General features: G+C 66.4%; 61 protein-coding genes and 1 riboswitch (2 of these 62 running past the window's edge). Of the genes, 36 read left to right on the forward strand and 25 right to left on the reverse strand.

Features of this window, described 5'->3' with window-relative positions:
• Window positions 1–380 carry the 5' portion of a copper chaperone PCu(A)C domain-containing protein gene (locus ABQF30_RS18035; protein ID WP_448466203.1) on the reverse strand. Its footprint begins 196 nt before the window's first position, so the window shows 380 of its 576 coding nt (coding positions 1–380); its start codon is at window positions 378–380; its stop codon lies beyond the left edge, outside the window.
• A 273-nt stretch (window positions 381–653) separates the two neighbouring features.
• Here ABQF30_RS18035 and carD point away from each other — a divergent pair, with 273 nt between their 5' ends.
• From carD to rlmB, 5 genes are read left to right on the forward strand one after another with little or no spacing between them, the layout of a single operon-like run.
• The gene (gene carD, locus ABQF30_RS18040) at window positions 654–1,142 is read left to right on the forward strand and encodes an RNA polymerase-binding transcription factor CarD (protein ID WP_011892341.1); all 489 of its coding nucleotides are present in this window, start codon (window positions 654–656) and stop codon (window positions 1,140–1,142) included.
• Window positions 1,143–1,148: 6 nt separating this feature from the next.
• Window positions 1,149–1,814 carry a 2-C-methyl-D-erythritol 4-phosphate cytidylyltransferase gene (ispD, locus tag ABQF30_RS18045; protein ID WP_448466205.1) on the forward strand — a complete coding sequence of 222 codons (666 nt, stop codon included), beginning with the start codon at window positions 1,149–1,151 and terminating at the stop codon, window positions 1,812–1,814.
• A 2-nt stretch (window positions 1,815–1,816) separates the two neighbouring features.
• Window positions 1,817–2,296, forward strand: a complete 480-nt coding sequence (gene ispF / locus ABQF30_RS18050; protein ID WP_448466599.1) for a 2-C-methyl-D-erythritol 2,4-cyclodiphosphate synthase — start codon at window positions 1,817–1,819, stop codon at window positions 2,294–2,296.
• 19 nt (window positions 2,297–2,315) lie between these two features.
• Window positions 2,316–3,716 carry a cysteine--tRNA ligase gene (gene cysS, locus ABQF30_RS18055; RefSeq protein WP_448466207.1) on the forward strand — a complete coding sequence of 467 codons (1,401 nt, stop codon included), beginning with the start codon at window positions 2,316–2,318 and terminating at the stop codon, window positions 3,714–3,716.
• Window positions 3,717–4,658 (forward strand): 23S rRNA (guanosine(2251)-2'-O)-methyltransferase RlmB, encoded by a 942-nt coding sequence (gene rlmB, locus ABQF30_RS18060; protein ID WP_448466209.1) that lies wholly within the window; start codon window positions 3,717–3,719, stop codon window positions 4,656–4,658.
• A gap of 2 nt (window positions 4,659–4,660) precedes the next feature.
• On the opposite strand, the gene ABQF30_RS18065 is transcribed toward rlmB, so the two are convergent.
• Window positions 4,661–5,254, reverse strand: a complete 594-nt coding sequence (locus tag ABQF30_RS18065; RefSeq protein WP_448466211.1) for a TetR/AcrR family transcriptional regulator — start codon at window positions 5,252–5,254, stop codon at window positions 4,661–4,663.
• Between the two features lie 114 nt (window positions 5,255–5,368).
• Between ABQF30_RS18065 and ABQF30_RS18070 the strand changes: the two genes are divergently transcribed.
• Genes ABQF30_RS18070 through ABQF30_RS18085 form a run of 4 tightly spaced genes read left to right on the forward strand, consistent with a single transcriptional unit; the run spans window position 5,369 to window position 9,277 of the window.
• Window positions 5,369–6,199, forward strand: a complete 831-nt coding sequence (locus tag ABQF30_RS18070) for a mycofactocin-coupled SDR family oxidoreductase (protein ID WP_448466213.1) — start codon at window positions 5,369–5,371, stop codon at window positions 6,197–6,199.
• Window positions 6,196–7,002 carry a mycofactocin-coupled SDR family oxidoreductase gene (locus ABQF30_RS18075; RefSeq protein ID WP_448466215.1) on the forward strand — a complete coding sequence of 269 codons (807 nt, stop codon included), beginning with the start codon at window positions 6,196–6,198 and terminating at the stop codon, window positions 7,000–7,002. The genes ABQF30_RS18070 and ABQF30_RS18075 overlap by 4 nt, the downstream gene beginning before the upstream one ends.
• Window positions 6,999–7,814 carry a carboxymuconolactone decarboxylase family protein gene (locus ABQF30_RS18080; protein WP_448466217.1) on the forward strand — a complete coding sequence of 272 codons (816 nt, stop codon included), beginning with the start codon at window positions 6,999–7,001 and terminating at the stop codon, window positions 7,812–7,814. Before ABQF30_RS18075 ends, ABQF30_RS18080 begins: the two co-directional genes overlap by 4 nt.
• The gene (locus ABQF30_RS18085) at window positions 7,811–9,277 is read left to right on the forward strand and encodes an aldehyde dehydrogenase family protein (RefSeq protein WP_448466219.1); all 1,467 of its coding nucleotides are present in this window, start codon (window positions 7,811–7,813) and stop codon (window positions 9,275–9,277) included. The genes ABQF30_RS18080 and ABQF30_RS18085 overlap by 4 nt, the downstream gene beginning before the upstream one ends.
• An 11-nt stretch (window positions 9,278–9,288) precedes the next feature.
• On the opposite strand, the gene ABQF30_RS18090 is transcribed toward ABQF30_RS18085, so the two are convergent.
• The 3 genes from ABQF30_RS18090 to mrf are packed head-to-tail and all read right to left on the reverse strand — an operon-like array spanning window position 9,289 to window position 11,674.
• Window positions 9,289–10,215, reverse strand: a complete 927-nt coding sequence (locus ABQF30_RS18090) for an MBL fold metallo-hydrolase (protein WP_448466221.1) — start codon at window positions 10,213–10,215, stop codon at window positions 9,289–9,291.
• 29 nt (window positions 10,216–10,244) lie between these two features.
• Window positions 10,245–10,493, reverse strand: coding sequence for a type B 50S ribosomal protein L31 (locus ABQF30_RS18095; RefSeq protein ID WP_448466223.1), 249 nt, complete (start codon window positions 10,491–10,493; stop codon window positions 10,245–10,247).
• Window positions 10,490–11,674, reverse strand: a complete 1,185-nt coding sequence (mrf, locus tag ABQF30_RS18100) for a ribosome hibernation factor-recruiting GTPase MRF (protein ID WP_448466225.1) — start codon at window positions 11,672–11,674, stop codon at window positions 10,490–10,492. The genes ABQF30_RS18095 and mrf overlap by 4 nt, the downstream gene beginning before the upstream one ends.
• A gap of 73 nt (window positions 11,675–11,747) precedes the next feature.
• On the opposite strand from mrf, the gene rpmB reads away from it, so the two are divergent.
• From rpmB to ABQF30_RS18135, 7 genes are all read left to right on the forward strand, one after another.
• Window positions 11,748–11,984, forward strand: a complete 237-nt coding sequence (rpmB, locus tag ABQF30_RS18105; protein WP_448466227.1) for a 50S ribosomal protein L28 — start codon at window positions 11,748–11,750, stop codon at window positions 11,982–11,984.
• The gene (gene rpmG / locus ABQF30_RS18110; protein ID WP_019343887.1) at window positions 11,984–12,148 is read left to right on the forward strand and encodes a 50S ribosomal protein L33; all 165 of its coding nucleotides are present in this window, start codon (window positions 11,984–11,986) and stop codon (window positions 12,146–12,148) included. The genes rpmB and rpmG overlap by 1 nt, the downstream gene beginning before the upstream one ends.
• Window positions 12,148–12,453, forward strand: a complete 306-nt coding sequence (rpsN, locus tag ABQF30_RS18115) for a 30S ribosomal protein S14 (RefSeq protein WP_448466229.1) — start codon at window positions 12,148–12,150, stop codon at window positions 12,451–12,453. Before rpmG ends, rpsN begins: the two co-directional genes overlap by 1 nt.
• On the forward strand, window positions 12,453–12,716 hold the full coding sequence (rpsR, locus tag ABQF30_RS18120; RefSeq protein WP_448466231.1) for a 30S ribosomal protein S18: 264 nt from the start codon (window positions 12,453–12,455) through the stop codon (window positions 12,714–12,716). Before rpsN ends, rpsR begins: the two co-directional genes overlap by 1 nt.
• A gap of 10 nt (window positions 12,717–12,726) precedes the next feature.
• Window positions 12,727–12,823: riboswitch (cobalamin riboswitch) on the forward strand.
• 169 nt (window positions 12,824–12,992) lie between these two features.
• Window positions 12,993–13,832 carry an ABC transporter substrate-binding protein gene (locus tag ABQF30_RS18125; RefSeq protein ID WP_448466233.1) on the forward strand — a complete coding sequence of 280 codons (840 nt, stop codon included), beginning with the start codon at window positions 12,993–12,995 and terminating at the stop codon, window positions 13,830–13,832.
• A gap of 23 nt (window positions 13,833–13,855) precedes the next feature.
• Entirely contained in the window at window positions 13,856–14,872 is a 1,017-nt protein-coding gene (locus ABQF30_RS18130; RefSeq protein WP_448466601.1) for a FecCD family ABC transporter permease, read from the forward strand.
• Window positions 14,842–15,648 carry an ABC transporter ATP-binding protein gene (locus tag ABQF30_RS18135; RefSeq protein WP_448466235.1) on the forward strand — a complete coding sequence of 269 codons (807 nt, stop codon included), beginning with the start codon at window positions 14,842–14,844 and terminating at the stop codon, window positions 15,646–15,648. Before ABQF30_RS18130 ends, ABQF30_RS18135 begins: the two co-directional genes overlap by 31 nt.
• Here ABQF30_RS18135 and ABQF30_RS18140 read toward each other — a convergent pair.
• From ABQF30_RS18140 to aztA, 3 genes are read right to left on the reverse strand one after another with little or no spacing between them, the layout of a single operon-like run.
• Window positions 15,626–16,387, reverse strand: a complete 762-nt coding sequence (locus ABQF30_RS18140) for a LamB/YcsF family protein (protein ID WP_448466237.1) — start codon at window positions 16,385–16,387, stop codon at window positions 15,626–15,628. The genes ABQF30_RS18135 and ABQF30_RS18140 overlap by 23 nt on opposite strands.
• Window positions 16,387–17,034 carry a 5,6-dimethylbenzimidazole synthase gene (bluB, locus tag ABQF30_RS18145; RefSeq protein WP_448466239.1) on the reverse strand — a complete coding sequence of 216 codons (648 nt, stop codon included), beginning with the start codon at window positions 17,032–17,034 and terminating at the stop codon, window positions 16,387–16,389. The genes ABQF30_RS18140 and bluB overlap by 1 nt, the downstream gene beginning before the upstream one ends.
• Window positions 16,967–17,680 carry a zinc ABC transporter ATP-binding protein AztA gene (aztA, locus tag ABQF30_RS18150; RefSeq protein WP_448466241.1) on the reverse strand — a complete coding sequence of 238 codons (714 nt, stop codon included), beginning with the start codon at window positions 17,678–17,680 and terminating at the stop codon, window positions 16,967–16,969. Before aztA ends, bluB begins: the two co-directional genes overlap by 68 nt.
• A 48-nt stretch (window positions 17,681–17,728) precedes the next feature.
• Between aztA and aztB the strand changes: the two genes are divergently transcribed.
• The 8 genes from aztB to ABQF30_RS18190 all read left to right on the forward strand — a co-directional run bounded on the left by aztB (window position 17,729) and on the right by ABQF30_RS18190 (window position 25,774).
• Window positions 17,729–18,556, forward strand: coding sequence for a zinc ABC transporter permease AztB (aztB, locus tag ABQF30_RS18155; protein ID WP_448466243.1), 828 nt, complete (start codon window positions 17,729–17,731; stop codon window positions 18,554–18,556).
• A complete protein-coding gene (locus ABQF30_RS18160; RefSeq protein ID WP_448466245.1) occupies window positions 18,553–19,725 on the forward strand; it encodes an ABC transporter in 1,173 nt (390 codons plus the stop codon). Before aztB ends, ABQF30_RS18160 begins: the two co-directional genes overlap by 4 nt.
• Window positions 19,722–20,624: a zinc ABC transporter substrate-binding protein AztC gene (gene aztC, locus ABQF30_RS18165; RefSeq protein ID WP_448466247.1), complete on the forward strand. Its 903-nt coding sequence runs from the start codon at window positions 19,722–19,724 to the stop codon at window positions 20,622–20,624. Before ABQF30_RS18160 ends, aztC begins: the two co-directional genes overlap by 4 nt.
• Before the next feature lie 9 nt (window positions 20,625–20,633).
• Window positions 20,634–21,794 carry a zinc metallochaperone AztD gene (gene aztD, locus ABQF30_RS18170; RefSeq protein WP_448466249.1) on the forward strand — a complete coding sequence of 387 codons (1,161 nt, stop codon included), beginning with the start codon at window positions 20,634–20,636 and terminating at the stop codon, window positions 21,792–21,794.
• 204 nt (window positions 21,795–21,998) lie between these two features.
• Window positions 21,999–23,009 carry a metal ABC transporter solute-binding protein, Zn/Mn family gene (locus ABQF30_RS18175; protein WP_448466251.1) on the forward strand — a complete coding sequence of 337 codons (1,011 nt, stop codon included), beginning with the start codon at window positions 21,999–22,001 and terminating at the stop codon, window positions 23,007–23,009.
• Window positions 22,996–23,781 carry a metal ABC transporter ATP-binding protein gene (locus tag ABQF30_RS18180; RefSeq protein WP_448466253.1) on the forward strand — a complete coding sequence of 262 codons (786 nt, stop codon included), beginning with the start codon at window positions 22,996–22,998 and terminating at the stop codon, window positions 23,779–23,781. The genes ABQF30_RS18175 and ABQF30_RS18180 overlap by 14 nt, the downstream gene beginning before the upstream one ends.
• Complete coding sequence (locus ABQF30_RS18185) at window positions 23,778–24,638, forward strand: metal ABC transporter permease (protein ID WP_448466255.1); 861 nt, start codon at window positions 23,778–23,780, stop codon at window positions 24,636–24,638. The genes ABQF30_RS18180 and ABQF30_RS18185 overlap by 4 nt, the downstream gene beginning before the upstream one ends.
• A gap of 11 nt (window positions 24,639–24,649) precedes the next feature.
• Window positions 24,650–25,774, forward strand: a complete 1,125-nt coding sequence (locus tag ABQF30_RS18190; protein WP_448466258.1) for an Rv3575c family transcriptional regulator — start codon at window positions 24,650–24,652, stop codon at window positions 25,772–25,774.
• Here the strand turns inward: ABQF30_RS18190 and otsB are convergent.
• Window positions 25,771–26,517, reverse strand: a complete 747-nt coding sequence (gene otsB, locus ABQF30_RS18195; RefSeq protein WP_448466260.1) for a trehalose-phosphatase — start codon at window positions 26,515–26,517, stop codon at window positions 25,771–25,773. The genes ABQF30_RS18190 and otsB overlap by 4 nt on opposite strands.
• Before the next feature lie 3 nt (window positions 26,518–26,520).
• Window positions 26,521–27,198 carry a cholesterol catabolism transcriptional regulator KstR gene (kstR, locus tag ABQF30_RS18200; protein WP_448466262.1) on the reverse strand — a complete coding sequence of 226 codons (678 nt, stop codon included), beginning with the start codon at window positions 27,196–27,198 and terminating at the stop codon, window positions 26,521–26,523.
• A gap of 197 nt (window positions 27,199–27,395) precedes the next feature.
• Between kstR and ABQF30_RS18205 the strand changes: the two genes are divergently transcribed.
• The gene (locus ABQF30_RS18205) at window positions 27,396–29,543 is read left to right on the forward strand and encodes an acyl-CoA dehydrogenase family protein (RefSeq protein WP_448466264.1); all 2,148 of its coding nucleotides are present in this window, start codon (window positions 27,396–27,398) and stop codon (window positions 29,541–29,543) included.
• Between the two features lie 24 nt (window positions 29,544–29,567).
• Here the strand turns inward: ABQF30_RS18205 and ABQF30_RS18210 are convergent, their stop codons facing one another.
• Both ABQF30_RS18210 and ABQF30_RS18215 read right to left on the reverse strand, forming a co-directional pair.
• Window positions 29,568–30,146, reverse strand: coding sequence for a hypothetical protein (locus ABQF30_RS18210; RefSeq protein ID WP_448466266.1), 579 nt, complete (start codon window positions 30,144–30,146; stop codon window positions 29,568–29,570).
• A gap of 21 nt (window positions 30,147–30,167) precedes the next feature.
• The gene (locus ABQF30_RS18215; RefSeq protein ID WP_448466268.1) at window positions 30,168–31,229 is read right to left on the reverse strand and encodes a 2Fe-2S iron-sulfur cluster-binding protein; all 1,062 of its coding nucleotides are present in this window, start codon (window positions 31,227–31,229) and stop codon (window positions 30,168–30,170) included.
• A 186-nt stretch (window positions 31,230–31,415) separates the two neighbouring features.
• On the opposite strand from ABQF30_RS18215, the gene hsaA reads away from it, so the two are divergent.
• The 4 genes from hsaA to hsaB are packed head-to-tail and all read left to right on the forward strand — an operon-like array spanning window position 31,416 to window position 34,938.
• On the forward strand, window positions 31,416–32,606 hold the full coding sequence (gene hsaA / locus ABQF30_RS18220; protein WP_448466270.1) for a 3-hydroxy-9,10-secoandrosta-1,3,5(10)-triene-9,17-dione monooxygenase oxygenase subunit: 1,191 nt from the start codon (window positions 31,416–31,418) through the stop codon (window positions 32,604–32,606).
• On the forward strand, window positions 32,606–33,472 hold the full coding sequence (gene hsaD / locus ABQF30_RS18225) for a 4,5:9,10-diseco-3-hydroxy-5,9,17-trioxoandrosta-1(10),2-diene-4-oate hydrolase (protein WP_448466272.1): 867 nt from the start codon (window positions 32,606–32,608) through the stop codon (window positions 33,470–33,472). The genes hsaA and hsaD overlap by 1 nt, the downstream gene beginning before the upstream one ends.
• Window positions 33,473–33,475: 3 nt before the next feature.
• Window positions 33,476–34,375: an iron-dependent extradiol dioxygenase HsaC gene (hsaC, locus tag ABQF30_RS18230; protein WP_448466274.1), complete on the forward strand. Its 900-nt coding sequence runs from the start codon at window positions 33,476–33,478 to the stop codon at window positions 34,373–34,375.
• Window positions 34,372–34,938, forward strand: coding sequence for a 3-hydroxy-9,10-secoandrosta-1,3,5(10)-triene-9,17-dione monooxygenase reductase subunit (gene hsaB / locus ABQF30_RS18235; RefSeq protein WP_448466276.1), 567 nt, complete (start codon window positions 34,372–34,374; stop codon window positions 34,936–34,938). The genes hsaC and hsaB overlap by 4 nt, the downstream gene beginning before the upstream one ends.
• Here the strand turns inward: hsaB and ABQF30_RS18240 are convergent.
• The 7 genes from ABQF30_RS18240 to ABQF30_RS18270 form a co-directional block, all read right to left on the reverse strand.
• Window positions 34,935–35,780 carry a hypothetical protein gene (locus tag ABQF30_RS18240; protein ID WP_448466278.1) on the reverse strand — a complete coding sequence of 282 codons (846 nt, stop codon included), beginning with the start codon at window positions 35,778–35,780 and terminating at the stop codon, window positions 34,935–34,937. The two genes, hsaB and ABQF30_RS18240, sit on opposite strands and share 4 nt — an antisense overlap.
• A gap of 4 nt (window positions 35,781–35,784) precedes the next feature.
• Complete coding sequence (locus ABQF30_RS18245) at window positions 35,785–36,210, reverse strand: cupin domain-containing protein (RefSeq protein ID WP_448466280.1); 426 nt, start codon at window positions 36,208–36,210, stop codon at window positions 35,785–35,787.
• A gap of 24 nt (window positions 36,211–36,234) precedes the next feature.
• Window positions 36,235–36,957 (reverse strand): SDR family NAD(P)-dependent oxidoreductase, encoded by a 723-nt coding sequence (locus tag ABQF30_RS18250; RefSeq protein WP_448466603.1) that lies wholly within the window; start codon window positions 36,955–36,957, stop codon window positions 36,235–36,237.
• A 14-nt stretch (window positions 36,958–36,971) separates the two neighbouring features.
• Entirely contained in the window at window positions 36,972–37,547 is a 576-nt protein-coding gene (locus tag ABQF30_RS18255; protein WP_448466282.1) for a sigma-70 family RNA polymerase sigma factor, read from the reverse strand.
• Window positions 37,547–38,308, reverse strand: a complete 762-nt coding sequence (locus ABQF30_RS18260) for an SDR family oxidoreductase (protein ID WP_448466284.1) — start codon at window positions 38,306–38,308, stop codon at window positions 37,547–37,549. Before ABQF30_RS18260 ends, ABQF30_RS18255 begins: the two co-directional genes overlap by 1 nt.
• A 109-nt stretch (window positions 38,309–38,417) precedes the next feature.
• On the reverse strand, window positions 38,418–41,210 hold the full coding sequence (locus tag ABQF30_RS18265) for a helix-turn-helix transcriptional regulator (RefSeq protein ID WP_448466286.1): 2,793 nt from the start codon (window positions 41,208–41,210) through the stop codon (window positions 38,418–38,420).
• Window positions 41,211–41,260: 50 nt separating this feature from the next.
• Window positions 41,261–41,926 carry a nitroreductase gene (locus tag ABQF30_RS18270; protein WP_448466288.1) on the reverse strand — a complete coding sequence of 222 codons (666 nt, stop codon included), beginning with the start codon at window positions 41,924–41,926 and terminating at the stop codon, window positions 41,261–41,263.
• A 318-nt stretch (window positions 41,927–42,244) separates the two neighbouring features.
• Between ABQF30_RS18270 and ABQF30_RS18275 the strand changes: the two genes are divergently transcribed.
• Entirely contained in the window at window positions 42,245–43,666 is a 1,422-nt protein-coding gene (locus ABQF30_RS18275; RefSeq protein WP_448466290.1) for a hypothetical protein, read from the forward strand.
• Between the two features lie 156 nt (window positions 43,667–43,822).
• The gene (locus ABQF30_RS18280; protein WP_448466292.1) at window positions 43,823–44,662 is read left to right on the forward strand and encodes a mycofactocin-coupled SDR family oxidoreductase; all 840 of its coding nucleotides are present in this window, start codon (window positions 43,823–43,825) and stop codon (window positions 44,660–44,662) included.
• A 6-nt stretch (window positions 44,663–44,668) separates the two neighbouring features.
• Here ABQF30_RS18280 and ABQF30_RS18285 read toward each other — a convergent pair whose 3' ends face one another.
• Window positions 44,669–45,253 (reverse strand): TetR/AcrR family transcriptional regulator, encoded by a 585-nt coding sequence (locus ABQF30_RS18285; protein WP_448466294.1) that lies wholly within the window; start codon window positions 45,251–45,253, stop codon window positions 44,669–44,671.
• Window positions 45,254–45,396: 143 nt separating this feature from the next.
• Here ABQF30_RS18285 and ABQF30_RS18290 point away from each other — a divergent pair, with 143 nt between their 5' ends.
• Entirely contained in the window at window positions 45,397–45,633 is a 237-nt protein-coding gene (locus ABQF30_RS18290) for a ferredoxin (RefSeq protein WP_448466605.1), read from the forward strand.
• Window positions 45,630–46,913 carry a cytochrome P450 gene (locus ABQF30_RS18295; RefSeq protein ID WP_448466296.1) on the forward strand — a complete coding sequence of 428 codons (1,284 nt, stop codon included), beginning with the start codon at window positions 45,630–45,632 and terminating at the stop codon, window positions 46,911–46,913. Before ABQF30_RS18290 ends, ABQF30_RS18295 begins: the two co-directional genes overlap by 4 nt.
• Here ABQF30_RS18295 and ABQF30_RS18300 read toward each other — a convergent pair.
• The 4 genes from ABQF30_RS18300 to ABQF30_RS18315 are packed head-to-tail and all read right to left on the reverse strand — an operon-like array spanning window position 46,894 to window position 49,294.
• A complete protein-coding gene (locus ABQF30_RS18300; protein ID WP_448466298.1) occupies window positions 46,894–47,676 on the reverse strand; it encodes an alpha/beta fold hydrolase in 783 nt (260 codons plus the stop codon). The two genes, ABQF30_RS18295 and ABQF30_RS18300, sit on opposite strands and share 20 nt — an antisense overlap.
• A gap of 18 nt (window positions 47,677–47,694) precedes the next feature.
• Window positions 47,695–48,123, reverse strand: a complete 429-nt coding sequence (locus tag ABQF30_RS18305) for a type II toxin-antitoxin system VapC family toxin (protein WP_448466300.1) — start codon at window positions 48,121–48,123, stop codon at window positions 47,695–47,697.
• Window positions 48,110–48,358 carry a type II toxin-antitoxin system VapB family antitoxin gene (locus ABQF30_RS18310; RefSeq protein WP_448466302.1) on the reverse strand — a complete coding sequence of 83 codons (249 nt, stop codon included), beginning with the start codon at window positions 48,356–48,358 and terminating at the stop codon, window positions 48,110–48,112. The genes ABQF30_RS18305 and ABQF30_RS18310 overlap by 14 nt, the downstream gene beginning before the upstream one ends.
• Before the next feature lie 18 nt (window positions 48,359–48,376).
• The gene (locus ABQF30_RS18315) at window positions 48,377–49,294 is read right to left on the reverse strand and encodes a LysR family transcriptional regulator (protein WP_448466304.1); all 918 of its coding nucleotides are present in this window, start codon (window positions 49,292–49,294) and stop codon (window positions 48,377–48,379) included.
• 133 nt (window positions 49,295–49,427) lie between these two features.
• Here ABQF30_RS18315 and ABQF30_RS18320 point away from each other — a divergent pair, with 133 nt between their 5' ends.
• From ABQF30_RS18320 to ABQF30_RS18330, 3 genes are read left to right on the forward strand one after another with little or no spacing between them, the layout of a single operon-like run.
• On the forward strand, window positions 49,428–50,795 hold the full coding sequence (locus ABQF30_RS18320; protein WP_448466306.1) for an MFS transporter: 1,368 nt from the start codon (window positions 49,428–49,430) through the stop codon (window positions 50,793–50,795).
• Window positions 50,792–51,538, forward strand: coding sequence for a 3-hydroxybutyrate dehydrogenase (locus tag ABQF30_RS18325; RefSeq protein ID WP_448466308.1), 747 nt, complete (start codon window positions 50,792–50,794; stop codon window positions 51,536–51,538). The genes ABQF30_RS18320 and ABQF30_RS18325 overlap by 4 nt, the downstream gene beginning before the upstream one ends.
• Entirely contained in the window at window positions 51,535–53,472 is a 1,938-nt protein-coding gene (locus ABQF30_RS18330; protein ID WP_448466310.1) for an acetoacetate--CoA ligase, read from the forward strand. The genes ABQF30_RS18325 and ABQF30_RS18330 overlap by 4 nt, the downstream gene beginning before the upstream one ends.
• Here the strand turns inward: ABQF30_RS18330 and ABQF30_RS18335 are convergent.
• On the reverse strand, window positions 53,453–54,157 hold the 3' portion of the coding sequence (locus ABQF30_RS18335; RefSeq protein WP_448466312.1) for a 13E12 repeat family protein. The gene runs 576 nt beyond the window's last position; the window shows 705 of its 1,281 coding nt (coding positions 577–1,281); the start codon falls outside the window, past its right edge; its stop codon occupies window positions 53,453–53,455. The genes ABQF30_RS18330 and ABQF30_RS18335 overlap by 20 nt on opposite strands.

A 54,157-nucleotide genomic window follows, 5' to 3' on the forward strand; every position in this document is an offset into this window, starting at 1 on the left:
TCGACCGATGCCAACTGGCCATCGGGTTCGCCCACCAGCAGGACTCCGTCGGCGGGCACGGTGCCGTCACCGGTCAGGCTCACCTCCCCGATGTCGGACGTGATCGACACCAGCTTGTTGTCGCCTTCGGACGAGTCGTTGACCGCCACGAAAAGTAGCTCGACCGGCGAGCCCGGTTGGACGTAGTCACCCTCTTGCGGCGCGCGCAGGTGGACGTTGCGCAGCGAGACCTGGCCGGCCTGTGCGTTGACGCCGTTGACCGCAGGCTCCTGGGTGGCTGTCTGGGAGACTTGCCCGGCACCGCATCCGGTGAGTGCAACGGCGGCAGCCAGGCCGCACGCGGCCAGACCGGCCGAGGCGCGGAATGTGAAACGGTTCACTCAAGCCTCCTGAACTGGGTTCCCGTTCTTCGACTATGCACAGTAGTAGGTCGCGGTGGTGGGCGGAATGCGAGGGCTTGGCAAGGGCCGGAAACCGCTCTCAACGAGTTTGCGCGGCGGTCGCTTTCGAGCTCACCAAAGGTGGTGTGGTTGCACGGTTTCGTCACCATGTCAACCCCTACTCTTCACCTGCAGTGCCCCTGACCTGCGCAGTTGGTGCGCGTGTGATCCAGGCCCGTGTTAGCATGGAGTAGCGAAAGGGGCTCGAATCAGATGATTTTCAAGGTCGGAGACACCGTCGTCTATCCACACCACGGTGCTGCGTTGATCGAGGCGATCGAAACCCGGACTATCAAAGGCGAGCAGAAAGAATATCTCGTCCTGAAGGTCGCCCAAGGGGATCTGACCGTACGAGTACCCGCAGACAACGCCGAGTATGTCGGTGTTCGTGACGTCGTCGGCCAGGAAGGTCTCGACAAGGTATTCCAGGTGCTGCGCGCGCCGCACACCGAAGAGCCGACCAACTGGTCGCGTCGCTACAAGGCCAACTTGGAGAAGCTGGCCTCCGGTGACGTGAACAAGGTTGCCGAGGTCGTTCGCGACCTGTGGCGTCGGGATCAGGAACGTGGCCTGTCCGCAGGCGAGAAGCGGATGCTGGCCAAGGCCCGGCAGATCCTGGTCGGTGAGCTGGCACTGGCAGAGAACACCGATGACGCCAAGGCGTCGACCATCCTCGACGAGGTTCTGGCCGCCGCGTCCTGACGAACTGTGGCAACGGTTGCCGTCGTCCCGGCGGCCGGCTCTGGAGAGCGGCTCGGCGCGGGTAGGCCGAAAGCATTCGTCAATCTAGCCGGACAACCCCTGCTGGAGCATGCTCTGTCGGGGCTACGTGCCTCAGGCGTGATCGACAGGATCGTAATCGCGGTGCCACCTGCGCTCACCGATGAGTCGAAACTTGTCATCGGCGGCGACGCCGAGATCGTGGCCGGTGGTGCCGATCGCACCGAGTCGGTCGCCCTGGCGCTCGAAGTCGCCGGAGACGCCGAGTTCATTCTCGTTCACGACGCCGCGAGGGCGTTGACGCCGCCCGCCCTCATTGTTCGGGTGGTAGAGGCGCTTGCGGCGGGGCATGCCGCTGTCGTTCCCGGCCTTCCGGTTGCCGACACCATCAAGGCGGTCGACGCCAACGGCGTGGTGCTCGGGACACCGGAGCGGGCCGGATTGCGTGCCGTTCAGACCCCCCAGGGCTTCCACGCCGACGTGCTGCGCCGCGCCTACGAGCGGGACGGTGCGGGGTGGGTGACCGATGACGCCTCGCTTGTCGAGCAGCTCGGGACCCAGGTACAGATCGTCGACGGCGATCCGCTGGCCTTCAAGATCACCACTGGAATGGACCTTCTGCTGGCAGAGGCAATCCTGGCGGGTCGCGGGTGAGTATCGCGAGCATTCCAAGGGTCGGGCTGGGCACCGACGTACATCCGATCGAAGCGGGCCGGCCGTGTTGGCTGCTGTGCCTGGAATTCGAGGACGCCGACGGCTGCGCCGGCCACTCCGACGGTGACGTCGCGGCCCACGCCTTGTGCGATGCGCTGCTCAGTGCGGCCGGGTTGGGCGATCTCGGTTCGGTGTTCGGCACCGGCAGGCCCCAGTGGCGCGGTGTCAGCGGCGCCGACATGCTGCGCCACGTCCGAGAATTGGTGCAGGCCGCAGGTTATCACGTCGGCAACGCGGCGGTCCAGGTAATCGGAAACCGGCCGAAGATAGGGCCGCGCCGAGAAGAGGCCCAGCGGCTGCTCTCAGAACTGGTGGGTGCACCGATATCGGTGTCGGCGACGACCACCGACGGGCTCGGACTGACCGGTCGGGGCGAAGGAATAGCCGCCATAGCCACCGCATTGCTAATTCCTGCCGAATAGCCCGGTAAGCTGGCACGTCGTGACCGATCGCCTGCGGCTGTACGACACCATGGCGGGTGCCGTGCGTGATTTCGTGCCGTTGCGGCCGGGGCACGCCTCCATCTACCTCTGCGGCGCGACTGTTCAGGGTCTGCCGCACATCGGGCACGTCCGTAGCGGGGTCGCGTTCGATGTGTTGCGCCGCTGGCTGACCGCCAACGGCTACGACGTCGCATTCATCCGCAACGTCACCGATATCGACGACAAGATCCTCAACAAGGCCGCCGACGCGGGCCGGCCGTGGTGGGAATGGGCCGCCACCTACGAGCGGGCCTTCACCGCCGCCTACGAGGCACTGGGGGTATTGCCGCCGTCGGCCGAGCCCCGCGCCACCGGACACATCACTCAGATGACCGAGCTCATCGAGCGTCTCATCGACAAAGGCCACGCCTATGCGGCCGGCGGCGACGTCTACTTCAACGTGCTGAGCCTGCCTGACTACGGGCGGCTGTCCGGCCACCGGATCGACGATGTGCACCAGGGCGAGGGCGCCGCGACCGGCAAGCGCGATCAGCGTGATTTCACGCTGTGGAAGGGCGCCAAACCCGGCGAGCCGTCGTGGCCGACGCCGTGGGGACGTGGCAGGCCCGGCTGGCACACCGAATGCGTCGCGATGTGCGAGGCGTATCTCGGTGCCGAATTCGACATCCACGCCGGCGGCATGGATCTGGTGTTCCCGCACCATGAGAACGAGATCGCCCAGGCGGTCGCCGCCGGGGACGGCTTCGCGCGGTACTGGCTGCACAATGGCTGGGTCACCATGGGCGGCGAGAAGATGAGCAAGTCGCTGGGCAACGTGCTGTCGATTCCCGCTGTGCTGCAACGGGTTCGGGCCGCCGAGCTGCGCTACTACCTGGGCAGCGCGCACTACCGGTCGATGCTCGAGTTCTCCGAGACGGCGCTGCAGGATGCGGTCAAGGCATACAGCGGCATCGAGGACTTTCTGCACCGGGTGCGTAACCGCGTGGGTGGTGTCGTGGTCGGTGACTGGACCCCGAAGTTCACGGCGGCGCTCGACGACGATCTGTCGGTGCCGATCGCGCTTGCCGAGGTGCACGCCGCGCGCGCCGAGGGCAACCGGGCACTCGACGCTGGTGATCACGACGGCGCAATGCTGCAGGCCTCCTCGATCAGATCGATGATGGGCATTCTCGGCTGCGATCCTCTCGACGAACGCTGGGAGTCGCGGGACGAGACCTCGGCCGCGCTGGCCGCCGTCGACGTACTGGTGCAGTGGGCACTGACCAGCCGAACCGAAGCCCGCGAGAAGCGGGACTGGGCAGCCGCCGACGCGATCCGGGATCGGCTCAAGGAAGCCGGCATCGAGGTCACCGACACGACCGATGGCCCGCAATGGGCACTCCTGGACGGGGATACATAAATGGCAGGCAACTCTCAGCGGCGCGGCGCAGTCCGCAAACCCGGGACGAAGAAGGGCCCGACCGTCGGCTCCGGCGGTGTCCGTCGTCGAGGTCTGGAAGGCCGGGGCGCGACCCCGCCTGCGCACGAGCGGCCCCATCATCCGGCGGCCAAGAAGGCTGCAAGGACGGCGCGCAAGCAGCAGGGGCGCCCGAAGAAGACTGACGAAACCGAGTTGGTGCTCGGGCGCAACCCGGTGCTGGAATGCCTGCGCGCGAAGGTGCCTGCCACCGCGTTGTATGTCGCGCTGGGCACCGATGCCGACGAGCGGGTCACCGAGTCCGTCCAGATCGCCGCGGACCGCGGAATCTCGATCCTGGAGGTGCCACGCACCGACCTGGACCGGATGAGCTCGAACGCGCTGCACCAGGGCCTCGGACTACAGGTGCCGCCGTACGCCTACGCGCACCCGGACGACCTGCTGGCCGCGGCCAAGGCCGACGCTGCACCCGCGTTGCTGGTGGCGCTCGACAACATCTCCGACCCACGTAACCTGGGCGCGATCGTGCGTTCGGTGGCAGCCTTCGCCGGTCACGGTGTGGTGATCCCGCAGCGCCGTTCGGCCTCGGTGACCGCGGTGGCCTGGCGCACGAGTGCAGGCGCGGCGGCCAGGGTGCCGGTGGCGCGGGCGACGAATCTGACCCGGACGCTGAAGAGTTTGGCCGACGCCGGTCTGCGGGTGGTCGGACTGGATGCCGACGGAGATACCGTGCTCGACGACCTTGACGGCACCGGGCCGATGGTCGTGGTGGTCGGCTCGGAGGGCAAGGGACTCTCGCGGCTGGTGCGGGAGAATTGCGATGCGGTGGTGTCGATTCCGATGGCGGGTCCGACCGAGTCGCTGAACGCCTCGGTGGCGGCCGGCGTGGTGCTCGCGGAGATCGCGCGTCAGCGTCGCACCTGACCTCAACCCTGCCGGGTTGATTCGTAGCCTTTGGTGAGCCAATAGACGGTGCGGTCGAGTATCGGAAGGATGTCGGTGCTGGCGATTTCGCCTGCGACGAACCGGCCGAGCAATCCGTAGACGACGCTGGAGATGATGGCGTCGAAGTTGGCGATGAATTCGTCGTCGACGCCTGCGAGCAACTCCAGCCCGGCCGGGGCGACGATATCCACCCCCCGACGAAAGAGCTGCTGCCCCTTGGGTGAGGACCTTGCCCGGAAATACGCGGTCAGCATGCCGGGGTGTTGCTCCCAGGGTTCGAAGATGGTCCGGAACAAGTCCATCAGTGCCGAGTGCAGCGTCATTTCAGGAGCGCGCGTGTGCGGGCTGACGCCGGAATACCGGTTCTTGTCCACCCATTCTTCGAGTGCGGCGAGGATCAGGTCGTCGCGGGTGGGATACCGCTTGTAGATCGTCGCCAGCGAAATGCGCGCGCGGCGAGCGACTTCGCGCAGTTGAACCGCGTCGTAGCCCTGTGTCTCGAGGAGCTCGACGACTACACCGAGCAGCCGGTCATCCGTCTGGCTGGTCTCGGTACTACTGCCTGCGCCGGTCATGTCATCGCCCCCGCACCCTTGCCCTCCTTGAGTAACTTGGTTACTGTACCGGCTGTAACGCAGTTACTCGGTGCACCGGTCGACGGTGTGGCCTACGCAACGAAGCGAGGATCAATGGGTTCTTTGGACGGCAAGGTCGCCTTCATCACGGGCGCGGCGCGCGGGCAGGGCCGCAGCCACGCGATCCGACTGGCCGCGGACGGCGCCGACGTGATCGGCGTCGACATCTGTGCCGACATCGCCGCCAACGGTTACCCCATGGCCACGCGGGAAGAATTGGACGAGACGATCTCTCTGGTCGAAGCGGCGGGCGGCAAGATGCTGGGCTCGGTCGCCGACGTGCGCGACTTCCATGCGTTGAAGGCCGCTCTGGACGCCGGGGTCGAGCACTTCGGCCGCCTGGACATCGTGTGCGCCAACGCGGGTATCGCGCCGACGGCGTTCCGCGAGGTCAGCATCGAAGAAGACCTCGACATGTGGACCGCCGCCATTGACGTCAACCTGGTCGGCTCCTTCCACACCGCAAAGGCCGCCATTCCGCATCTGATCGCCGGGGAACACGGTGGGGCAATCGTCTTCACGAGTTCGACTGCCGGCCTTAAAGGCTTCGGGGGCATGCAGGGTGGCGGCTTGGGCTATGCGGCCTCCAAGCACGGCATCGTCGGATTGATGCGCACGCTCGCCAATGCACTTGCGCCATACAGTATTCGGGTCAATACGGTCCATCCGACTGCGGTCAACACGATGATGGCCGTGAACCCGGCCATGACGGCTTTCCTTGAGCACTACCCCGACGGCGGCCCGCACCTGCAGAACCCGATGCCCGTGGAACTGCTTGAGCCGCAAGACATCAGCTCGGCGATCGCCTACCTGGTCTCCGATGCGGCCAAGTTCGTGACCGGGGTTGCCTTCCCGGTCGACGCCGGATTCTGCAACAAATTATGAGCACGGGACGGATTGCCGGCAAGCGTGTACTGATCACCGGCGCGGCACGGGGTATGGGCCGAAGCCATGCGGTGCGGTTGGCCGAGGAGGGCGCCGATCTCATCCTGGTCGACATCTGCGAGTCGCTGCCAGAAGTGGAATACCCGCTGGCCACCATCGACGATCTCGATGAGACGGCGCGGCTGGTCGAGAAGCACGGCCGCCGGGCGATCACCGCTGTGGTCGATGTCCGCGACGCTGCGGCACTGGCGGCCGCCGTCGACGCCGGCGTCGCCGAACTCGGCGGGTTGGACGCCTCGGTGGCCAATGCCGGGGTGCTGACGGCGGGAACATGGGACACCACAACGACCGAGCAGTGGCGCACCGTCGTGGACGTCAACCTCATCGGCACCTGGAACACCTGCGCCGCCGCGCTGCCCCACCTGGTCGAACGTGGCGGCAGTCTGGTCAACATCAGTTCGGCGGCCGGCATCAAGGGCACTCCGCTGCACACGCCCTACACCGCGTCGAAACACGGTGTCGTCGGTATGAGCAAGGCGCTCGCCAATGAGCTTGCGGCAGTGAATGTTCGAGTTAACACCGTGCATCCCACCGGAGTGGAAACCGGGATGCGTCCGGACTCGCTGCACACTCTGCTGGCCGAGAAGCGCCCCGACCTGGCCCCGATCTTCGGCAATGCGATGCCGATAGTGATGGCCGAGGCGATCGACATCAGCAACGCCGTACTGTTCCTGATCTCCGACGAGTCGCGGTACGTGACAGGGCTGGAATTCAAGGTCGACGCCGGAGTGACGATCCGATGACACTCATTGATGCCGATCGGCTCGAACGCGGGCGCCAGGCCTTCACCGATGTGATGACCTTCGCGCCGCCGGAGGACAATTCGCCGGCGACGGCGAGCATGCTGGACTTCGTGTTCGCCGACGTGTGGCAGCGTCCGGTGCTGAGCCGGCGGGATCGCCGGTTCGTCACCCTGCCGTGTGTGGCGGCCGCAGATGCCGAAGCTCCGCTGCGCGACCACGTGTACGCCGCACTCAACAGCGGCGACGTGGGCATTGCCGAGATGCAGGAAACGGTCCTGCATTTCGCCGTGTACGGCGGGTGGCCGAAAGCGTCGAGGTTCAACATGGTCGTCGACGAGCAGTGGGAGCGCATTCACCGCGAGCGGGGCCAAGCGGTGCCGCCGCCGCAACCGCTGCTGCCGTTGCCCACCCCAAGTGACCCGGAGGCCCGCCTGGCCGTCGGCGAGCAGTCGTTCAAAGACATCAACTGCCTGGAGTACGCGCCCACCCGCGACAACCCCTTTCAGGGCGCGGGAATCCTCAACTTCGTGTTCGGCGAGATGTGGCTGCGGCCGGATCTCGGGATGAAGGAACGCCGGTTGGTCACGGTGGCGTGCGTGGCGTTTCAGGACGCGCCGTATCCGATCCTGAGCCACGTGTACGCCGCGCTGAAGAGCCGTCATCTGTCGTTCGACGAAATGGACGAGTTGGCATTGCATTTCGCGGCCTACTACGGCTGGCCGAAGGCGTCGCACCTCAACCAGGTGATCGGTGAGCAGAAGCAGCGCGTGCTGGCCGAATGGTCTGCCGAGAAGGACGGGGAGGCGTCGTGACGGCGACACTGCTGCCCGGTTCAGTGAGCGAGCCGGTCGGGTTGTTGGTGGGCGGCGACCGGATCACGACCTCCGGGGCATCGCACCAGCACATCTATCCGGCGACCGGCCTGCCGAACGCCACTGTTGTTCTGGCCGGCGCCGCAGAAATCGATCGCGCCGTGAGTGCGGCGCGAGATGCCCAGCGGGAGTGGATGGCACTGACGGTCGACGTGCGCCGCGATCGCCTGATCGATCTGGCCGACGTGGTCCACGATCACCTCGACGAGTTGGCCGCGCTCAACGTCCACGACTACGCCGTGCCGATCTCCTATGCGGGTACGGCGATGCTGCTCGAGCGCTTCCTGCGTCATTTCGCCGGGTACGTCGACAAGGCACAGGGTTCGAGCACACCGGTCAACGGCTCGTTCGACATCAACCTCGTCGAACGCGAGCCGTATGGAGTCGTCGGTGTCATCGCACCGTGGAACGGGTCTCTGGCGGTCGCGGGTTCCTGTGTGGCCCCGGCGCTCGCCGCGGGAAATGCGGTGGTGTTCAAGCCTTCCGAGCTCGCGCCGTTCGCCGCGCTTCGGTTCGGCGAACTGTGCCTGCAAGCCGGGCTGCCGCCGGGACTGGTCAACATCGTGCCCGCCGGCGCCGAAGGCGGCGATGCGCTGGTGCGGCACCCGGGGATCCGGAAGGTCCACTTCACCGGGGGCGGTACGACGGCTCGCTCGGTCATCAAGGCGGCGGCCGACAACCTCACCCCGGTCGTGGCGGAACTCGGCGGGAAATCGGCCAACATCATCTTCGCCGACGCCGACCTCGATCGGGCTGCGATGCTATCCGCACATCAGGGTCCGCTCATGCAGTCCGGACAAAGCTGTGCGTGCGCGAGCCGCGTGTTGGTGCACGATTCGGTGTACGACACGTTCGTCGAGAAGTTCCTCGCGGTTATCGGCTCGGCGACGGTGGGTGACCCCTTCGATCCCGCAGTCACATTCGGGCCGGTCATCAGCGAGCCGGCTGTCGGGCGCATCCTCAACGCGGTCGACGAGGCCGTCAGCAGTCGCGCCGGGGAGCTGCTGACCGGCGGGCGACGCATCGAAGGTGCACTCGCGCAGGGTTTCTACGTCGAGCCGACCGTCCTGGGAAATGTCGACAACACCTCGGCGCTGGCGCAGACCGAAACCTTCGGCCCGGTCGTGTCGATCATCAGGTTCAGCGACGACGCCGACGCGGTGCGACTCGCCAACGACACGGTGTACGGCCTCAATGCGTTCGTGCACACCCGGGATCTACACCGTGCGCACAGTGTGGCCAGAGCGCTGGAATCCGGGTCGGTGTGGATCAACACCTTCAGTGACATCGCGCCGCAAGGTCCGTACGGCGGTTACAAGCAGAGCGGTTTCGGTCGCACCGGTGGCATCGATGGGTTGCAGGAGTTCCTGCAGATCAAGAACATTCGAATCGGAATGGCCTGAAGGTATCGCGGTCAGCGCAAGACCCACGGGTCGGACCGCTCCCACAATGTGGGCAGGTGGAGGCTGACGCCGTCCTGTTCGGCCAGGCGGCTCAGCACCCGCATCGAAACATCCAAATCGTCTCCCGCATAAGGCAATGCACGTATCGGCTTGTGCAACGGCCGAAAGAAGTCGTCCCAATGGATGAGCACCACCCGGCGCGCACCCACTGAGCGCACGGTCTCGGCCCAGTAGTCGAGAAGATACTGCTCGGGCTGCAGGCCCAGCTGGCCGACGCCCAGGTAGACCACGTCGGCGCGCGCCCCGGCCAATGCACCCGGGACGGCGCCGGCGCTGCCGACGACGAGCAGGCTGCGGCCGGTATCCCGGTGATGGATGAGCATCGACCACGCCTCACCGCATTTGTAGGCGGAAGCCTTGACCGGCGGCACCACCGGTTCGGTGATGACTCCGGGGAACCGGTCGGGCGGGCAGTGTGCGGATTCGAAGAGCGTGACGTCATAGGCGCCGAGTCCGACCGGTTCGCCGGGCGTCACGGTGACGAGCTTCGCGGCCGGCAGGCCACCGCCCCGGCCGATCTGGGTCGCCGAAACCCCGCCGACCACTAGAGCGCCAGTGCGTTCGGCGACCACCGCCGAGTCCATCGCGTGGTCGAAATGGGTGTGTACCGGCAGCACCGCCTCCAGTCGGTCCACTCCGAGCCGGGCCAGGCAGCCGTCGACGCGTGGCAGTGACGGCTTGAGCCTGCCAAGGCCGACGGCCAGTAGCGCTGGCCGGGAGAAGAATCCGTCGGTCATCACCGCCGACGTCCCGTCGTCAACGAGCAGCGTGGTCACCCCGGCCCAGGTCACCGTGACAGAGGAATCCGGCCTGGCAGCCGGTGCATCGAAAAACCGGGCATAGTCGGCCAGGTCGGGCCTGCCGGGTTTGAGCCGCATGGACCCACCCTAGAGCGGGCTGACCGTGGCTACCCGTATCGCCGCCGGAACTTCTCCACCTGCCCAGCAGAGTCGATATGGCGTGCGGAGCCGGTCCAGAACGGATGGGAGTCGCTGCTGACGTCGACCACGATCAACGGGTAGGTCTGGACACCGTCCGGGGTGGGCCATTCGACGGTCCGCTCGCTGGTGGCCGTTGACCGGGTCAGAAACCGCTTCCCGGTGGCAGCGTCCTGAAAGACCACCGGGTGGTAGTCGGGGTGGATTCCTGGCTTCATTGCTGTTCTCCTAGGTGTCGGCCCGGTGCGGCGGTTTCGTCGGCACCGCGTTGGTCGTCGCAGGGGTCCTCGTGCCACTCGCCGAACGGGTCGGGGAAGTGCTCCCATTCGCCGGGCCGGTCGAGTTCGTCGTCGGTGAGCAGTGCGCCGCGCAGTGCGGTGACGATCTCCTCGGGCCTGGCACCGCAGACCAAGATCGTCAGGGATATGTCGCGGTCGCCGAATTGGTCGTGCCAGTCGATTGCGGCCATGGCCCGTCGCTGCGGATCGGTGTACGCCCGCTCACTGGAATCCATTGCTGCCAGCCACTTCCCGGCGGTTCTGAAATGCATTCCACCGCCTGCGGATTCGATCCACATGACCTCGACGGGCCGGGTGGCCAACCAGGCCCTGCCACGAGTTCGCACCACACCGTCGAGCAACAGATCGACGGCTGCGTGCAGGCGCAGCGGATGGAACGGCCGCCGCGCGGTGAACTCGATGATCCCGACTTCACCGTCGGCCTCCAGTGGCGGCTCGCCCGCGAGCAGTGGATCGTGTGGCGTGCTCGCGCGACCGCGCCGGCTGTCGGGTTCGAGGTGTGCCAGCGCCAGCTCCACCCGATCAGGGCCGACAGTAATCCTGGCGCGGGGTGCCAGCCTGTGTAGTACTGCCAGCGTGGTGGCTTCGGGCTCGGTGAGTACCAGCACATCGGCGAATTCGGCCTGTCCGATCACGACCTGAGCGACGGTGCGTCCGTCGGCCAGTTCATCGTCGCCGAGGGCCTGCGCCAGCCACGCACCGGTGTCCAGGCAGCTGATGACGGCTTCGACCTCGACATCGCGCGCCGCCGGCCCGTCGATGTAGCCCGGGCCGACGCGTACACGAATGTTGTCGATCGCCCAGCACACCGGTTCGGGTTCCAACCACGGCATCAGTTGCACGACGATGCGCACGACGTCGCTGCGCCGATGCAGGCGCCGAAGGAGCACCAGCAGATCGTCGCGCACCGTGCAGGACACGCAGCCGTGCGCCAATTCCAGTGCCCAGTCAGATGTTCCGGTGCTGCTGCCGACGGTCCGCAGCACCACCTGGCCGTCGTAGGTATGACGGACGAGCACAGTGCCCGGCTTGCGACTCAACTCTTCGATGACGCCGTCGGAGTCGCCCTGGCCGGCGACCAGCACAACAGGGGTTCTCACCGCACCTCCATTTGTTATTGAAAACGATTATCATTATGGTTAAGTCACGGTACCTCACGACGAAGGAGACTCAATGTCGGCCCACTGCCAAGTCACCGGGCGATCGCCCGGCTTCGGCAACACGGTGTCGCACTCGCACAAGCGAAGTAGCCGACGCTGGAACCCGAACATCCAGCGCAAGACGTACTACCTGCCGAGCGAGGGGAGGCGCGTCCGCCTGCGCGTCAGTGCCAAGGGGATCAAGGTGATCGACCGCGACGGCATCGAGGCAGTGGTGGCCCGGCTGCGCAGCCGTGGGGAGAAAATCTGATGGCCAGCACCGACATTCGCCCGATTGTGAAGCTGAAATCCACGGCTGGTACCGGCTACACGTATGTGACTCGCAAAAACCGCCGCAACGATCCGGACCGCATCGTGCTGCGCAAGTACGACCCGGTGATCCGCAGGCATGTCGACTTCCGCGAGGAGCGCTGATGGCGAAGGTATCCAAGATCGTCAAGAACGAACAGCGCCGCAAGCTCGTCGAGCGCTACGCGCATCGGCGGGCCGACCTCAAGGAGATCATCCGCAACCCGGCCAGCTCACGCGAGCAGCGCGCGGCCGCGGTCTCGGCGCTGCAGCGGTTGCCGCGGGACTCCAGCCCCGTCCGGCTACGCAATCGGGATGCGGTCGACGGCCGTCCCCGCGGGCATCTGCGAAAATTCGGGTTGTCGCGGGTCCGGGTGAGAGAACTGGCGCATCGCGGGGAGTTGCCCGGCGTGCGGAAGTCGAGTTGGTGATGGGCAGGAACACCAAGCAGAGCGCCAAGAAGCGGGCGCCCGCAGCCGAACTCAAGAAGCCCAGGCGCAATCAGCTGGCGGCTCTGCGGGTAAGCCACGTCGACTACAAGGACGTCCAGCTGCTGCGGACATTCATCAGTGAGCGGGGCAAGATCCGCTCGAGGCGGGTCACCGGCCTCACCCCGCAGCAGCAGCGGCAGGTCGCTACGGCCATCAAGAACGCCAGGGAGATGGCGCTGCTGCCGGTGTCGGATACCCGCTGACCTACTATCGACACCGATAGGCGACTGCGGATCGTGGAAGCCGGTGTGAATCCGGCACGGTCCCGCCACTGTGAAAGTCAGATACACCCCGCAGTCGCCACCTCGCAAGCACTGGGGCGGATCTCCCCAGAGAGGATGGAAGAGCCTGTGGTCACTCGTTGGATGGTCGTCGGGTTGGCGTCGGTGTTTCTGGCGTCCGGATGCGCAACCACTGCAGCAACGCATAGCGCTGATCGTTCCCCACCGGGATTCCCGCTGGCAGTGGATAACTGCGGCATGACGACGACATACGATCGGCCGCCCACCCGGGCGGTAGCCCTCAACCAGCATGCGATCGAGACGCTGCTGGCACTGGGATTGGAAGAATCCATGGTCGGCACGTCCTATCTCGACGATCGGATCCTGCCGCAGTTTCAGGCCGCCTATGACAGCGTGCCGGTACTCGCCGAGGAGTACCCGTCCTACGAATCGCTTTTGGCGGCCGAGCCCGATTTCGTCTACGGCGGCTGGGAGAGTGCCTTCGACGAGAAGGAGGGGCGGGCCAGGCAGCGGCTCGCCGACGCCGGAATCAACACCTACCTCAACATCGAGGACTGCGCGCCCGAGCCCGCGACGATGTCCACGGTCGACGACGAACTTCGTAGCATCGGGCGGATTTTCGGAGTCAGCGACCGCGCCGAGCAACAGGTCGAGCAGTTGCACCGCACGCTCGAACAGGCCGAGTCGAGGGTCCGCGGGGCGGCACCCGTCAACGTCGCCGTATATGACAGCGGTGAGGCGACGGTGTTCACGTCCGGCGGCAAAGGCATCGGCAACGAGATGATCGCCGCCGCCGGCGGGGTGAACCTGTTCGCCGACGTGAGGAAGGTGTGGGCCGACGTGTCGTTCGAGCAGTTCGCCGAGCGCGCACCTGACGTCATCCTGATCTACGACTACGGCGATCAACCCGTCGAGCAGAAGAAGAAGTTCCTGACCGAACATCCCATGCTTCAGCATGTTCCGGCCATCCAACATGAACGCTTCGCCGTGCTGCCACTCTCGTCGGTGGTGGTGGGCGTGCGGATCGCGCGAGCGGTGGAATCGCTTGCCGGCCAATTGCATCCGGAGCGGTTTTAGTGACCCTGGCTGCGGCCAGAAGCATGTCCTATGCGCTGGTGCTCACATTGCTGGCGGCGATGTTGCTGGCCGCGATGACGGCTGGTGTCGCGGTCGGGTCGGTGGCCATCGCCCCGGGCCAGGTGTGGGCGATCGTGTTGCACGCCATTCATCCCGGCTTGGCCGAGCAGGCCTGGCCGGCGGTGCGGGAGTCGATCGTGCTCGACGCGCGGTTGCCGCGAGTGGTGCTGGGTGCGGTGATCGGCGCGGGCCTTGCGGCGTGCGGGATGACACTGCAAGCGGTGGTGCGCAATCCACTGGCCGATCCGATGCTGCTAGGCGTGTCCTCCGGTGCGTCTGTCGGCGCGGTCCTCGTGTTGGTCGCCGGAATCGGTGCGGCGCAGATGATCACGCTGCCGTTGGCCGCGTTCGCCGGCGCGCTCGCCGCACTCGTGGCGGTGTACTTTCTGGCCCGCTCCGGCGGGCGGATGACGACGGTCCGGTTGATCCTGGCGGGTGTCGCGGTGGCCGAGGTGTTGTCCGCGCTCGCCAGTCTGCTGATCGTCACGTCCGACGACCCGCACAAGACGCAGGCGGCGGTGCGATGGATGCTCGGTGGGCTGGGCGGAACCACCTGGGCCATGGTGTGGGTGCCCGCTGCAGTCGTATTCTGCGGCGTCGTAGTACTTTTGGCGTTCACCAGGTCACTCAACCTGCTCTACACCGGCGAGGAGGCCGCGGCTTCGCTCGGCCTGGACGTGCACCGGTTCCGTGCGGCGATGTTCGTCGTCGTCGCGCTCATGGTCGGCGCCATGGTGGCGGTCAGCGGATCGATCGGCTTCGTCGGGCTGATCATGCCGCACGTGGTGCGCCTGCTGGTCGGTGCCGACCATCGGCGCGCCCTGCCGGCGGCCGCGTTGCTGGGCGCCACCTTCCTGGTGGTGTGCGACATCGTCGCCCGAACCGTGGCCGCTCCGGAGGAGCTGCCTGTCGGCATTCTCACCGCGCTCGTCGGAGGACCGTTCTTCCTGTGGCTGATGCGGCGCAAGGCGCCGGCATGACGGCGCGGGTGTCGATCGAGACGGTGTCGGTGGTGGTGCGTGGAAAGCCGTTGGTGCGCGACATCTCGTTTGGGATTGCCCCGGGCGAGATGATGGCTGTGGTGGGACCGAACGGCGCGGGTAAGACGACGCTGCTGCGGACGTTGTACCGGGCCCAACGTCCCACTACCGGGCGGGTTCTCGTCGACGGCGACGATCTATGGCAGCTGCCGGGCAAGTGCGCAGCGCAGCGGGTCGCAGCCGTCCTGCAGGAAATCGCAGGCGATTTCGAACTCACCGTCTTCGACGTCGTGGCGATGGGACGCACACCGTACAAGCGGTCGTTCGAAGGCGACAGCGCACACGACCGCGACATCATCGAGTCTGCCCTTGTCGCTCTCGATATCGCCGAACTCGGCGAGGCACCGTTCAACCAGCTGTCCGGTGGGCAGAAGCAGCGGGCGTTGATCGCGCGGGCACTGGCCCAACGCACGGATGTGATCGTGCTCGACGAACCCACCAACCACCTCGACCTACGGCACCAACACGACGCCTTGCACCTGTTGCGCGAGACGGGCGCCACGGTGATCGCCGCGCTGCATGACCTCAATCTGGCTGCGGCCTACTGTGACCGGATCTGTGTGCTCGACGGCGGCCGGGTTGTCGCGGTAGGCACGCCCGCTGAGGTCCTCACCGTCGACATGCTCTCCGACGTGTACGGGGTGAACGCCCGGATCACGCTCGACCCGGACACAGGCGCGCCCCAGATCACGGTCAGCCGAATGCGCTCAGCGTGACGCCGTCGTGGATCAGCCGTTCCCGCACGGCCGTCGCAATCTGCACGGCCCCAGGTGAATCGCCGTGTACGCAAACGGATTCCGCGGTGATGGGAATCGTCGCGCCGTCGACGGCAACTGTCTGCCCGGCCGCGACCATGGTCGCGACCCGATCGGCGATCTCCACCGGGTCGTGCAACACCGCGCCCGGTTCTCGCCGTGACACCAAGGTTCCGTCGGGCCGGTAGGCCCGGTCGGCGAAGGCTTCAGGCACGGTTCGAAGGCCACGAGCCGAGGCTTCGTCGAAGAAGGCCGATCCGGACAGCCCCAGGACCGGCAATCCTGAGTCGACGGCGTGCACCGCGGCGGCCACGGCTGCGGCCTGCTCACTGTGGCTGACGATCGTGTTGTACAGCGCGCCATGGGGTTTGACGTAGCTTACGGTGGTCCCCGCCGCGTGCGCGATCGCCTGCAACGCGCCGATCTGGTAGATGACGTCGGCGGTCAGATCCTCCGCTGTGACGTCGATGAAGCGTCGGCCGAATCCGGCGAGGTCCCGGTAGCTGACCTGGGCGCCCACCCGCACGCCGCGCTCCGCGGCGGTGCGGCACGTGCGCAGTAACAGGGCCGGATCGCCTGCGTGGAAACCGCATGCCACGTTGGCGCTGGTTACCACGCCGAGCATGGCCTCGTCATCGCCGAGTTGCCACACCCCGAAGCTCTCGCCCAGATCGGCGTTGAGGTCGACGGTTGGCGGCATCAGCCCGGCCAGCCGTTCTCCGAGACGAACTCGGGCAGCGGGCGCCCCTGTGTCCAGTGTTCGATCTCGAGCACCGGGCGGTCCGGAAACCCCGGGACGGGGCCCAGGCACAGGATCGCCACCGGTTCGGCGCCGTCGGGCATGCCCAGCAGCTGTGCGAGGGGCAGCGGCTCGAATATCGACACCCACCCCATACCGAGGCCCTCGGCACGCGCGGCCAGCCACATGTTCTGAATCGCACAGGACACCGAGGCCAGGTCCATCTGCGGTAACGTGCGCCGCCCGAATACGTGACGTTCACGGCCGTCGCCGAGCGCAACCACGAACAACTCGGCGCAATCGAGGATGCCCTCGACCTTGAGCGAGAGAAACTCCTCGCTGCGCGGCCCGAGTGCATCGGCCGTGTGGATCCGTTCCTCGTCGACGAGTGCATGGATCTTGCGGCGCAGTGCGTCGTCGGTGACGCGGATGAACCGCCACGGCTGCATCAGGCCGACGCTCGGCGCGGCATGCGCCGCCTGCAGCAACCGGCCGAGCACCTCGGCGGGCACCGAGCTGTCCGGGACGAATCTGCGCATGTCACGACGCTCGGTGATGGCGCGGTAGACGGCCTGCCGTTCGGCCGGGGGGAAGGCATGAGGAGGCACAGCTCGAGCCTATCGCCGCCGGGCGCGCGGTCAGGTCGACGATGTTCCAGTAGTGGTCGAATCGCGACCGCGCGTCCGGATCGTGGGTTGCGGCGACGACGGTATGCCCCGACGCGGCCAGCCGGTGCAGCTGCCGATAGACGGTTTCGGTGCTGTCTGCGTCGAGGCCCGCGGTGGGTTCGTCGAGCAGCAGTATCGGCGCTGTTTGGGCGAATGCCTGGGCGAGCAGCGTGCGCTGGCGCTGCCCGCCGGACAGATCACTGAGCCGACGGTGCCGAAGCGCGTCGAGTTCGAGCTCTGCGATCCAGTAGTCGACGATGTCTCGATCTGTCCGCGTCGGGCGGCGCAGCAGGCCGAGCCGGCGCCAGCGGCCCATCGCGACCGCCTCGCCGACCGTGATGGGAAACGTCTGCGCCACGTGATCGCGTTGTACGGCTAGCGCGATGTCGTCGGCACCCGTGAGGTCGACGGAGCCGTGTTGTGGGCGGTGCAATCCGGCGATGAGGCCGAGCAGCGTGGACTTCCCGCAGCCGTTGGGCCCGGCGACGGCGGTGCTCGCGCCACCGGCGAATTCGACCGTCAGATCGTTGAATACCTGAGTTCGGTTGTAGCCGAACGACACTCGGTCCAGCCGGATGGAATGCACACACTCTCCCATTTGGAAATGATTGTCATTACTGATAAGAGTGTAGCCATGCTGAACTGGCTGGGCGCACCGTTCGGCTCCGAGGTCGTCGTACGTGCGGCGGTTGCGGGGTCTGCGGTGGCGTTGATGTGTGCGATCGTCGGCACGTGGGTGGTGCTGCGGGGGTCGGTATTCCTCGGCGATGCGATGTCGCATGGCATGTTGCCGGGCGTCGCGCTGGCATCGACGATTGGCGGAAACCTGTTCGTCGGCGCACTGATCGCCGCGCTTGCGATGGCGTACGGTGTTGCGGCGCTGAGCCGCTCAGCCCGGTTCTCGTCGGACACCAGCATCGGTCTGTTGCTGGTCGGCATGCTGGCGGTCGGCGTCATCGTGGTGTCGCACTCCCGCACCTACGCCGTTGATCTGACCGCCTTCCTGTTCGGCGACGTGCTCGGCGTGCGCGTCCGCGACATCGCCGTGCTGGCCGCTGCCCTGGTGTTCATCGCCGCGGTCGCGTTCGTGGGTCGGCGGGCGTTCGTCGCGGCGACTTTCGACGTCCGCAAGGCGGCCACCCTGCGGCTCAACCCACGGCTCGCCGGAATTGCACTCACGGTCCTGATCGCCGTCGCGATCGTCGCGTCCTTCCACGTCGTCGGCACGCTGCTGGTACTCGGTCTGCTCGTGGCCCCGCCCGCAGCTGCGACGTTGTGGGCACACTCGATCGGGCGGATCATGGTGCTGGCCGCTGTCATCGGCGTGGTGTCGGTATGGCTGGGCCTGCTGGTGTCATGGCATGCCGCCACAGCTGGTGGCGCCAGCATCGCGGCCGTCGCCGTCGGGTTGTTCTTCTGCTCGGCGGTGGCCGCGTCGGTGCTTCAGCGGGTCACAGCATGAGGGCGATCCTGGCCTTGACGGCCGCGCTGCTGCTGGCCGGTTGCGACACCGATGAAACACCAAGCGCCCCAACAACTCCAACGACGTCGGCCAGTCACGATGACACCGGAATCGACGCGCAGGAAAGCAAGGACGCGGTGACCCGTCTGGTCTTGGTCGATCCGGCCACCGGGGCGACCGTGGTGTTCGACGCCGGGGAGGAGACGCAGACTCCGCTCGGCGAGTTCGGCCGCACCGACGGCATCAGCGGTGACGGGCGTTTCGCCTACCTGCGCGGGGAGGACGCGATAACCGTCGTCGACGCCGGGTCGTGGACATTCGACCACGGTGACCATTCGCATTACTACGTCGAGCCGCCCGGCCTCGCAGGCCGGTTGAACGGCCGGTTCGCCGACGCCGGCGGACAGCGCGATCTGACTGCGGCGCGCCGTGACGACGGCACGGTTGAGGTGCTCGATCGCGCCGCCCTCGGCGAGCACCGCATCGCGCCGGTCGACGGATTCGGAACGTTGCGCGATATCGCTGAAATCGCGCCACTCGGCGAGGATCTCGTGTCCGTTGCCCGATCGGGCGCGGTCAGCGCCCTCGGCGCCGACGGTGCGACGCAGCCGCTCGGGCAATGTCCCGGCGCGTCCGGCGCCTCGACCGTCAGCGGCGCGGTGATCTTCGGTTGCGTGGACGGAGCTCTGCGGATCGCGAAACGCGCAGGGCAGCTGGCAGCCACTCCCTTTCACTTCGGAAACACCCGCCCCGCAACGCAACTTGGTGCACTGTCATACCGGTACGGCGGCAGCACGCTGGCTGCCGTCGCCGCGGACGCAGTGTGGGTGCTGGATGGACGTCGCGGCGCGTGGTCGCAGGTGAACGTTGCGGGCGTGCTCGCGGCCAACGCTGTCTCGGGTGATTCCGTCCTGGCCCTCACCGCGGACGGCCAACTGCGGCAACTCGATACGAAAACCGGCGCGCAGACCGCTGCGGTTCAATTGTTCGGCGGTCCGGTGTCGTCCGACCTGCCGACACCGGTGATCGAGATCGACGCCGACCGGGCATACGTCAACGATGCCAAGGCAGGCGCCGTCTACGAGGTCGATTACGGGGACGGCCTTCGGCTGGCGCGCACCCTGAAGGTCTCCGTTGCGCCCGGGCTGATGGTGGAGACCGGGCGGTGACGCGCCGCTGGTCCCAGATCGCCGCGTGTCTGCTCGCCGTGCTGCTGGCGGCGTGCAGCGCGCCGAATGTCGGAGGTGGGCATCAGGAAATCGTTGTCACCACAACGATTCTCGGGGATGTCGTGCACCAGATCGTCGGCGAGGCGGCTGACGTGCGAGTGCTGATGAAGCCCAACGCCGACCCGCACTCGTCCAGCCTGTCGGCACCCGAAGCGGCTGCGCTGAGCAATGCCGATCTCGTCGTCTACAACGGGTTGGGCCTCGAGGAGTCCATGCAGCGCCACGTGGACGCGGCAGCCGACAACGGTGTTGCCACCCTCGCGGTCGGCGACCACATCGACCCGCTGCAGTTCTCCGAGCACGGTGGACCGGACCCGCACTTCTGGACCGATCCACAGCGCATGGTGCTCGCGGTCGATGCGATCACCGATCGCGTCACTCAACTGTCCGGAATCGACGGTGCGGCAGTGACGGCCAACGCCGAGCGGTACCGCGATGAGCTCAACGGCCTGTCGGAGTCGATGACGCGCCAGTTCGGGGCGATTCCCGCCGAACGGCGCAAGCTCGTCACGAATCATCATGTGCTCGGCTACCTGGCCGACCGGTTCGGCTTCACCGTGATTGGTGCGGTGATCCCGAGCGGCACCACGCTAGCCTCGCCGAGCGCATCGGACCTGGAGTCGTTGGCGGGTGCCGTCCGCACGGCCGGGGTGCCTGCGATCTTCGTCGACTCCTCGCAGCCGGACCGCCTCGCGCGGGTGCTCGCCGAACAGGCCGGAGTGCAGGTGAACGTGGTCTCGCTCTACACCGAATCGCTGAGTGAACCCGGGACCCCAGGCGACACCTACCTCGGCATGATGCGCGCGAACACCGAAACCATTGTGAGCAAACTGAATTAAGGAGATTGGATGAGCAAGGCTTTGTCGTTGGCAGCCACGGTCGGTGCGCTGACGTTGGCGCTGGCCGGCTGTGGCAGTGAACCCCAACAGGAGCAACGGCAGCCCATCGCCGAGCCGCTGGTGGTGACCTACGACGGCGGCCTCTACGTGCTCGACGGAAACAACCTGGAGGTCAAGTCGACGATCCCGTTGGCGGGATTCCTCCGCGTGAACCCCGCCGGAGACGATGCGCACGTAATGGTGTCGACCGACCAGGGCTTCCGAGCGCTGGACGCGACGGCGGGCGAGTTGACCGACACCACGTTCGAGGCGAGCGAGCCCGGTCACGTCGTGCCACACGGCGAGCGCACGGCGTTGTTCGCCGACGGGTCAGGCGATATCACCGTTTTCGACCCCCACGATCTGGCGGGCGGCAAGCCCGAGACCCAGACGCTCAAGTCGTCCAAGCCGCATCACGGCGTGGCGGTCGTGCTGTCCGACGGCAGCTGGGTGCGCAGTGAGGGAGACCCCGACGAGCGCACCGGTGCGGTGGCCTTCGACTCCGGGCAAGCCGAGATCGCCCGCAACACCGAGTGCCCGGGCCTGCACGGGGAAACGGTCGTCGAAGGCGAGACCGTCGTGCTCGGTTGCGAGAACGGGGTGTTGACGTACTCGGACCGGGTCTTCACGAAGATCGCGGCGCCGGGTGAGTACGGCCGGGTGGGCAACCTTCGAGGGCATGAGGAGTCGCCGGTCGCGCTCGGTGATTTCAAGGTCGATCCCGACGCCGAGCTGGAGCGGCCGAACCAGTTCGCGCTCATCGACACCACCACCAACCAGCTGCGCCTCGTGACGCTGCCGCAATCGGTCAGCTATTCGTTCCGCTCGCTGGCCCGCGGACCCCACGCCGAGGCGTTGATCCTCGGCACCGACGGCAACCTCTACGTCATAGACCCAGCTACCGGGGGCACCGTCAAAACCATTTCCGTTACCGAGCCGTGGACCGAGCCTGACGACTGGCAGCAGCCGCGGCCCACGGTGTTCACCCGTGACCACGACGTCTACGTCACCGACCCCGCCACCAAGGAGCTGCACATCGTCGATGTGGAATCCGCCGCGGTGAGCAAGTCGGTGACGTTGGAGAACACACCGAACGAACTCAGTGGTGCGGTGGGTCACGAGCACGAGTAGAGGCACGTAGGAACCGGCTCCCGTCCACGTTGGGCGGGAGCCGGTTTCGTGTCTCAGGGGAGTGGGTGTGCGTGACGTTCCATTCCGGTAGCGGGTCGGAGTAGCGCAACCAGGCCTGCTCGCCGTGGGCCATCTCCGAATCGGTGAGCAGCGTCGCCTTGAAAATGATTTTCAATAAAGCGTAATCCGGGTATGCGCGGCAATGTGCAAACGGTTATCGTTATCGCCGTGACCTCGCCCTTGAAAGCCCTCGTCGCGGCTGCCGTACTTGCCGCCCCGTTAGCGCTCGTCGCGTGCGGATCCGACGAATCCCCCACCGCCGAGCCGGCGGGCGATTGCCCGACCACTCCGGTCAATGTGGTCGTCAGCGTCGACCAGTGGGGTGACATCGTCTCCGAACTCGGCGGCGCATGCGCGAAGGTGACGACGGTGCTGGCCGGCTCGTCGGTCGATCCGCACGACTTCGAACCCTCGCCGTCGGATGCGGCGAAGTTCGAGGGTGCACAGCTCGTCGTTGTCAATGGCGGCCACTACGACGAATGGGCGACCAAACTCGCCGAGAGCTCGGCCCCGAATGCTCCTGTCGTCGCCGCGATCGAGGACGCCGGTGCGCACGAAGATGAGGCCCATGACCACGGGCATGAAGCAGAAGGCCATGAAGAGGGGCACGACCACGCCGGAGGCGTCAACCCGCACGCGTGGTACAGCCCGGCGGCGGTGACGTCGGTCGCCGACGCGGTGACTGCCGAGCTTGGTGAGCTGGCGCCCGACGCGAAGGACTACTTCGCGCAGCGACGCACCGCCTTCACCGAGTCGATGAAGCCGTACAACCAGCTCATCGATGACATCAAGGGCCACGCGACCGGTAAGACCTATGCGGCCACCGAGGCGGTGTTCGACGATATGGCCGTCGCGGTCGGGCTGGTCAATCGCACGCCGGAGGGCTATCAGGTGACCTCGTCCAACGAGAGTGATCCGTCGCCTGCCGATCTCGACGCGTTCCTGCGGTTGCTCGGTGACAAAGGCGTCGATGTCCTGATCTACAACACCCAGACCGAGGGCTCGGTGCCGCAGCAGATCCGTGCCGCAGCCGAGAGGGCCGGTGTTCCCGTCGTCGATGTCACTGAAACGGTGGCGCCGGAGACCGATTCGTTCGAGGCTTGGCAGGTGGACCAACTCACCTCGCTCGCCAAGGCCCTTGGTGTCCAGTCGTAGCAGTGAATCGGCACCGGCGCTTGTCTTCGACGACGTAAGCGTCGTCCGCGGCGGCAGGTTGATCTGGTCGGAGGGCACCTTCGAGATCCCGGCCGGCGGGATCGTCGCGCTGATCGGCTCCAACGGATCGGGCAAGTCGACGATGCTGCATGTGGTCCTCGGCCTGCTGCCGGTGGCGTCGGGCACTGTGCGGGTGTTGGGTAGCCGGCCGGGCGAGCACAACGACCGCATCGGTTATGTACCCCAGGACTATGTCGCCGGTGCGGGTGAGGCGATCCGGGCCCGCGATGCGGTGACGCTGGGTCTCACCGGGCGTCGCTGGGGGTTCAGTCGCACAACCCGCGCCGACATGGCCCGGGTCGACGAGGCTCTGGAGTGGGTCGAGGCAACCGCGTTCGCCGATATGCGCGTCTCGCAGTTGTCGGGCGGTCAGCGTCAGCGGGTCGCGTTGGCCAATGCCCTTGTGGGGCAACCGAAGATGCTGATCCTCGACGAGCCGTTGGCGGCACTCGACCTGCGCAACCAGCATGAGATCGTGCAGCTGCTGGCCCGCCTCAACAATGAGCTCGACGTGACGATTCTTGTTGTTGCGCACGACCTCAACCCGTTGCTCGCCGTGCTGGACAGTGCCATCTACCTGCTCGACGGGCATGCCCATCACGCCGCGATCCACGAGGTGGTCGACGCCGATCTGCTGACCCATCTGTACGGCACCAAAGTTCAGGTCGCCAATACCTTGCAGGGCCAGATGTACATGAGGAGCGGGCAGTGACCACCACGGTCTTGGCCTTGGGGTATCAGCACAATTGGTGGCAGATCCTGACGTCGGCATTCATGCGGAACGCGTTGATCGGCGGCACCCTCGTCGCGCTCGCGGCCGGGCTCATCGGCTACTTCATCATCGTGCGCAACACCGCCTTCGCCGCCCACGCACTGGCCCACATCGGGCTGCCCGGGGCCACCGGCGCAGCGCTGCTGGGACTGCCGGTCGTGTTGGGTCTCGGGGTGTTCTGCATCGGCGGAGCCCTGGTGATCGGGGCGCTGGGCAAACGGGCCGACGATCGCGAGGTGGCGACCGGCACCGTCCTGGCCCTGGCCACCGGATTCGGGTTGTTCTTCAACTCGCTGGCCACCAAGCACTCGTCGACCCTGACCAACGTGCTGTTCGGCAACCTGCTGGCCATCACTCATCAGCAGCTGCTGACCTTCACCGCGCTGCTGGTGCTGCTGGCCGCCACGGTGGTATTCGTCTACCGTCCGCTGCTGTTCGCCTCGGTGAACGCCCAGGTGGCCGAGGCCAAGGGAGTGCCGGTAAAGGCTCTGTCGGTGCTGTTCATGGCACTGCTCGGCGTTGCGGTCACCATGGCTGTGCAGGCTGTCGGCACGCTGCTGCTGTTTGCTCTCGTCGTCACCCCAGCGGCCACCGCGATCATGCTGACCGCCCGGCCCCTGGCCGCGATGGCGATCTCGACGGGGATCAGCCTGGTATCGGTGTGGGCGGGTTTGGCGATCTCCGCAATATTCAATATGCCGCCCAGCTTCGTCATCGTGACCATCGCCTGCGTGGTCTGGCTTGTGGTGTGGGCGGGTCAGCGCGCCACCCGACGCTCAGCGGAGCTCATCCACTAGCGTCAGAGCACATGTCCAGGAGTCCCGACCCGCCGCGGCGGGCCACCCTGGCTTCGTTGGCGGCCGAGCTGAAGGTTTCACGCACCACGATCTCGAACGCCTACAACCGTCCCGATCAGCTTTCGTCCGACCTTCGGGAGCGCATTTTCGACGCCGCCAAGCGGCTGGGCTATCCGGGCCCCGACCCGGTGGCGCGTTCGCTGCGGACCCGCAAGGCGGGCGCGGTCGGGCTGATGATCACCGAACCGCTCAACTACTCGTTCAGCGATCCGGCCGCACTGGATTTCGTTGCCGGGCTTGCCGAATCCTGTGAGGAGGCCGGTCAGGGGCTGCTGCTGGTCGCGGTCGGTCCCAACCGCAGCTTCGAGGAGGGTTCGGCGGCTGTTCTGTCGGCCGGAGTCGACGGATTCGTGGTGTACTCGGCCTCCGACGACGATCCCTACCTACCGGTCGTGCGGCAGCGTCACCTTCCCGTTGTGGTGGTCGACCAGCCCAAAGATGTGCCCGGGGTATCGCGGGTCGGAATCGACGACCGCGGGGCCATGCGCAAGCTGGCCGAGCACGTGCTGGAACTCGGCCACCGCGACATCGGCCTGCTGACCATGCGGTTGGGGCGGGATTGGCCACACGACAGCCTGACCCCGGATTCCTCCTCGCGTGCGCGTAAACCTGCACTGGCCGAACCAGATCGGGTGCAGTCCCCCCATTTTCACGTGCAACGCGAACGCATCCACGGGGTGTACGACGCGATGATCGGTGCCGGACTGTCCCCGGGGACGCTGACCGTGGTGGAGAGCTACGAGCACCTGCCGAGCTCCGGTGGCGCTGCCGCGGAGGTTGCGTTGGAGGCGAACCCGCGGATCACCGCGCTGATGTGTTCTGCCGACGTGCTGGCCTTGTCGGCGATGGACTATCTGCGGTCCCGCGGCATCTACGTGCCGGGCGAGATGACGGTCACCGGATTCGACGGGGTGCCCGAGGCGCTGCGCCGCGGCCTGACCACCGTCGTGCAGTCCAGCGTCGAAAAAGGCAGGCGCGCCGGTCGGTTGCTGCACAATCCGCCGCGGTCGGGGCTGCCGGTGATCGACATCCTTGACACCGAAGTGGTGCGCGGCCGGACGTCGGGTCCGGCTTAGCTGCGGCGACGCGCGTCGAGCAAGTATTTCAGTGCTGCCGCAACATCTTCGGGCGCCTCGACCCGGTAGGCCGCCAACGTGTCGCCCGGCCCGACCTTGACGCCGATGTCGCCGTCACGCATCCGGCGGAACGCCTTCTCGTCGGTGACATCGTCGCCGAAGTACACCACGGCCGACGCGTGCTGTTGATCGCGCAGAATGTCGATCGCTTCGCCCTTGTCCGTAGAGATCACCGCGAATTCCAGCACGGCCTTGCCCTCGGTCAGTTGGGCGTTCCACGACTGCGAGGCATCGCGGGCCTGGGTCAGGGCGGCCTCGGCGTCGGCAGGATCTGCGTTGCGGACGTGCAAGGCCACGCTGGCCGGCTTGAGCTCGACGGTGACACCCGGCCGGCTGCCCGCAATGGCGTTGAGCTCATCGGCGATTGTGTTCAACAGCGATTCGTCGATGGGATGGGTGAAACCCGAAGCGAACTCGGCACCGTGACTGCCGACGAGGTGCACGGTCGCAGGCATCCCCGACAGGCCACGCAGCACCTCCAGCGCACGTCCCGAGATCAAAGCGGCTGCGGTGTCGGGCAGGTCGGCCAGCTCCACCAGGGTTGCCGCGGCGTCGGCCAGAGGCCGCGCATCGGCCGGGTTGTTGACGATCGGGGCGAGTGTGCCGTCGAAGTCGGAGGTGACGAGCAGCCTTGGTTGTCGGGCGGCCCGGGTCAACACGTTCTTCAGATCGTCGGGGAGCACCCGTCAGATCTTAGGTTGGTCGTCCGCACCGATCAGCAGCCGCACGGCCAAGTCCAGCCGCTTGCTGACGTCGGTCGCCGAGGCGCGCCGGGTCAACCAGGCGAGCAGGTTGGACAGCCAGACGTCGGAGATCACCCGGGCGATGTGGTACTGGTCCTCAGTCGGTTCGCCGTCGCTCATGGCGCGCGCGAACATCGAGTCCATCAGCTTGCCGACGTGGTCCACCTCGCCCGCCGCTGATGCGTCGGCGAAGACGAACGCCCTCGTCATGGCCTCGGTGAGCAGAGGGTTGCGCTGCATGGCCCGGTTGAGCTTGCCCACCATGAAGTTGAGCCGCTGGTACGGGGTGCCGCCGGCCAGCGCGGCCCGGTCGGTCTTGGCGTCGATGCGTTCGAACTCGCGACCCAGCGCAGAGACGAGCAGGTGCACTTTGGACGGGAAGTACCGGTAGAGGGTGCCGACTGCGACATCGGCCCGTTCGGCCACGGCGCGCATCTGCACTGCCTCGTAACCGCCTTTGGAGGCGATGGCCAGGGTGGCATCGAGGATGCGTTTGCGACGCTCCCGCTGCGCTTCGGAACCGAGTTCGGACTCGGTGAGGACTGCCACGTTGATCACCTCACGCGGTCGCGTATCCGAGCCGGATGACTCGGGCCGTGCTGGCTGTGACACGCCGGACATTGGCTGGCGACTCCTTCTCATTGCGTACCTCGTCAAAAACGATACGCACGCCGATCACCTTTTTCTCACCTCCGAGCCGGTAAGACACGGACGTGTCCTGCTGTAACGCGGGTCGACTTGACGGTCGAACACTGTCACCATTAGAACACGTTCTAGTGGGAAGCATGGACTTCCCGCACTATGCCTAGGAGTAGACCGTGTCAGTGTTGTCGTCGTCGACCGACACCTCGGAGCAGTTTGCCGCACGCGACCTGGTGCGTAGCTGGGCCGCTGCGGCCGGCGCGGTCGCCGCTGCCCGCGAGATCGAGCACGATCCGCAGGCCTGGCGCGCGCCCTATCGTGGGCTCGCCGAACTAGGGATCTTCAGCGTCGCGGTCCCCGAGGAGCGCGGTGGTGCCGGCGGCACTGTCGAGGATCTGTGCGCGATGGTCGACGAGGCTGCGGCCGCTCTGGTTCCCGGGCCCGTCGCGACGACGGCGTTGGCCACTGTGCTCGTCACGAATTCTGAAGTGCTGGACGCCCTGGTGTCGGGTGAGCGCAGCGCGGGTGTGGCGCTGACCGCCGACCTGCGGGTCGATGGCGCCCGGGTGTCAGGCACCGCCGACTACGTGCTGGGTGCCGACACGGCGGGCGTCCTGTTGCTGCCGGCAGGTGACGACGTGCTGCTGATCGACGCGGGTGCCGACGGCGTGACGGTCGAATTGCTCACGGCCACCGACTTTTCCGTCCCGTTGGCCCAGGTGGTCCTGGAGTCCGTCCCCGCCGAGGTACTTGGCGTGTCGCGGCAACGCTTCGAAGATACTGCCGCAGCCGTGTTCGCCGCCGAGGCCGCGGGGCTGGCCCGATGGACTCTGCAGACCGCCACCGATTACGCCAAGGTGCGTGAGCAGTTCGGCAAGCCGATCGGCAGCTTCCAGGCGATCAAGCACATGTGCGCCGAGATGCTGCTGCGTTCGGAGCAGGCCGCGGTTTCGGCTACTGATGTGGCCCGCGCCGCATCCGAATCCGAGGCTGCCCAGTTGTCGATCGCCGCCGCGGTCGCCGCGGCAGCCGGTATCGACGCGGCCGAGGCCAACGCCAAGGACTGTGTCCAGGTGCTCGGCGGTATCGGGATCACCTGGGAGCATGACGCCCACCTGTATTTGCGTCGCGCATATGGCATTTCGCACTTCCTCGGTGGCCGGCGCCGCTGGCTGCGCCGGGTTGCCGCGTTGACGCAGCAGGGCGTCCGTCGTGAGCTGCGCATCGACCTGGAGTCAGTGGCGGACCTGCGTCCGGAGATCAGCGCCGCGGTGGCCGAGGTGGCCGCGCAGCCCGTGGAGAAGCGGCAGGTCGCGCTCGCCGAATCGGGTTTGCTTGCCCCGCACTGGCCCCGGCCGTATGGTCGGGCCGCCAAGCCGGCCGAGCAGCTGCTGATCGATCAGGAACTGGCCGCTGCGAAGGTGGAGCGGCCCGATCTGGTCATCGGCTGGTGGGCCGTGCCGACCATCCTCGAACACGGCACGCCCGAACAGATCGAGCAGTTCGTCCCGGCCACCCTGCGCGGTGACCTGACCTGGTGCCAGCTGTTCTCCGAGCCTGGCGCGGGTTCGGATCTGGCCGCGTTGCGGACGAAGGCTGTTCGGGTCGACGGGGGTTGGAAGCTCACCGGGCAGAAGGTGTGGACGTCGGCCGCGCAGAAGGCGCACTGGGGTGTCTGCCTGGCCCGTACCGATGCCGATGCTCCGAAACATAAGGGCATCACCTACTTCCTGGTCGACATGCGCTCGGCCGGCATCGTGATCCGCCCACTGCGCGAGATCACCGGCGACGAGCTGTTCAACGAGGTGTTCTTCGACGACGTGTTCGTACCGGACGAGATGGTCGTCGGCACGGTCAACGACGGCTGGCGACTGGCCCGCACCACGCTGGCCAACGAGCGGGTGGCGATGGCCGGCGGGACGGCGCTGGGCAATCCGATGGAGGAGCTCCTGCGTAAGGTCAGCGAGAAGCCGGAGGCGGATCGCGCATCAGGAGAGGCCGAGAAGCCCGATCCCGCGGATCAGGACCGCCTGGGCGCCCTCATCCTCGCGGCTCAAGTGGGTGCACTGCTGGATCAGCGCATCGCGCAGCTGGCGGTCGGCGGCCAGGATCCGGGCGCGCAGGCCAGCGCCCGCAAGCTGATCGGCGTGCGCTATCGACAAGGGCTCGCGGAATTCCGGATGGAACTCTCCGACGGCGGCGGCGTCGTACAGAGCCAGGAGGTTCACGACTTCCTCAACACCCGCTGCCTGACCATTGCCGGTGGTACCGAGCAGATCCTGCTGACGCTGGCCGGCGAACGGTTGCTGGGGCTGCCGCGCTAATTCACTGGCGCGGCTGGGCCCGGCTCAGAACGTGGTCTGCGCGCAGGCAGTCGGTGTGGTGAGGTTCCACCCGCCGTAAACCGCCTGGACCTGCGTGCAGGCGATGAAGTCGGCGTCGGTGTTCGGTCGGCCGCTCTTCCAGTCGATCGGCACCGATTCACCGTCGACCTTGAAGCGCTCCAGCGGCCCACCGCCGAAGTAGGTCACGGAGATCTCGACATTGTTGGTCGCCTTGAGCTGCCTCGACAGCACGTTGTCGTGATTGGCGCCTTTGGTCTCCCTCGGCATGCCGGCAGGCGCGCTGTAGGAGACCTCCTGCCACACGTCGCGGCTCGTGCTGCGCAGCGTGATCGTCTGGCGGGCCCACGTGTTGCCGGGGAGCCCGATGGGGCCCTGCGGTGTGAGCAGGTTCGCCTGGGTGTTGAAGGAACACCTGCCCGCCGCGCAGTCGGCGGTGACGTGCATTTCCAGGATCCCGTCGGGCGTCGGGATCGAGGTCGTGGCGCTGTTGACTGCGGCTGTGGCCGTCGCGGGGTGCGCGAGCACCGCGGTCAGCACTGTCGCCGCACTTACTGTTGCGAGCCTGATCATCGTTACGGTCATCGCCAGAAAGGTATCCGCTCGTTATTCGTCGTAGGTGACTTCAACTGAATCCGACACCGGAGTCGCCTGACAACCAAGGATCAGGCCCTCCTCGAGGTCGGACGGTTCGAGCACGTCGTTGATCTCCATCTCGACGTCTCCGGACTTCTTGAGCACCGCACACGCCCCGCAGTGGCCTTCCCGGCAGGAGAACGGCGCATCGAGGCCCTTGTCGAGCAGTACGTCGAGCAGCTTCGCCGAACGTGGCCAACGGATCTCGTGTGTCGTTCCGTCCAAGGTGACGACGGCCGTCGCCGGCCCCTGATCGCTGTCGTCGTCTTCGGCGATCACCACCGCGGCGAACGGATCGGACTCCAGCGACTTGAACACCTCGATGTGGATGCGTTCGTCGGGGGTGCCGGCCCGGCGCAGCGACTCCTCGGCGGCGGCCATGAACGGTCCGGGTCCGCAGATGAACGCGTCACGCCCGGAGAACGGGGCAGCCAGGCCGGCCAGCGCGGCTGCGCTCGGCAGGCCTTGCACGCTCTCCAACCAGTGCACGACGGTGAGCCGGTCCGGGTACTTGGCGGCCAGCTCGCGCAGCGTGGCCGCGAAGATCACCGAATTCTCGTCGCGGTTGGCGTAGATCAGCACGACGTTGCCGTTGCCCTCGGCAAGCGCGGACTTGCAGATCGCCATCATCGGGGTGATGCCGCTGCCTGCCGCCATCAGCAGGAGGTCGGCGTCGAGGTTCCTTGGCACGAACGTGCCCGACGGCGCGAGCACGTGCATCCGCATCCCGGCGTGCGCGTTGTCACACAGCCAGTTCGACGCGTACCCGTCGACGGTGCGCTTTACCGTCACGGTCAGCTGATCGTCGGTGACCGGGGAACTCGACAGCGAGTAGCAGCGGGCCACCGACCCGGTGCGGTCGCTGGGCACGCGCAGGGTCAGGAACTGACCGGGGGAGTACCGCAGCCGGTCAGCAGGAATCTGCGATCCCTCGGGTACACAGAACACCAGAGAGCGGGCGTCGGCCGTCTCCTCGACGACTGCCGCCACCTGCAGTTCGAGCACGTGGCTGCCCAGTGGCTCATCAGTCACGGGGTGTGGCCCTCTCTCTCGACAAACTGGCCATAACTAGAACAGGTTACAAAAACCTACTTGCCCAGGTCCAGCCGCTGTATGAACACGCTACTCGACACAAATCGTAACGTGTTCTAATCTCTGTCTAAGTGATCGGCTCTTCGCGCAAGCGCTCATCACAATCCGATCTCGGGAGGCGAATCAGTGACGTCCATTGAACAGCGTGACGTGCAGGCAGTGCTGGCCGGCATCGACGAGTTGTTGCCGCAACTGCGCGAGCGCGCCCAAGCCACCGAGGATCTGCGCAAGATCCCGGATGAGTCCATCAAGGCGCTCGACGAGGTTGGGTTCTTCAAGCTCCTGCAGCCCGCACAGTGGGGCGGCCTGCAGTGCGACCCGACGGTGTTCTACGAGGCCGTGCGCCGCATCGCCAGCGCCTGTGGCTCCACCGGATGGGTCAGCTCCATCATCGGTGTGCACAACTGGCACCTGGCCCTGTTCGACCAGCAGGCGCAGGAAGAGGTCTGGGGCGAGGACCCGACGGTCCGGGTGTCCTCCTCGTACGCGCCGATGGGCGCGGGCGTTGTGACAGAGGCCGGGGACGGCTATCTCGTCAGCGGTTCCTGGAACTGGTCTTCCGGGTGCGACCACGCCACCTGGGCGTTCCTGGGTGGTCCGGTGATCAAGGACGGCCGGCCGGTCGATTTCGGCAGCTTCCTGATCCCGCGTACCGAGTACACCATCGACGACGTTTGGCACGTGGTCGGCCTGCGCGGCACCGGCAGCAACACCGTCGTCGTCAAGGACGTTTTCGTGCCCCGGCACCGGTTCCTGTCCTACAAGTCGATGAACGACGGCACGGCGGGCGGCTACGAGACCAACACCGCTCCGGTGTACAAGATGCCTTGGGGCACCGTGCATCCCACGACCATCTCGGCTCCTATCGTCGGCATGGCCTACGGCGCATACGACGCGCACGTCGAGCATCAGGGCAAGCGGGTGCGCGCAGCGTTCGCCGGCGAGAAGGGCAAGGACGATCCGTTCGCCAAGGTCCGCATCGCCGAGGCCGCCAGTGACATCGACGCCGCATGGCGCCAGTTGATCGGCAACGTCGGCGACGAGTACGCACTGCTCACGCAGGGCAAGGAGATCCCGTTCGAGCTGCGTGCCAGGGCCCGTCGCGATCAGGTGCGCGCCACCGGTCGTGCCATCGCCTCGGTCGACCGGCTCTTCGAGTCGGCAGGCGCCACCGCGTTGGCCAACAGTGCGCCGCTGCAACGGTTCTGGCGTGACGCGCACGCCGGGCGGGTGCACGCCGCCAACGATCCCGAGCGGGCGTACATGATCTTCGGCAACAACGAGTTCGGTCTGCCGCCCTCGGACACGATGGTCTGATGACTGCAGTATCTGAGATCACGTTCGAATCCACCTCGCGATACGCGCAGGTGCGCGACGACATGAAGCTGCACTACCACGAGGCCGGGGATCCGAGCGCACAGACGATCGTGCTGCTGCACGGCGGCGGTCCGGGTGCCTCGGGCTGGTCGAATTTCGGCCGCAACATGGCGGTGTTGGCGCAGCACTTCCATGTGCTCGTCGTCGACCAGCCGGGCTACGGACACTCGGACAAGCACACCGAGCACGAGCAGTACAACCGCTATAGCGCCAAGGCGCTGCTGGGTCTGTTCGACCATCTCGGCCTGCAGGGTCGCATCCCGCTGCTGGGCAATTCGCTCGGCGGCGGCACGGCGGTGCGGTTCGCGCTGGATTACCCGGACCGGGCGGGCAAGCTGGTGCTGATGGGCCCCGGCGGCTTGTCGGTCAACCTCTTCGCGCCGGATCCGACAGAGGGTGTGAAGCTGCTCGGCAAGTTCGCCGCTGAGCCCACGCGCGAGAACATCGAGAAGTTCCTGCGCATCATGGTCTTCGACCAGAAGCTCATCACCCCCGAGCTGATCGATGAACGGTTCGCGATCGCCAGTCAGCCCGAGTCGCTCGCAGCGACGCGGGCGATGGGGATGTCGTTCGCGGGCCCGGATTTCGAGCTCGGCATGATGTGGCGTGAGGTGCACAAGCTGCGTCAGCCGGTGCTGCTGATCTGGGGTCGCGAAGACCGGGTCAATCCGCTCGACGGGGCACTGGTCGCCGTGAAGCAGATTCCACGGGTACAACTGCACGTCTTCGGGCAGTGTGGACACTGGGCTCAAGTGGAGAAGTTCGACGAGTTCAACAAACTCGCCATCGATTTTCTTGGGGGTTAGCAGATGACCATCAAGGCGCTCGGCTACATGCGCATCGAGGCCACCGACGTGGCGGCCTGGCGCGAATTCGGTCTCAAAGTGCTCGGCATGGTGGAGGGTGACGGCGCCATCCCGGATGCGCTCTATTTGCGAATGGACGATTTCGCGGCCCGCCTGGTGATCGTGCCGGGCGAGCGCGACCGCCTGCTGGTTTCCGGCTGGGAGGTTTCCGACGCGCCTGCACTGCAGAATCTGCGCGAGAGCTTGTCCAAGGCGGGGGTCGATTTCGTCGAGGGCACCAAGGACGAGGTCCGCGAGCGCCGGGTCGAGGGCTTGATCCGGTTCTCCGATCCGGCGGGCAATGTCCTCGAGGCGTTCTACGGTGCGCAGTACCTGGGCCGCCGCTTCGTCAGCCCGTACGGCCACAAGTTCGTCACCGCTGAGCAGGGCCTGGGGCACGTGGTGCTCACCTGCGACGACGACGCCGCGGCGCAGGCCTTCTACCAAGATGTGCTTGGCTTCAAGCTGCGCGACTCGATGCAGCTGCCTCCGCAGCTCGCGGGCCGTCCGGCCGACGGCGATCCGGTGTGGCTGCGCTTCTATGGCTGCAACCCGCGTCACCATGCGTTGGCGTTCATGCCGATGCCGAACCCGACCGGCATTGTGCACCTGATGGTCGAGGTGGAGACCTCCGACGACGTCGGTCTGTGCCTGGACCGCGCCAACCGTCGGAAGGTCAAGATGTCGGCCACGCTGGGCCGGCACATCAACGACAAGATGCTGTCGTTTTATATGAAGACTCCCGGCGGCTTCGACATGGAATTCGGTTGTGAAGGCATGGAAGTCGAAGACGAGAGCTGGATTGCCCGCGAGAGCGTAGGCGTCAGCCTGTGGGGCCACGACTTTTCCGTCGGTTTCAAGTGAGTTCACCACCGCTCGACCCGCGCGCATTCCGAAATGTGCTCGGCCAGTTCTGCACCGGCATCACGATCATCACCACGGTGCACGAGGAGGTTCCGGTCGGTTTCGCGTGCCAGTCGTTCGCGGCGCTTTCGCTGGACCCGCCACTGGTGTTGTTCTGCCCGACCAAACAGTCGCGGTCCTGGCAGGCCATCGAGGCCAGCGGCAAGTTCTGCGTGAACGTGCTGCATGAAAAGCAGCAGCACGTGTCGGCGCGGTTCGGCTCCAAGGAGCCCGACAAGTTCGCCGGGATCGATTGGCAGCCATCGAAACTCGGGTCCCCGGTGATCGACGGGAACCTCGCGCACATCGATTGCACAGTGCATTCGGTGCACGACGGCGGCGATCACTTCGTGGTGTTCGGGGCCGTGCACTCGCTGTCCGAGGTGCCCAAACGTAAACCCCGGCCGCTGCTGTTCTACCGCGGCGAGTACACCGGCATCGAGCCGGACAAGAACACCCCCGCTCAGTGGCGTGACGATCTCGAGGCGTTCCTCACCACCACAACGCACGACACCTGGCTTTAGACCTGCGGTGTAAGCCAATCGGCGATGTTGCGGAGGTAATCCTTGAACACGTCGAGCCGTGACGGATCGCCTTTGATCTCGGTACCCGGCGGCTCAGTGACGAACGAGGGCGCGCCGCAGTCGAGATCCCAGTTGTAGTCGGCGAAATGGTGAAACGTCGACGCGGCGATCGCGCGGCCCATGGGTGTGCCGTCGGCCGCGCATTCACCATCCATCGCGACGGCGAGATTGAAGCGACGACCGGTGGCCGAACTGCGGCCCTGTGCGACCACGCTGGCGCACAGGCCTTCGGCCGAAACCAGTCCCTCGTGCGGATGGGCCGGGAACCATTCGATACGGCCACTGGCGGTCCGGTCGGTTCGCAGCAGCTCATGCACCGAACCGTTGTCCAAGACCGGTTGATAGTCGCCGTTGGCGCCGGAATGGTAGTTGGGCCACGAGATGCTCGGCGTGTCCTGGTCGTCACACATGGTGTGGGGATCGACGTTCTCGTCGTGGAACCGGTTGACCACGCCCAGCGAGCCGAGCCGCAGCAAGCAGCTGCCCAGCTCCTGGTGGTCACGTGCGGTGAGCACCCCGCCGCCGGTGCGCCGAAACCGCATGATCGCATCGCATTCGGCCTCGGTGAGGCCGGCCCCGGTGTCCACGGCCATCAGCCACAGCTGGTCGAAACCCAGTTGATCGAGATGGCTGAGTACGGGATCGTCAGCGCTGCTGAGCCGGTTGCGGGCGATCACTTCATGCCCGGCACGACGCAGCTCGGCGGCGAGCAGCGCGAATCGTGTGATGTCCCAGTCGTCCTGTTGCGCGGGAATCGTGGTCTGGAGAAGGATTTTCGGCATCGGTTCAGTCCTTCGCCGGGGGCTCTCCCGGCACCCGCAGGTGGGCGCGGGCGGCCAGCTCCTCGTCGTCGACCAGGGTCAGCATGGGCTGGCCGGGCACGCACAGCATCGTGACCGTGAAGCGGCTGCTGACATCTTGGCGGTTGTTGGCATCCGAGTAGTGGATGACGTCACCGCCCGGTTCCCAGAATGCTTCGCCGGCACGGATGACGCGCGGCGGTTCGCCCTCCAACTCGAAGAGCATCTCGCCCTCCAACATGTATCCGAACGCCGGACCGCCCGGATGCTTATGGGGCGGCGCACCCGCACTGCCCGGGGGGTATTCGATGACGACGGTCATCGCATGGGCGCCGGCAGGAATGAACGGCGGTGTCACCTCCTGCACCACGGTCAACGCGTTCTCCCAGCCGGGGTCGTAATCCTTCGACATTGTCATTCCTTTCAGGAGTGAGGGTCAGATGGCGTTGCCGCCGCCGTCGGCGTGCAGCGTCGAGCCGGTGATGAAACTTGAGCGTGGTGAGGCCAGGAACAGCACCGCCTGCGCGATCTCCTCCGGCTCTGCAGTGCGCCCCAGCGGTAGCGAACGGCCGAGCTCTTCGTTCGTATCGCCCCACTCTGCTTGCACCCCTTCGGTTTTGGTGGGGCCGGGGGCGACACTGTTCACCCGAACGCCGCGGGCGCCGAACTCGGCGGCCCACGTGCGGGTGAAGGATTCGACTGCCGCCTTCGATGCGCTGTACGCAGACGCTCCGGGAACACCCTTCGATGCAACCATCGTGGTGATGTTGACGATGGTGCCCCGTCCGGCTTCGAGCATGCCGGGGACCACGCCGGCGGCCAGGAAGTACAGGCCCCGAACATTGGTGTCGAAGGTCTTCTCGAACGACGGGATGTCCTGATCGACGGTCAGGGCAGCCGGAAAACTGGCGGCGTTGTTGACCAGGATGTCGACGTTACCTATTTGCTGTACAAGCGCTTTCACCGAGTCGATGTCCGCGAGGTCGGCCTGGATGAAGCGCGCGCCCGGACCGACGGCGGCTGCCGCGGCGCGGCCGCGGTCGGGATCGCGGCCGGTGATGACGACCGACGCTCCTTCGCGGGCCAGTAGCTGGGCGGTGGCCAGGCCGATGCCTGCCGTTCCGCCGGTGATCAGTGCGGTCTGCTGAGCGAGTTCCATTGTTTCCATTTCTGTTAGGCGATTCGTCGTTCGAGCGGAGCCAACGAGGTGCGTAGCCGTTCCCGGCCGCGAGCCACCCGCGACATCACCGTGCCGACCGGGATGTTCATGATCGCGGCGGTTTCCGCGTAGGTGTAGCCCTCGACGTGGGCGTAGTACAGGGCCGTGGTGAAGCCGTCGGGCAGGTCGGCCAGGGCCAGGGTGACCTCGTGGTGAGGCAGTGCATCGAGGACTTCGGCCTCCGCCGAATACGTCCCACCGGGCAGGTGCATCGCCGCGCGGGCCATATCGGTGTCGGTGATCTCCTCGACGGTCACTTCCGCCGGGCGGCGCTGCTTGCGGCGGTAGGTGCTGACCCAGCGGTTGTAGAGGATCCGGAACAGCCACGCCTTGAGGTTCGTACCCGATTCGAACTTGCGGAATCCCGTGTAAGCGTGCAGCAGGGTGTCTTGCAGAAGGTCCTCGGCATCGGCCTCGTTGCGGGTCAGGCGCCGTGCCCCGCGCAACAGGACGTCGAAGAGCGGAGTCGCCTCCCGCGCGAAGCGCGCCGCCAGTTCCGGATCGGACTCCGACACATCGGGAATGGACATCACAGGGCCGCTGTGGCCACAGAGGCGGCCAGCCAGTCGCTGAAGGTGGTGGCGAACTTAGTCGGTTCGGCGCCGGGAACCAGGGTGTGATCACCGAGCACCACCCCGAAGTACGGAGCCTGTTCATCGGTCATGACGCGGCGAGTGTCGTTGTTGGCACGCAACTGGATACGGACGAGTTCGTCCAGCGGGTAGCGCTCCGGGCCTGCCACCTCGACGATGCCGCCGATCGGCTGACCGACTGCGGTGCGGGCCACCGCGGTCGCCACGTCGTCGGCGGCCATGGGCTGGCTGAACGCCGACGAGATCCGCACGGTGTCCCCGTCGGTCGCGGAATCGGCTATGCGTCCGACGAACTCGAAGAACTGAGTGGCCCGCACGATGGTGAAGGGGATGGAGCCCTCTTGGATGAGTCGTTCCTGCGCGGCCTTCGCGCGGAAGTAGCCGCTGTCCTGCAACCGGTCGGTTCCCACGACCGACAGCGCCACGTAGTGGGACACTCCGGCGGCCTCGCTCGCGGTGAGCAGGTTGGCCGCGGCGGTGGTGAAGAAGTCCCAAGCGGGTCCGTCCTCGAAGGACGGGGAGTTGGCGACGTCGATGACGACCTGCGTGCCGGACAAGGCGTCCGCCAGCCCTTCACCGGTCAGGATGTCGACACCAGTGGCCGGTGATGCGGCGACAGCCTCGTGACCGTGCTGGCTGAGCTTGGCCACGACCTTCGAGCCGATGAGACCGCTGCCGCCGATGACTACGACCTTCATGGGAAACCTCCAGTTTGGCTTTGACGAGGATCCGGGTGGACCGTCGAAACCAAGACTGGTCGGTGTGGCGGCTGTGCGAGCCCTTGAAAGTCCGTAGTCGAAACCAGAGCTACGGGGTCAAGGACATCTTGCGGAGCTGCCTGCGGGAGGTGATGCCGAGCTTGACGAATACCTTGCGCAGGTGCCATTCCACGGTGTGGGTGCTGATGAACAGCTGCGCACCGATCTCCGGATTGGTCAGCCCGTCGCGGGCCAGCCCGGCGATCTGGGCCTCCTGCGCGGTCAGTTCGTCACCCGATCCGACTCGCTGTTTGCGGACCTTCTCCCCGGTGGCCACCAGCTCACGGCGGGCCCGCTCGGCGAAACCGTGGGCGCCCATCCGGGTGAAGATGTCATGCGCGGCGCTGAGTTGGCTGCGGGCGTCGGTACGGCGGTTCACCCGGCGCAGCCATTCCCCGTACGACAACCGGGCACGCGAGAGGTGCAGCGCGATATCTGCGCGTTCGAGCCGCTCGATCGCTTCGATGAATGCGCTCTCGGCACGCTCGTTGTCGGCGAGCAGGGCCTGCGCCGCCGCCACCGCACCAAGCCCCCAGTCTGTGCCGCTGGTGCCCGCACGCTCCTCGAACTTCGCCAGGGCTGCCGCGGCAGCCTCTCGGTCACCGACGTGTGCCGCGGCCTCGATGAGTTCGTACAGGCACCACCCGTAGAACCCGAGGTCTTCGTAGTCGCAGCACCGACGTGCCGCCGCGAGAGCCTCCTCGTAGCGGCCGAGGCCGTTATAGAGAACGGCGGTGCTCAGTCCGGACAGCCCGATCAGCCGGCCTTCGCCCCTGGCCGCACCGCCGGCGGCGGCCGCCTCGATGATGCCGACCGCGTCGGCGGGCACTCCCTGCCACCCCGCCAGCATCAGCGTGTGGTATCGCACCGGGGCGTAACCCATGGACGCGGTGATTGCCTTCGATTCTTCGATCAACCTTGTGGCCGAGGCGAATTCGCCGCGGTAGAAATGAACTCCGGCCCGGTACCCGAGGGCCGGCGGCAGCGCGGCCAGTGCGCCGGCTTCCCTGGCACGCCGCACTGTGTCGGTGGCGATGCGCTGCAGAACCTCGTCGTCCCACATTTCGTGGGCCGCGGATTCCTGTGCGATCGGGAACGGCCAGTACAGCGACTGGTCGATGCCCTGTTCCGCGTGGGCATTCCAGAGTTCCAGTGCGGAGTGCAGATCGGTCGAACCGGCGCCGGGTCCGTCGATGATCCGGGTTGTCATCCCGCGCAACAGGAAGTCGATGGGCCGCTGCAACTCGGGTACCCGGGCGACAGCGGCCCGGCCGGCCGCTGCCGCCTCGGTCAACAGAGCCGGTGCGCCCAGTCGTCCGGCGTACATCGCTGCAGTGAGCGCCTCCAGGTAGGTCTCTCTGGCCAGGTCGTCATCGAGATTCTCCAAACCCCTTGCGGCGCAGAGAAGATCATCGGCGGCCTCACTCACCAGGGGGGCGCCCGCGGCGCCGGCGCGGCTACGCGCGAAGGCCATCTGCGCGCGCATCCGCGCGACCTGAGCCTGCTGCAGCGCGGACAACGGTGCCGAATCTGCTATCGCCAGCAGCGCGTAGGCCGCGTCGGTTGCGGCAACCTCCCGTTTGGCATGAGCTGCCGCGATCGCCCGGGACCCGCGCAACACAGGATCCGATGTGAGCACGGCAGCACGCTCCAGAAAGGCTGCGGCAGCCGCGATCCCACCTCTGCTCTGCGCCCGATCGGCCGAGGCCTCCAGTTCGGCGGCCACCACGTCGTCCGGCCCGGCCGCGGCACTCGCGGCGTGCCACGCCCGGCGGTCGGGGTCGGTGTGCCGATCCGTGGCCTCGGCGAGCGCCCGGTGCGCGGCCCTGCGCTCGACCAGGTCGGCGCCGCGGTAGACGGCCGAGCGCATCAGCGGATGGTGAAATCGCATGCGGGGTCCGAACTCGATGAGTCCGGCGCCCTCGGCGGGTGCCAGTGCGTCGACTGGAATGCCCAGCTGTGCGGCGGCGCGCAGAAAGAGCGCGGCGTCGCCCACCGGCTCGGCGGCTGCGACGAGCAACAACTGTCGGGTGGGCTCCGGTAGTGCGCGGATACGTTGTACGAAGCTTTCCTCGATCGCCGCCGTCGAGGAGCGCTTGCCGGAGATCCAGAATCCGCCGGCGAGTTCGGTCGCGGAAACGGTTCGTGGCACATCGAGTATCGCCAGCGGTACGCCGCGCGTCTCCGCGACGATGCGGTCCCGCACGAGTGGGTCGATCCCGCCGACCATCACTGATTCCAACAAGTTTCGGGCGTCGGCGTCCGACAGACCCGTGATCGCGAGCTCGGGGAGGCCGGCGAGGATGTCGGCGTACCCGTCACGCTTCGCGAACACCAGCGCGACCTGTTCGGCCAGCAATCGCCGTGCGACGAATGCCAGCGTCTGCACCGACACCTGGTCGAGCCATTGCGCGTCGTCTATGACGCACAGCACCGGGCGGTCGTCGGCGGCTGCGGCCAGCAGGCTCAACACCGCCAGGCCGACGAGGAACCGGTCGGGGGCGGGACCGGTGCCGTGGCCGAACGCCACAGTCAGCGCTTCACGTTGCGGGCCCGGTAGCGCGTCGAGATGGCCCATCAGCGGAGCGCACAACTGCTGCAGGCCGGCGAAGGCGAGCTCTATATCGGATTGCACGCCCACCACGCGGGCCGAGCGGAATCCTCCAGTAGCCGTGGCGTGCTCCGCCACGTACTCGAGCAGAGCGGACTTGCCGACGCCCGGTTCGCCGACAAGCACCACCGCCTGGCCGCTTCCAGCGCGAGCCTTCGACAGCAGTTCCGTCAGTTCAGCGCATTCACGCGCACGCCCACGCAGCCCCCGCCCCCCGGCCTGGCTCGACATTGCACCACCGTAGCGAGCGGTGCGGCGGTCCGCGCTTCGAGCCGGCTACCTCAGTCGTCGATGAAGGTCACCGTCTCGGCGAGCGGGGCGCGGCCCGTGCGATGCGGCGCGACGGCAGGGTCCTCGTAGCCGATTGACATGCCGCAGAAGAGCATGAGATCGGCTGGGGGCGAGACGACGTCGGCAACCGTGGTGCGCACCTGCGACCACGCCATCTGCGGACAGCTGTGCAGCCCTTCGGCGCGCAGCAGCAGCATCACCGTCTGCAGGTACATGCCGGCGTCGGCCCACTGCGCAGGCCCGAGTGAGCGGTGCAGGTAGCAGAACAGCGCTGCCGGCGCACCGAAGCAGTCCCAGTTCGCGATGGCGGCGCGCTGGCGCGCCTCCCAGTCCTCGCGGACGATACCCAGTGCGCTGTATCGCTCCTTGCCGAAGGCGGCACGGCGCTCGCGGTACGGCGACGGCATGGCGGGCGGGTACATCTCGTACTCACGCTCATCCCAGGCGACACCGTCGGCCACTCTCTCGACCGCCCGCTTCTTGAGCTCGGCCAGCGGCGCACCGGTCACCACGTAGATGTGCCACGGTTGGATATTCGATCCGGACGGCGCCGAGGCCGCGGCGGAAAGGACGCGCTGCAGTACTTCTGCAGGCACCGGGCGGTCGGTGAATCCGCGTACCGCCCGCCGCGTCGTAACCGCCTCGTAGACGTCCATGCTCTCCTGCCTTTCCGATTCTCCGTGGGATGCCCTGTGCACCCTCGGATTCAGCCTGCTCGTCATCCGCGACGGGCGAGCCCTTGGAAATGCGTGGTCGGATACCGGCTAGCCCGTCCAGGACACGATGCGTAGCTGTCGGCGGGAGGTGATGCCTGACGGCGGCGATCCCTCCGAGACGACGACGGGCCGCCGAGCATGCCAATCGTTACCTGCGCGAACAGTCAATGTAGGTTAGGCAAACCTATTGAAATTTAGGAAATCCTAAGGTAACTTTTGGCCGTTCCTCAGGTTACCTATCAACAACAGGGAGATTTCGTGCACCATCCCGACCATTCGTCCCTCGGAGACACCCCAGCGGTGAGCCGGCGGGACAGGTTCCTTCTCGCCAGCGTCGCCGTAGTGGGTGCGGGCGCCATCGCGGTGACGCCGGTGGCTCCGACCACGTCGAACATCCAGCAGGTCCAAACGCATGCCTACGACCTGACGGCGTCGATGGATGCCACCGCCTCTCCGATTGAGGTCTACGGGTCGCTGTTCAAGGACACGTTCAGCAACCTCCAGCATCTGGGTGAGGCGCTGGCAGCCAATCCGGCACCGTTGCTGAGTCAGGTGGTGGAGAACCAGCTCGGTTACGCCGGACAGTTCGGTGCGGCGTTCCAGGCCATCCCGACCTCCCTGCAGAGCTGGTACGAGGGCCCCAATGGGCAGGCGCGCTTGGCACAGGCGCAGGCCGCACTCGAAGCCGGCGACATCGACGAGGCGTACCGCTGGTTCAACCACTCAATGCTGTACGCGTTCCAGGGCGCCTTCGGTCCGCTCATCGCGCCCGGATTCATCCTTTCGGGGATTCCGCGTGGCGGCACCGAGTACATGACCGGGATCCCGGAGCAGATCGCGCAGAACTTCACGAACCTGATCGCGACGAGCTTCACCTCTACCGTCCTCGTCAGCGCTGTGTTCCAGGGTGTCTTCTCGTCGATCAGTGGCCCGGTGTTCGAGCTCTCTCGAATTGGTGAGTCCCTCAACGCCAGCATGGCATCCGGAGATGTGGAGGGGGCCTTCAACGCCCTGGTGAACACGCCGGGGATCCTCGTCAATGCGGCGCTCAACGGATTCGACTATTCCGACCCCGACCCTGAGACGGGTACCGGTGGCTTCACCGAGTGGCCGGCGCTGCTCACCTGGGCCGAGGAGGGCGAGCAGGGCGGCGCACGGATTGTCGCGGGTCTTCTGCAGAATCTGCTGGTGAACATCCCCAAGAGCCTCGCCGACGCCATCGACAACACCCCGGAGGTCGAGCCGACGACACCGCCGGCGGTCGAGGCGGCTAAGGAGGTTTCCGCGGACCTCGGCGTTCTCCCCCCGGCGGCGGTGACCGAGCCGACCGTCGAGACCGTCGAGGACGAGGCGCTGAGCGTTGAGGCTCCGAAGGACGAGGCAACGAGCACCACCACCGTCTCGGTTGTGACGGACGAGGTCACTGCCGAAACCACCAAGGCACCGGCGACTGGTGCAGCGGTCAACGAGGACGGCGCCGTCACGGGCAAGGCCAAGATCCAGGACCGGATCAAGGCCAAGATCAACGAGGCCAAGGAAGCCAGGGCAGCAAAGGCCAAGGCAGCCAAGGACGCCAGGGAAGCCAGGCAGGCCAAGGCAAAGGAAGCCAAGGACACCAAGGACACCAAGGACACCAAGTCCGGCGAGTCCAACGGGAACTCCGGCTCCGAGTCCTCGTAAGTAGCATCTGAGCACGAGAAAGCGGGCCTCCTTCGACTGGAAGGAGGCCCGCTTTTCTGGTCGCGTGACTGATCGACCGATCAAGTTCTCCGTTGACAACCCACAAATCAACTGCGATGGTTTGATCGATCGATCAAATCGAGCGAAAGGTTCACCATGGCAGGTCGCGTCGAAGGCAAGGTTGCTTTCATCACCGGGGCAGCGCGAGGGCAGGGACGTAGCCACGCGGTACGGCTGGCGCAGGAGGGCGCCGACATCATCGCGGTCGACGTGTGCAAGCGGATCAGCAGCAACGACGATATCCCCGCGTCCTCGCCCGAAGACTTGGCCGAGACGGCCGATCTGGTCAAGGGCCTGAATCGCCGCATCGTGACGGCCGAAGTCGATGTGCGTGATTTCGACGCGCTCAAAGCGGCGGTCGACAGCGGAGTGGAGCAGCTGGGCGGCCTCGACGTCATCATCGCGAACGCCGGCATCGGCAACGGCGGTGCCACGCTCGACAAGACCAGCGAAGCGGACTGGGACGACATGATCGGCGTCAACCTGTCCGGCGTTTGGAAAACCGTGAAAGCCGCTGTCCCGCATTTGATTACCGGTGGCAAGGGCGGGTCGATCGTCTTGACCAGTTCGGTTGGCGGGCTCAAGGCCTACCCGCACACCGGTCACTACATCGCTGCGAAACATGGTGTGGTCGGCTTGATGCGGACGTTCGCCGTCGAGCTGGGGCAGCACTCGATCCGGGTCAATTCAGTGCACCCGACCAATGTGAACACTCCACTGTTCATGAACGAGGGGACGATGAAGCTGTTCCGTCCAGACCTGGAGAACCCAGGCGCCGACGATATGGCCGTGGTCGCCCAGATGATGCATGTGCTGCCGATCGGCTGGGTCGAACCGGTCGACATCAGCAATGCCGTGTTGTTCCTGTCCTCCGACGAGGCGCGTTATGTGACCGGTCTGCCGATGACGGTCGATGCGGGCAGCATGCTCAAGTAGCACAGCCTATTTCGGTGTCGCGAACTTCTGCAGAACTCGGTCGACGAAGGAGCGGAACTCGGCGTGGCCCTGGGTCACGCCGACGGCTTCCTCGTTGCACAGGCTCCGGGCGGACTGGGTGAGCAGCATGGACATCACGACTGGGGGAAACTCATCCATGTCGACGCCGTGGGCCCGCAGTACGCCGGCCAGGGCAGTGGTCTCGATGTCCCGAACGCGCTCCGAATAGGCCTTGAGTTCTGCGCCGATTGCCTTGCGGTGATTGGCAAGTGCCATGAACTCGGCGTTGAGTCCGGTGACGCGGGAGTCGGAGTTGATCAGCCACAGCGCCTGCAGCGGGTCGTTGTCGGTGATCGCCTCACGCATCCGGGCCAGCGACGCTTCCGCGCCGCTGCGCAGGACCGCGACGAACAGGTCGTCCATGGTGTCGAAGTAGTAGTACAGCAGCGCTGAGCGGACGCCGGCTTCGGTGGCTATCCGTCGCGAGGTCGCCGCGGCGTACCCCTCGTCGCGGATGACCTGAGCGGTCGCCTCGATGAGGCGCCGCCGAGTGCCGGCATCCTTTTCCTTGGCCGGTCGCGCTGCCGGCATCAGGAACTGCTCCGAGAACCCTTGTAGGTCAACTGATGTGACGACAGCGCAAAGTCTCTTGACCTCTGTCGAAGAGGCGTGGTAAGCATGACCCATCCTAACAGTTTGATCGATCGATCAAACTCCGAAGTATGGAAGAGCAGATGTCGGAAGAAGAGACTCGTCGGTTACTACATGTGGATCCTGGACTGTGTGAAGGCCACGCACTCTGCATAGAGCTGGCTCCAGACGTTTTCGATCTCAGCGACGACGAGGTCGCCGGCGCTGCCGAGACACCGCCGCGGGAGCAGTGGGACAGCGTCGACGCCGCCGTCGATGCCTGCCCTCGCCAGGCAATCACATTTTCAACCCCACGCACGAAAGGCAGCCCGAGACCATGACCGATCTCGCCTCAGTCGACTACTTCTCCGACCCGGCCGTCACGCAGGACCCGTACGCATATTTCGACTACCTGCTCGGTCAGGGGCCGGTGTTTCGGGAACCACATCACGGCGTCGTCGCCGTCACCGGCTACCAGGAAGTGATGGCCGCATTCAAAGACCACGCTTCGTTCTCGGCGGTCAACGCGATCGGCGGACCCTTCCCGCCGCTGCCTTTCAAGCCCGACGGCGACGACATCAGCGAGCAGATCGAGGCGCACCGCCACGAGTTCCCGATCCACGAGCACATGGTGGTCATGGACCCGCCGGCCCATGAACGGGCCCGCTCATTGCTGAGCAAGCTGCTGACGCCACGGCGCCTCAAGGAGAACGAGGATTACATGTGGCAACTGGTCGACCATCAACTCGACCAGTTCATCGACAACGGGCGATGCGAATTCCTTTCCGAGTACGCCAAACCCTTCGCGACGTCGGCGATCATCGACCTACTCGGGGTGCCGGAGGAGGACCGGCCCGAATTTCTGGCGGCTCTTGGCGCCGAACGTCCCGAAGGCAACCGGGTCGGTGCACTCGACGGTGAACCTGTCGGGCTCGACCCCCTGCAGTACCTGGACGACAAATTCTCCGGCTATCTCGCCGAGCGCCGCCGTGAGCCCCGCGGCGACGTGTTGTCCGGGATGGCCACCGCCACGTATCCGGACGGCTCGACGCCCGAATTGCTGGAGGTGGCCAAGCCGGCGACGTTCCTGTTCGCGGCCGGCCAGGAGACCGTCACCAAGCTGCTCAGTGCCGCGGTGCAGACCCTGGGCGACCGCCCCGAGTACCAGCAGCAGTTGCGCGAAAACCCGGACGGCATACCGACTTTCATCGAGGAGGCGCTGCGGATGCATGCCCCCACGAAGGTCGACTTCCGGCTGGTCCGCAAGACCACCACGCTCGGTGGTGTTCACCTTCGGGCGGGGACGATCGTGATGCTGTGCCTCGGCGCCGCCAACCGCGACCCGCGCAAGTTCGAGGATCCGCACGAGTTCCGGCCGGACCGCAAGAACGTTCGCGAACACATCGCGTTCGGTCGCGGCATCCATACCTGTGCGGGTGCACCACTGGCCCGCGTGGAAGGTCAGATCACCGTCCGCCGCCTGTTGGACCGCATGCGGGACATCAGAATCGACGAGACCGTGCACGGGCCGGCCGGAAACCGGCGCTACGCCTACGAACCCACCTTCCTGTTGCGCGGCCTCACGGAGCTGCACATCGAATTCACCCCGACGACGGGGTGACCTGAGCCGCGATGAACTCCACGATCGTCGCGGCGACCTCACGATGCACGACCTCGTTGAGGATGTCGTGGCGGCGTCCGGGAAACTCCTTGAACTGCAACGGTTCTATCTGTTCGGCATAGGCGCGGACAGCGCCGGCGGGGGCGATGGCGTCGGCAGAACCATGCAGCGCAAGCGTCGGCACCGCCAGCCTCGGCAGCTCAGCGCCGAACCGGTCCCACGCTCGATCCAGCTCGCGTGCCAGCGGCGCTCCGTCGGCGCCGACGAACGCCAGCGGGTCGTTCTCCATCGAGTCGAGGTAGAACGGATCGCTGGACAGCCAGTTCGGCTCGAGGTCGAAGGACGTGTCGGCGTCCAGCATTTCGGGGATCGGCACCAGTGGCGCGCCGGAGATCACGCCGGCGCGGTAGCGGTCAGGCTCGCCGAGCAGCCGGAACAGCGTGACCACCGAACCGAACGAATGCCCCTGCGCCACGAGTGGCAGCCCGGGATGTTCGGACTCGGCGAGCGTGGTCAGCGCATCGGCCAGTGCCGAGCTGTCCTCGATCGTGCCGAAGTCCCCACGGGTTCCGGGAGTCAGCCCATGGCCGAACTGGTCGACCGCCCACAGATCGATCCCGGCGGCGTTCAGTGCGAAGCCGTAGCGGTGGTACACCCCGGTGTGTTCGCCGAATCCGTGCAGGAAGATCACCGCGGCCCGCGGTTCGGCTGCCGGCCAGTGCCGGTAGTAGGCGCGCCCGCGGTCGTGCTCGATGAATGGCATGCCCAAGGGTAAGTCTGCTCAGTCGAACGGTTGCCGCCATCGGAGACCGGGGAACCGGGCGAATGAGCGATCGGTGGTTACCCACGTCGCACCGTTCTCGATCGCCAGGGCGGCGTGATAGGCATCGGGAACTGTGTTGGCCTTGGCGCCCACCTCGGCGCAGAGCGAGTCGAAGATCGGCCAGTGTCGCGGTCCCGGCCGTACCGGTACTGCCGACGGCGCGGAGCGGATTGCGCGGCAGGCAGCCAGGGCCTGGTTTGTTGAACTCGGCTGGCGAAACACTCGGTGGTTGGTGGTCAGTCGGACAACGGCGGACAGCACCAATTCGCTGACGCCAACCGGTTCTTCGCCCGTCAGGACGTCTGCAACCCAGGACCGGTAGGCCTCGTGGTCGACACTGTCTTCGCGGATCGCGTAAATCCAGACGTTCACGTCAACGAGCAGCATTGTCGCCGCTCAGCTCGGCGAGCGCTTCCTTGTCCTCCAAGTCGACGCCGGCCACCAGGCCGCCGCTGCCATGTGTCGGCAGCTGGAATGGACTGACGGTACGTTCCTCGGCGTCGCGAAGAAGCATGGAACGCAGCGCATCTTCGACTACTGAGCCGAGGGAGCGTGAGGTGCGCGCTGCGAGGACTTTGGCCTCGGCCAGCAGGTGATCATCGATATTCACCGTGGTGCGCATGACGTCATCATAACATCACTAGCACGCATCATGATGCGTCGATATGCCGAGCAGCGCGTCGCGCTGGTTTTCCATCCGGTCGCGGATGGCATCGACGACGGCGGCCACCACGGGCCTGCGCAACGTCTCGGCGCGGGCCACCAGCCAGTAACCCAGTCGCACTTCCACAGTTTCCGGCAGGACCCGAACGAGGTCGTCGTGCCGGTCGGCCATGAAGCAGGGCAGGAAGCCCAGCCCAGCGGCGGCGCGAGTGGCCTCTACGTGGACGAAAACGTTGGTCGACGTCACCGATTCGCGCATGGCCGGCGCGAAGCTCGTGGCGATGTCGAGGTCGTCGACATGCAGCATCGAGTCGATGAAGTACACCAGCGGGAACCGGGCAAGGTCGTCGACGCTGTCCGGGACCCCGTGCTCGGCCAGATAGGTGCGCGCGCCGTAGAGACCGAGGCAGTAGTCGCCGAGCCGGATCGCCTCGGCGCGACGCACCTGGGGTGCGCCGACCACGACCTCGATGTCGAGGCTGGACCGCTGCTGCGATGCCCGGCGGGTGGTGGCGACGATCTCGACGGCGACGCGCGGATGCCGGCGCTGCACCTGGGCGGCGGCCGGGGCGGCGATGTAGGCGCTGAACCCGTCGGTCGCCGAGATCCGGACCACGCCTTCGAGTTGGCGCAGCCCGCCTGCGCTGAGCGACTCCAGAGCCGACTCCACGGCCTCGGCAGCCGTCAGCGCCTCGCGGCCCAGTTCGGTGAGTTCCCAGCCGCCGGCGCCGCGCGTCAGGACCCGGCCGCCGATCGACTGCTCAAGAGCGGCGATGCGCCGCGAGATGGTGGTGTGGTTGATGCCGAGTTCGTCGGCCGCGGCGGTGTAGCGGCCGGACCGGCCCACGGCCAGCAATACGAGTAGGTCATCCGCGCTGAGCCGCCTGTCCTCCATCTCTGCATTTTTGCAGAGTCGACATGCGTATCTGGCCATTGCAGGGCGCAACACCTGCATGAATACTCACGTGGGATTGTCAGGACCGTCACACTTGAACCAGCACATGTCCCGCGTCATACGAGGAGCGTCCATGAGCATGCCGCAGGCCGAACCGGATTCAGCCGGACAGATTCCGACCGGCCTGAAACGTGTCGTCGCCGCGTCGATGGCAGGCACCGTCGTGGAGTGGTACGAGTTCTTCCTCTACGGAACGGCCGCCACGCTGGTCTTCAGCAAGGTGTTCTTCGCAGAGAGCACCAGCGAGCTCGACGCGATCCTTGCGGCGTTCGTGACGTACGCGGTCGGGTTCGTCGCCCGGCCGCTCGGCGGAATCGTGTTCGGCCATTTCGGCGACAAGTACGGCCGCAAGAAGCTCCTGCAGTTCAGCCTGCTCTTGGTCGGCGCAGCGACCTTCCTGATGGGCTGCTTACCGACATTCGGCCAGATCGGATATTGGGCACCGACCCTGCTGGTGGTGTTGCGGTTCATCCAGGGCTTCGCAGTCGGGGGTGAGTGGGGCGGCGCGGTGTTGCTGGTTGCCGAGCACAGCCCCAACCGCAGCCGCGGCTTCTGGGCCAGCTGGCCGCAGGCGGCCGTCCCCGTGGGCAACATGCTCGCCACCGTAGTGCTGCTTGTACTGACGACGACGCTGCCGGATTCCGCGTTCCTGTCCTGGGGTTGGCGCGTCGCGTTCTGGCTGTCCGCGGTCGTCGTGTTGATCGGCTACTACATCCGCACCAAGGTCTCGGACGCGCCGATCTTCCTCGCCGCGCAGCAGGAGGTCGAGCGGGTCAAGGCCGTGTCGTACGGCGTATTCGAGGTGATCAGGCGTTATCCCCGTGGGGTTTTCACCGCGATGGGGCTGCGGTTCGCCGAGAACATCATGTACTACCTGGTGGTCACCTTCTCTATCACCTACCTCAAGGTGCAGGTCGGCGCCGACACCAGCGACATCCTCTGGTGGTTGCTGGCCGCGCACGCCGTGCATTTCCTGGCCATCCCGATGGTGGGCCGGCTTTCCGATCGCCTCGGGCGCCGCCCGGTATACATAACCGGCGCGATCGCCGCGGGCACCTGGGGCTTCTTCGCCTTCCCGATGATGAACAGCGCCAACTACCTGGTCATCATGGCCGCAATCACCATCGGACTGATCATTCACGCCCTCATGTATGCGCCGCAGCCGGCGATCATGGCCGAGATGTTCCCGACGCGGATGCGCTATTCCGGTGTCTCGCTGGGCTATCAGGTCACCTCGATCGTGGCCGGATCGTTGGCGCCCATCATCGCGGTCTGGCTGTTGAACAAGTTCGATTCTTCGGTTCCCATCGCGCTGTACCTCGCGGGTGCCGCGGCGATCACGCTCGTCGCAGCGCTGTACATGCGCGAGACGACGGGCATGGATCTGGAGACGGTGGACCAGGCCGACCGCGATGCCCTCGCGGAAAAGGGCGTCCTGTGACGGATCTGCAGGGCCGCAGGGCGTTGGTCACCGGGGCCGCCAGCGGGATCGGCGCCGCCTGCGCGCGGGAACTGGCCGGGCGCGGAGCCGCGGTAACCGTGGCTGACGTCGACGCCGCCGGGGCCGACGCGCTGGCCGCCGACATCGGTGGAAAGTCCTGGGCGGTGGACCTTCTCGACGTCTCCGCGCTGGAAACATTGGAGCTCGACTGCGACATCCTGGTCAACAATGCCGGCGTGCAGAGCATCAACCCGATCGAGGACTTTCCGCCCGACAAGTTCCGGATGTTGCTGGCGCTGATGGTGGAGGTGCCGTTCCTCCTTGTCCGGGCTGCGTTGCCACACATGTACCGGCAACGATTCGGCCGGATCGTCAACGTCTCCTCGGTGCACGGCCTGCGCGCCTCGGAGTTCAAGGTCGGCTACGTCACCGCCAAGCACGCCCTCGAAGGGCTGTCGAAGGTCACTGCGCTGGAGGGCGGTCCGCACCAGGTGACCAGCAACTGCGTCAACCCCGGGTATGTTCGGACGCCGCTGGTGACCAAACAGGTCTCCGACCAGGCCCGAATCCACGGCATACCCGAGGACGAGGTGGTGGCACAGATCCTGCTGAAAGAGAGTGCCATCAAGCAGCTGGTCGAGCCCGAAGAGGTTGCCGCACTGGTAGGTTGGCTGGCATCCCCGGCTGCCCGGATGGTGACGGGAGCGTCGTACACGATGGATGGTGGGTGGAGCGCGCGATGAGCACTGCTGCGCAATGGGTCCCGACGGAGCAGGACGTGGCGGCGGCGCGGGTGACCGACTTCGCCCGGTTCGTCGAATCCCGGACGGGCGTCAGCGCACCCGATTACCGGGCGCTGTGGCGATGGTCGGTCGACGATCCGGCCGCGTTCTGGGCCGCTCTGTGGGACTACTTCGAGCTCGGCGACCGGCCCGCCGAGGTGCTCACCGACGAGTCGATGCCCGGCGCGAAGTGGTTTCCGGGGGCCCGGCTGAATTACGTCGACCAGGTGAAGCGAAACGCCCGCACCGACCGTCCGGCCATCCTTTACGTGGCAGAGGGTGGTGCCGTCACCGAACTGTCCTGGGCTGAACTCCTCGGTCGCACAGCGGCTTTCGCGACAACACTGCGTTCGCTCGGAGTTGGGCCGGGGGACCGGGTGGCCGGCTATCTGCCGAACATTCCCGAGGCGATCATCGCGTTCCTGGCCACCGCAGGCATCGGGGCCATCTGGAGCGCGTGCGGCCAGGACTACACCGCCAAGGCCGCACTGGACCGGCTCGGCCAGTTGGAGCCGACGGTACTGGTGACGGCCGACGGCTACCGGTTCGGCGGCAAGTCACACGACAAGTCCGACGATATCGCCGCGCTGCGCGAGGGGCTTCCCAGCCTGAAGGCCTCGGTGCTGGTGTCCCGCCTGGGTGCCGGACAGTCCGACTGGGTCGACTGGGCCGTCGCAAGCGCACCGGGCGAGGTTGAGCTGGAAACCGCCGCAGTTGATTTCGATCACCCATTGTGGATTCTGTACTCGTCGGGTACCACGGGGCTGCCCAAGGGCATCATGCACGGCCACGGCGGGGTGCTCGTCGAGCATCTCAAAGCGGTTGCCCTGCAATCTGATATCGGCCGCGACGACACCTTCTTCTGGTACACCAGCCCGAGCTGGATGATGTGGAACTTCCAGGTGGCCGGGCTGCTGGTGGGGGCGACCATCGTCTGCTACGACGGCAGCCCCACATTTCCCCAGCCCGACGCCCTGTGGCACATCGCGGCCACGGTCGGCGCCACGGTGCTGGGTACCAGCCCCGGCTATGTCCTGGCGTGCGCCAAAGCAGGTGCGGTACCGCGCAAGGAGCATGACCTCTCGAAGCTGAAAATGGTTGGTATCACCGGGTCCTCGCTACCGCCGTCATCAGCGCTGTGGCTGCGGGACAACGTCGGCGAACGCGTTCAGGTCGCCTCGATCAGCGGCGGCACCGACGTGGTTTCGGCGTTCATCGGCGGGGTACCGACGGTCCCGGTGTGGCCAGGCGAGCTGTCCGCGCCATACCTGGGTGCGGCACTCGAGGCGTGGAACGAGGCCGGACAACCCGTACGCGGCGAGGTCGGCGAACTCGTCATCACCAAGCCGCTGCCCTCCATGCCGATCGCCTTCTGGAACGACGCCGACGGATCCCGGTACCGCGACGCATATTTCGAGATGTTCCCCGGCGTGTGGCGGCACGGCGACTGGATCACCATCACCGACCACGGCAGCATCGTCGTGCACGGCCGCTCCGACTCCACGCTGAACCGGCACGGCATCCGGATGGGCAGTGCCGACATCTACCAGTCGGTGGAGCGGTTGCCCGAGATCGTCGAAGCCTTGGTGATCGGTGCCGAACAGCCCGACGGCGGCTATTGGATGCCGTTGTTCGTCGTGCTGGCCGACGGGGTCGAGCTGACCGACGAACTGCGCGAACGGATCAAGCAGACCATCCGCACCGAGGTGTCACCACGGCATGTGCCCGACGAGATCATCGTTGCTCCAGGCATACCGCATACCCGCACCGGCAAGAAGCTCGAGGTGCCGATCAAGAAACTGTTCCAGGGCGCCGATGCTGCCAAAGTCGTGGAGCGCAGCGCCGTCGACAATCCGGACCTGCTGGACTGGTACGTCACGCAGCGTCGAACATGACCAGGTCGATGCTCAACCGGCCCTCGACCACGCTCACTGTTCTGAGCGGCGGCCCGGGGAGCGGCGGCGCAGTGGACCGGTAGACCGCGCGCGTCGGCGTCGCGAATTCGGCGGTGTGCCTGCCGTCGATCTCACTCGTGGTAACCGACCAGCCCGGTGCTTCTTTGGCGTAATTGCACGCTTCGCACTCGCCGAGTCCGTTGAGCGCGCTCGTCGGGCCGCCCTGGTGTTTCGGGACGGCGTGGTCGTGGTGACGAATGGGCGCGTCGCAGTAGGGCGTCCGGCATGTCTGGTCCCGCAGGTCGAGCAATGTCGCCAAGCCCTTGGGGAAGATCCGCGACCGCGACTCCATCGCGACCAGCTGTCCACTCCGCGGATGCCGATACAGGCGCCGCAGCGTCGCCCTCACCGACTGGTCGGCTGCGGCATCGCGCACCAGGGTGCGCGCGAAACCTGCCGGTACCGGGCCGAAGTCGCCGAGCCACGCGGGTGCGTCGTCGTCCCCGGCCAATGTCGTATCGGCCATCACCAAGTTGAGCGCTATCGGCGTGAGCTGTTCCGCGGGCTGACCCGTCACTCGCTCCACGAGCGTGTCCGCCATGACCTGGCCCCGGGAGCGGTCGTCGAAAGTGGTGTCGGAGGCATGCTTCAACGCGGCATACACCGCGACGCCCTGACGCACCGG

This window comes from Mycolicibacterium sp. XJ870 (genome assembly GCF_053483975.1).

Bases quoted from the DNA above. Each gene is read 5' to 3' on its own strand.
- ABQF30_RS18240 (WP_448466278.1), bottom strand. From the start codon at position 35,780: ATGCCGAAAATCCTTCTCCAGACCACGATTCCCGCGCAACAGGACGAC.
- ABQF30_RS18160 (WP_448466245.1), top strand. From the start codon at position 18,553: ATGAGGGCGATCCTGGCCTTGACGGCCGCGCTGCTGCTGGCCGGTTGC.
- ABQF30_RS18080 (WP_448466217.1), top strand. From the start codon at position 6,999: ATGACACTCATTGATGCCGATCGGCTCGAACGCGGGCGCCAGGCCTTC.
- ABQF30_RS18245 (WP_448466280.1), bottom strand. From the start codon at position 36,210: ATGTCGAAGGATTACGACCCCGGCTGGGAGAACGCGTTGACCGTGGTG.
- kstR (WP_448466262.1), bottom strand. From the start codon at position 27,198: ATGTCCGGCGTGTCACAGCCAGCACGGCCCGAGTCATCCGGCTCGGAT.
- rpmG (WP_019343887.1), top strand. From the start codon at position 11,984: ATGGCCAGCACCGACATTCGCCCGATTGTGAAGCTGAAATCCACGGCT.
- rpmB (WP_448466227.1), top strand. From the start codon at position 11,748: ATGTCGGCCCACTGCCAAGTCACCGGGCGATCGCCCGGCTTCGGCAAC.
- ABQF30_RS18330 (WP_448466310.1), top strand. From the start codon at position 51,535: ATGAGCACTGCTGCGCAATGGGTCCCGACGGAGCAGGACGTGGCGGCG.
- ABQF30_RS18280 (WP_448466292.1), top strand. From the start codon at position 43,823: ATGGCAGGTCGCGTCGAAGGCAAGGTTGCTTTCATCACCGGGGCAGCG.
- hsaC (WP_448466274.1), top strand. From the start codon at position 33,476: ATGACCATCAAGGCGCTCGGCTACATGCGCATCGAGGCCACCGACGTG.
- ABQF30_RS18265 (WP_448466286.1), bottom strand. From the start codon at position 41,210: ATGTCGAGCCAGGCCGGGGGGCGGGGGCTGCGTGGGCGTGCGCGTGAA.
- ABQF30_RS18290 (WP_448466605.1), top strand. From the start codon at position 45,397: ATGTCGGAAGAAGAGACTCGTCGGTTACTACATGTGGATCCTGGACTG.
- ABQF30_RS18065 (WP_448466211.1), bottom strand. From the start codon at position 5,254: ATGACCGGCGCAGGCAGTAGTACCGAGACCAGCCAGACGGATGACCGG.
- ABQF30_RS18285 (WP_448466294.1), bottom strand. From the start codon at position 45,253: ATGCCGGCAGCGCGACCGGCCAAGGAAAAGGATGCCGGCACTCGGCGG.
- ABQF30_RS18250 (WP_448466603.1), bottom strand. From the start codon at position 36,957: ATGGAACTCGCTCAGCAGACCGCACTGATCACCGGCGGAACGGCAGGC.
- ABQF30_RS18140 (WP_448466237.1), bottom strand. From the start codon at position 16,387: ATGCCGCCAACCGTCGACCTCAACGCCGATCTGGGCGAGAGCTTCGGG.
- ABQF30_RS18315 (WP_448466304.1), bottom strand. From the start codon at position 49,294: ATGGAGGACAGGCGGCTCAGCGCGGATGACCTACTCGTATTGCTGGCC.
- aztD (WP_448466249.1), top strand. From the start codon at position 20,634: ATGAGCAAGGCTTTGTCGTTGGCAGCCACGGTCGGTGCGCTGACGTTG.
- hsaD (WP_448466272.1), top strand. From the start codon at position 32,606: ATGACTGCAGTATCTGAGATCACGTTCGAATCCACCTCGCGATACGCG.
- ABQF30_RS18255 (WP_448466282.1), bottom strand. From the start codon at position 37,547: ATGTCCATTCCCGATGTGTCGGAGTCCGATCCGGAACTGGCGGCGCGC.
- ABQF30_RS18310 (WP_448466302.1), bottom strand. From the start codon at position 48,358: ATGCGCACCACGGTGAATATCGATGATCACCTGCTGGCCGAGGCCAAA.
- ABQF30_RS18070 (WP_448466213.1), top strand. From the start codon at position 5,369: ATGGGTTCTTTGGACGGCAAGGTCGCCTTCATCACGGGCGCGGCGCGC.
- aztB (WP_448466243.1), top strand. From the start codon at position 17,729: ATGCTGAACTGGCTGGGCGCACCGTTCGGCTCCGAGGTCGTCGTACGT.
- rpsR (WP_448466231.1), top strand. From the start codon at position 12,453: ATGGGCAGGAACACCAAGCAGAGCGCCAAGAAGCGGGCGCCCGCAGCC.
- ABQF30_RS18090 (WP_448466221.1), bottom strand. From the start codon at position 10,215: ATGCGGCTCAAACCCGGCAGGCCCGACCTGGCCGACTATGCCCGGTTT.
- ABQF30_RS18305 (WP_448466300.1), bottom strand. From the start codon at position 48,123: ATGCTGCTCGTTGACGTGAACGTCTGGATTTACGCGATCCGCGAAGAC.
- rlmB (WP_448466209.1), top strand. From the start codon at position 3,717: ATGGCAGGCAACTCTCAGCGGCGCGGCGCAGTCCGCAAACCCGGGACG.
- ABQF30_RS18125 (WP_448466233.1), top strand. From the start codon at position 12,993: ATGACGACGACATACGATCGGCCGCCCACCCGGGCGGTAGCCCTCAAC.
- ABQF30_RS18075 (WP_448466215.1), top strand. From the start codon at position 6,196: ATGAGCACGGGACGGATTGCCGGCAAGCGTGTACTGATCACCGGCGCG.
- carD (WP_011892341.1), top strand. From the start codon at position 654: ATGATTTTCAAGGTCGGAGACACCGTCGTCTATCCACACCACGGTGCT.
- ABQF30_RS18130 (WP_448466601.1), top strand. From the start codon at position 13,856: ATGTCCTATGCGCTGGTGCTCACATTGCTGGCGGCGATGTTGCTGGCC.
- ABQF30_RS18270 (WP_448466288.1), bottom strand. From the start codon at position 41,926: ATGGACGTCTACGAGGCGGTTACGACGCGGCGGGCGGTACGCGGATTC.
- ABQF30_RS18260 (WP_448466284.1), bottom strand. From the start codon at position 38,308: ATGAAGGTCGTAGTCATCGGCGGCAGCGGTCTCATCGGCTCGAAGGTC.
- ABQF30_RS18190 (WP_448466258.1), top strand. From the start codon at position 24,650: ATGTCCAGGAGTCCCGACCCGCCGCGGCGGGCCACCCTGGCTTCGTTG.
- ABQF30_RS18320 (WP_448466306.1), top strand. From the start codon at position 49,428: ATGAGCATGCCGCAGGCCGAACCGGATTCAGCCGGACAGATTCCGACC.
- ABQF30_RS18300 (WP_448466298.1), bottom strand. From the start codon at position 47,676: ATGCCATTCATCGAGCACGACCGCGGGCGCGCCTACTACCGGCACTGG.
- rpsN (WP_448466229.1), top strand. From the start codon at position 12,148: ATGGCGAAGGTATCCAAGATCGTCAAGAACGAACAGCGCCGCAAGCTC.
- ABQF30_RS18295 (WP_448466296.1), top strand. From the start codon at position 45,630: ATGACCGATCTCGCCTCAGTCGACTACTTCTCCGACCCGGCCGTCACG.
- ABQF30_RS18210 (WP_448466266.1), bottom strand. From the start codon at position 30,146: ATGACCGTAACGATGATCAGGCTCGCAACAGTAAGTGCGGCGACAGTG.
- ABQF30_RS18095 (WP_448466223.1), bottom strand. From the start codon at position 10,493: ATGAAGCCAGGAATCCACCCCGACTACCACCCGGTGGTCTTTCAGGAC.